Raw genomic sequence first — 57,671 nt, forward strand, 5'->3', positions numbered from 1 at the left:
TTAAGTCCAATTCATCGATAACCTTATTTACAATGCGTACTGGATGCAAGGCAGGAATGAAATCTTCCAAAGAATGAGGAATCAAACTCATTTGATTCTGATCGTAAAGTCTATAACGTGGTGCTTGTTTTGCCATATTTACTTGAATTACTTATACTAATTTAAGTATATTAGATTGAAATTCAAATAATTATAATGGTGTTTTTTACTTAAAAGTACAAAAAAGAGGCTATCTCATTTGAGACAGCCCCTTTTTTTTGTCAATACTTTTAAGCAAATAAGATCTACCAACAACCCAGCTTATATAAAAGAAGTCCCTTCAACTCCTTCTTTACTTAAATTCTTCTAAGTTCAGGTATATTCTATAATACATTTTTATACTTTACACTCTTTTTATCTCCTCCACTACCTAGTAAATAATACTTCTTAGAATATTATTTGTACATAATCTAACTTGATCTTGACAATAATAATTTTATTCGATAAAAAACCAATTATAATACACTGAATTACAACATATTACATGTTAAATTAAAAATAATGCACAATATGTTTGTTTGTTCAACAAAAGGTAGTACATTTGTACCACAATAGCGCGGGATAGAGCAGTAGGCAGCTCGTCGGGCTCATAACCCGAAGGTCACAGGTTCGAGTCCTGTTCCCGCTACAAAGTAAAACCACTTCAAATCGAAGTGGTTTTTTTATGCCTGTTTTTTTAACTCTATCTAGATTTAATGAGTAATTCTTACTTATTAAAAATCTTCCAATGATTGTTATCTTAAAAACAATTCTCTTAACTTTCAAAAGTACCTCCCTCTTGCTTTTTATTATATATTGGTGCATTATTACTTTTAATATAAAAGAAAAACAAAATATAACACACTGAATCATAGTTAAATAAGAAATATTAATAAAAATAACACAGAATATGCTTGTTTATTCAATAAAAGGCAGTACATTTGTACTACAATATCGCGGGATAGAGCAGTAGGCAGCTCGTCGGGCTCATAACCCGAAGGTCACAGGTTCGAGTCCTGTTCCCGCTACAAAGTAAACCACTTCAAAGCGAAGTGGTTTTTTTTTGCCTATAAAATAAAAGGACTATTCTAATTTTTAGAATAGTCCTTTTATTTTTAATTTGTAAAATTAGATTACATCAGTTCCTCTTGGATTTGTTCCCATTCTAACATTAGTTCATCTATCTTAGCTTTATTCTTTTCGTATTTAGTAAAGAAGGAAGTATCACTACTCATCTTTTGATAATCCTCTGCTAATAATAAATCGTCTTTAGCGACTATTTTCTCTAATTTGGCGATTTCACTTTCTATCTTACTAACTCTATTTTGTAAAGTCTTTTGCTTCTTCTGATCTTCATAACTAAGACTTTCGTTTTTGCTAGTAGATTTTACTTTATCAGCAGACTTTTTTTCTACGACTGTCTTTTTTTCGATCTCACGCATGTTCTCTACATTACGCTGCTCTAAGAAATAGTTAATATCTCCTAGATACTCCCTAATCTGTCTGTCTTTAAATTCATATACCAAATCAGTTAAGCCTTGAAGGAAATCCCTATCATGCGAAACCAATACTAAGGTACCCTTGAAATTTTCTAGAGCGCGCTTTAAAACATTCTTACTCTTAATATCTAAGTGGTTTGTAGGCTCATCCATCAATAAGACATTAATGGGTAATAAAAGCATTTTACATAGCGCTAAACGGTTTCTTTCACCTCCTGAGAGTACTTTAACCTTCTTCTCAACATCATCACCACGGAAAAGGAATGCACCTAACATATCTCTTACCTTTACTCTATTACCATCAGTAGCAGCATCCAGCATAGTATCTAAAACAGTTTTCTCTCCATCTAGATAATCCGCTTGATTTTGTGCGAAATAACCGATTTGAACATTATGCCCAATCTTAATACTCCCATCATATTCAAACTCATCAATAACAGCTTTGATTAAAGTTGACTTCCCTTGTCCATTTTGTCCAACGAATGCAATCTTACTTCCACGTTCCACTAAAAGATCGATATTCTCAAAAATTACTTTATCCCCGAATTTCTTTGTAACCCCGTCGATTTCAAGAACAACTCTACCAGGATCTAAACTCACTGGGAAAGAAATATTCATTACAGCTTTATCATCCTCATCAACCTCTATACGCTCTACCTTATCCAAACGCTTAATTAAGGACTGAGCCATGGCTGCCTTACTAGCTTTATAGCGGAACCTCTCAATTAGCTTTTCAGTCTCTTCAATCTTTTTAGCTTGATTCTTTTGAGAAGCTAATTGAATTTCTCTTTGTTCTTCACGAGCTATTAAATACTCAGAGTAAGGCTTATTAAAGTCATATATCTTCCCTAAAGAAATTTCTATCGTACGATTCGTAACTGTATCTAAAAACATTTTATCGTGAGAAATAATCACAACAGCTCCTGGATAAGTTTTCAAAAAAGACTCCAACCAAATGATACTCTCAATATCCAAGTGGTTAGTAGGCTCATCTAGAAGTAGCACATCGTTATCCTGTAGTAATAACTTTGCTAATTCTATACGCATTCTCCACCCTCCAGAAAAAGTCTCTGTAAGATTATTAAAATCTTCTCTACGGAACCCCAGACCTAGTAGGACTCTTTCTGTATTTCCAACATAATTATATCCTCCAATAATCTCAAATCGATGCGTTAAATCACTTAACTTTTCTATAAGTAAACTATAAGATTCCGACTCGTAATCCGTGCGTTCTAGTAACTCCTTATTGATTTGTTCTAATTGACTTTCAACTTTTTTAATTTCATCAAATGCTTGGTAAGCTTCATCCAAAACAGTACGCCCTGGTATAAAGTCAATATCTTGACGTAAAAAGCCAATACTTAAATCTTTTTCGAAAGCAATTCCACCTGTATCTGCTTCCATTTCTCCCGATAGAAGTTTAAGCATAGTAGACTTTCCGGCTCCATTTTTACCGACTAAACCAACTCTATCTCCAGCGCCAATTCGAAAAGTAACGCTTTCAAATAAATATTCACCCGAAAATGAAACAGAAAGATTATGTACGTTTAACATATATTATTTCTTCTTAATTTTAAATTTTTTATATCTGTGTATAGAAACCTCCTCTTCTAAAGGCTCTGCTTTCTCAATAAAGTTAAACAGCTTATTGGCTAAAAAAGGTCCAAGTAAAACCCCTCTAGTTCCTAAACCATTTAAAACAAAAATGCGGTCCGATTCTAAGCTTCTACCTAGCAAAGGACGTCTATCTTTTACAGTTGGACGAATACCCGCTTTGTGTTCTATAACTTCAAAGTCTAAAGAAACTGCCTCTTTTAATCCAGCAATTAATTCCTCTAGTCCTTCTTTTGTAGTATTATCCGTTTTATCTTGCCAATTATAAGTAGCACCTACCTTAAACAAATCATCTTTTAAAGGAATAACAAACACCCCAGCTTTAAGAATAAAATCAATCTTTAAACCGGGAATCTTTACAATTAATAATTCCCCTTTTGTGCCATCTAAAGGCAATTGATTAAAGAAAGGATTATCACTAAGGCCAAAGCCTTGGGCAAAAACAATATTTCTAGCTTGAATTTCCTTATAAGTAACTCCTTGCTTATCATAGATAAACTCTTTATAATCAAAAACTTCCTTTTTATAGACTCCTTTTTCTTGCAAATATAAGCGATAAGCCCCAATAAGCTCACTTGTCTCTAAATATCCTGTTGAACTTACCTGTCCAAATCCAAAAGGAGAACTTATACCTGGAAAATTTTCTCTAGATAAATCGCTCTGTAAATACTGCTCTAAATTTGGCTTATCACTTGCTACAAACCAATTGTTTTGTTCCTCAACATCTACTAATCTTCTATACAAAGGTAAAGGATGCCAGAATTTAATTCCTAATTTATTTTCTAAACCTGGATAGAAGTTATTTGCAATCTCTAATTGCTCGTCTACTTTCCAAACCTGAGTAAATCTCTTTAGTACAACGGGGTTATACATTCCTCCAGCAACTAGCGAGGAAGATCTACTTTGAGAATCAATCACAATAAAGGTTTTACCTTCACTTGCCAACTTTTCACAGAAGCAAATTCCTGCCAATCCACTTCCAACTACTATATAATCATACATACGTGTGCGAATAAAAAAAGCTCTTATCTAATTTGATAGATAAGAGCTCAATAAATTAGTGACTACAAAATTAGTAATTCCATAAGTCATCGTCAAGGTTTCTGATCATTTCTCTGATTCTTTCCCCTTCAAATAATTCTTGTAATGGATTAGAGGTGATGTATTCATCAATTGCTCTACCTCCATATTGGTTGTCAGCTTTATAAATTATAGAACTAAAACGTCTAGAGTTTAACAAGTGGTCAAAGTTAATTGGATTCTGAGGATTCTTTGGATTGAAAGCATAGTTTTGATACAATACCTCTCTAGCATCCGGGAAGAAGATCCAAAATAACTCTACGTAGTTCTCTATTCCACTCTCAATACTATATAAATCACTAACAACTGGAGCGATTCCAAGTAGTCTATATCTTAATTGTCCTTCATTTCGGTCAAAATACCACATTCCCATAACATGGTAAGCACTAACATCTGCAGGACGTAAAACTGTTTTTTGAATAAATTCCGCTGGAACTTCCTCTCCTGCATTATAGTATTCTATTCCTGCGTCAGTAGTATCGATTTTCATAAAAGAAGATTCAATATCACTAAGGTTTCGAATAGTTCTAAAATCCGAATCATCATATACTTCTGTAATAGCTCCTGATTGGATTCCTTCCATTATAACTTGGAATAATGGCTTTAAATCCCCCTCGCTTGTTACTTCGTTAATAGGGAAATAATATGCCTCATTTGCTTGTTCATCTAAAGAGATAGACTCCCAAACTTTAATTCCAAATAAAATATCTAATTCATTAATATTTCCATAAGGAATAGGCCCGTCAGCTTTTGTAAGTATCTCCTCTAGAGATTTTATACCAATCTCACTAGCTGACTTAGCATTTAGGATATTAGCCTGAGCAAATGCACCCACGGAAAATAAACATAATGCTGCTAATGTTGAGATTTTTTTCCAGTTCATATTTTTCAAAATTTTCTTTCTTTTAAATTACTCTCCTTATCTAATTTCATATGTAGCCGGAGCTGTACGCTTTAATTGGTAGCTACCAGCACCATCTAAACGAGTTTTGATATCTGATATAACAACTATATCTCCAACTCTAGCTCTTCTAATGGCAGCCTTAGCACGATCACTCATACGATTACCTTGAACTACAACACTTGGCTGTCCTGGTACTTGAAGAACAAATCCAGTTACACTAAGTTTAACTTCAAAATCAAAATCTTCCAATTGAGCACCAACCGTTGCAATCTCTAAGTTCGCTTTAGGACCACTATCAGCAAATACTCCTCTAATTGTTCCTCTAGGAGCAGGAATATCTTTAATACGGAAAACTTGACTATCAGTTACTACTTTTCCTCCTGGTAAAGTACCACTAACTTTAATGGTAACTTCCCTTCCAGCTTGAGGGTTTAAAAAGTACTGTCCAGCTTTACTTCCTTTAGTTAATCCAGGAGCACTAGCCACTACTTTATCTGAAGGAATACCAGCAAATGAAATAGTCATTGGGTTACTAATTCCACGGTAAACTACATTCATTTTATCAGCAGAAATCGTAGCAGAGTTCGGCGATGATACCACCACATAACCTCCATCGATATCCAATGGAATTAATTCACCGTTTTCTTTAAAAACAAACTTTCCTCTAATGTCGTGTTCCCCAACATTTCCAACAGGGAATGAGATGTTAACTTCTCCATTTTTCAAAGCAGTACTTAAATCTATTTTCTTATTATTTACAACAACTTCTGTAGGTACAGTAGAATCGTCATAACGTCCTAAAACAACTTTTCCTGTAAACATCTCACCAGCGAAATAAGTAGTCTTATCTGAAATCACCAATGGTTTGTATTTACGCATTGAAGCCGCCTCAATTAAAGTATTACCTAAAAGTAAATTATAGATATCACTTTCAATCATTCTAGCATCATTTTGCATTGCAGATAGCTTTGTCAATGAAGCGATCGCGGGAAAACCGTAGAAGTTATAGGTTAAATATTGTTCGCTATTTCCGTCTTTATTTACGATAGGAGCCAAATTGAAATTTTCATCAATTTCTTGCTTGATATTATTATAAGAAACATCGACTCCTAGAACATTGGTAATAGAATCCTTATACTTCTCTATAAGCGTTAAAAACGCTTGTCCTTGATCAGATAATTTATCTCCAATAAACCAAGCATTATCAATTACAGAACTTTGATCCATACTTTCAAAAGGAAGCGTTCCGTCCTCTGCACGATAAGTACTAGTGATTAAGTCCTTACTTTTTTCTACTTCATTCACAAAGTAATCAGTGATATCCTTCGTTTTTAAAGCAGTTTGATAAGCTTCTTTATATCTAGTTGGATCATCCTCAGCTCTTGTTTTAAGCTGGGCCAATGAAACATTCTTATTATTGCTTTCGATAGTAGCAGTTGCCTGCTCGAATTTTGTATTAACCATACCAAAAGCAGATAGTACCTCACGAGACATCTGTAAAGCCATCATGGCGATGAATACCAGATACATCAGGTTAATCATCTTTTGCCTAGGGGTAAGTTTTTGTTTTGCCATTATTCTATAATACCTTAAAAATTATAAATTAATTAGCATTTCTATTTCCCCCACCCATAGCAGATAACATTCCGCCATATACGTTGTTCAAAGATGCTAAATTAGATGTAAGAGCTTGCATTTGTACGTTTAATTTTTGGTTATTTTCAGCAACTGCTTTATTAATATCTGCATTTGCTGTAGCACTTTCCAATTGACTTGCGTACATTTTATTCAAAGACTCCAGTTGAGTTGCTGCCAAAGTCATTTCTTGAGCATATTTTTGAGTAGATGCTACTGAATCAACAGCTGACCCCATACCTTTAGAAGCTGCTTCGAAATTTCGAATACTATCTCCTAAGCTATTCATTAGAGCCCCATCAATCTTAGCATCTTTTAATAATTGATCTAATTTTTTAGACAATAATCCTTGCTCATCAGCAAGCTCAGCAACTGCTTCGCTCTTTTTACCTTTACGTTGTTCACTAGCAACACCGTCTTTTAATTCAGGATACACTTTTGCCCAATCTAAATCTTCATCTACAGGTTCAAAAGCAGATAATGCAAAAATAAATGCTTCTACTAATAAACCAACAATTAACATATTATTACCGTTGAACACACCAAATTCCATGTGTGTAATTTTAAACATCGCTCCGATAATAACAACTGAAGCTCCCATTCCGTAACAGAAGTTCATTACTTTTTTAGATAACACCATAGCTATAAAATCTCTTTTTTTTTAAAATTAACGAGCCATTCTACTAGCATTCACACGAGACATAGAACCTGATACAGATTGTACTGTTCTAAAACCAATGTAACTACGAGCTGAATCAGCATATTCTTTGTCTCGCATAGCAACTTGTAAGAAGTAGGCTGGATCTCTCCAAGACCCTCCTCTAACAACTTTTAATGGATTATCTGTAGGTCTATTACGAGGTTTTAATGTTGACATAAAATCATAAGATGATTCATCATACGCTGAACTAGTCCATTCTGCAACGTTTCCAGCCATATTGTATAAATTATATCCATTTGGAGGATAAGAACGTACATCTGCAGTATAAAGAGCACCATCTGCAGCGTAATCAAAGCGCGTTGGTTTGAAGTTTGCTAAGAAACATCCACGCTCATCTGTTGTATATGGACCTCCCCAAGGATACATAGCTCCTTCTAGACCTCCTCTAGCTGCAAATTCCCACTCGCTTTCCATTGGTAAACGGAACTCGTGTACTTCTTGCATTTGACGCGTATTTTTTAAGTTTTCATTCTTATACATTGTTCTCCAAGCAGCAAAAGCTTTAGCTTGATTCCAATTCACACCCACTACTGGATAGTCTCCAAAAGCAGCATGCCAGAAATAATCATTATGCATTGGCTCATTATAAGAATATTGGAATTCTTTAATCCAACGTGTTGTATCAGGGTAAATCAATAACGTTTCCGTTTTCAAGTGACGCTGACGTTTTCCTCTTGGATCACTTCCTTGATCTTTCATTGCTCCTTCTACATCCACATAAGTGTATCTAAATTTTAACTTTGAAGCATCAAAAGTTGTCATACCATTATAAGTTTCACTTGCAGGAATGTATAAAGAGTCCATTACTTCCACATAGTACTCATCAGGGAATCTACTGTGTTCCGTAATTAAAGGGATTCGTTTATTTAAACGTCTTCCTGCATAAATATCATCACTCATTTGTAAGCTATAGTAATTATCATACATATAGCGCTCATAAGGAGTCATTTTATCTAAATCCTCCTCGCTATCAAGAAAAGCAAAAGCTCCAATCCCTCCAGCATCTTTGCCCATACCCATATCATCAGCTGCAATAGCTAATTTAGTACGTACAATAGAGTCTTTTACCCAGTCTACGAATTTTCTATATTGATTATTACTAATTTCTGTTTCGTCCATATAAAATGACCCAATAGTAACCATTTTAATTGGAGCATCTGATGTACCTAGGATATCTTCATTAGATTGTCCCATGGTAAATGTCCCACCTGGAACTAGTGACATTCCATGTGGTTTAGAGTTACGCCAATCTTTTCCTGGATTACCACCTAGCAACTCTCCTCTATCTCCTCCAGTACCACAACTGAACATTAAAGCTACTATTGCTCCTAACGTAATTATCTTCTTCATATAATTTTAGGTTTTTTTTTTACTATAATCTAAAATGACTAATGAGTTAATTTTTTTGTAAAAATACCAAAACAAATCTAAATATTAATTTAGATTTTATTTAATATATTTCTTCTTTTTTTACCACTCATTTACAATAAACTTCTTTTTAACATTCGCCACCATCTATCAGGAATTTCCTGATTTAAGGTTTGCTGATAATCTTCATAGCTACAGGCAATAACAAATTGCATGCCCTTTTGCCTGTCATCTAGCTTTGGTGAGTGAACCCACCAACGATTAGAGAGGTCACTTTTATAAAAAATAAAATCTTCCACCCCCTCTACAGGTACAATATACTTAGTATAACTATCCCTTGGGGTGAAAGGATCCTCCTTAGTGCGATAATTAACACCTTCTATATAATACCATAGTATTTGTGCAATTAATAACGCTTCACTTTTGTTATTATTATAATTAAATACACCAAAAATTTTGACTCTGTCACTTAAACCGCTATAACGGGATAAACTACAAATCTCCCGACCATCAAATCCGTTAGGATTAAAGGGTAAAAATCTACCTGAATCACTAGATTTAATACTGGATAAATCTAAGCTTACAATATCTGCTTCTCGTAAAAATGGCTCTGATCGCGAAATATCTCCCACTAACTCTCCCAACCTAATCCCTTCGAAATAAAGACTATGCATCAAATCAATCTCCTCTTGGGTGTTATAATAAGTTTGATAGCCAAGATTGGTATAATGAAATAATCGAACAGGCTCCTCCATTATTATCTTACCCATAAAGCTATCCGCAATCAAATTTTCTTGACTCTTTAAATGCAATTTTGAATCAATACTTACTAGATTAACAAGGTTTCCTAATTTTGCAACTCCCTTATAAAGAGCATAAGTAAGGTCTTGCGACCCGCCTAAAACAATGGGTAGTATATTGTTTTTTATTAAATCCGCTGTTATTTGCTCTAACAGATAATAAGTATCCTTTAGTGTATTTCCAGGTATGATATCTCCCAAATCTACAAGACGAGTCAACCAATTTCCTGGATAAAGCTGATAAAATTCTTTGCGTATATCTGTTAAATCTACAATAGGCAACTCTTCACTAAAACCTCTATTATCCCCTACAGCAATAATTGCAACATCATAGGCGGAATAGTCCAAATATTTTTCACTTTGAAAAAAAACAGTACTTTTTCCCAACGTAAATTTGGGTAAGTCTTCTACAAAATGAAGAAAACCTTTCGATAGAGGTTTTAATAATTCGTACATATTATATTATATTATTTTTTTTTCGCAGCAGTGCTTTTCTTAGCTACCGTCTTTTTGACCGTTGCTTTTTTAGCTGGAGCTTTCTTTGCTGGAGCTTTCTTTGCTGGAGCTTTCTCTTCTATCATAGCCTTTACCTGCTCTAAAGTTAAAGCAGCAGCATCGATATCTTTACTTAATTCAATCTTTATCTTACCTTGTAAGATATTAGACCTTCCCCATCTAGCTTTTTCAACTCTAATACCTTCATCTTCCCAATTATGAATAACTTTATCGATTTCCTTTTGGATTTTATCTTGAATTAATTCATTGATATCAGCAGCAGATAAGTTATCGAAATCGTATTTTTTATTAACATTAATAAAAATATTATTCCACTTAAGATACGGTCCAAATCGACCTACTCCTTTTTGAACTGGCAGATCGTCAAAAGTAGCAATAGGAGCATCAGCGATTTCTTTCTCTTTAATTAATTCTAAAGCTCTTTCATAAGTCACATCTAATGGATCCTCCCCTTTTGATAAGGAGATAAACACTTTACCAAAACGAACATATGGTCCAAACCTTCCGTTATTCACTTCCACCTCTTCCTCTTTGTACTGTCCTAAAGACTTAGGTAAAAGAAATAGAGTTAAAGCATCCTCCAAAGTAATAGTACCAATATTTTGATCTGGCTTTAAACTAGCAAATTGCTTATTTTCATCTTCTGCATCTCCAATTTGAGCCATTGGTCCAAATTTTCCTAAGCGAACTAGAACTGGTTTTCCAGTATTGGGATCTACCCCTAAAATACGCTCTCCTGATTCGCGTTCTGCGTTTTGTTCAACATCGATTACATTTGGATGAAAATGATCATAAAACTCTTTCATCATCTTTGACCAATTTTCATTTCCTTCCGCAATGGCATCAAAATCCTCTTCTACCTTAGCAGTAAAATTGTAATCTAAAATAGTTTTAAAATTCTTAACTAAGAAATCGTTTACTATAATACCAATATCTGTTGGTACAAGCCTTCCTTTATCGGAACCAGTTTTTTCAACTAGACTTCTTTCGCCAATAGCATTATTATCTAGTACTAACATAGTGTAACTTCTTTCTTTCCCTTCACTAACTCCTTTTTCCACATAATTTCTAGCTATAATAGTAGAAATAGTTGGAGCGTAAGTAGATGGTCGTCCAATACCTAACTCCTCTAACTTTTTGACTAAAGAAGCCTCCGTATAACGCGCTCCTGGTTTAGTAAAACGTTCCGTTGCAACTAATGACTTACGCGTTAATGCATCAGCAACTTTTAAAGATGGTAAAATCCCTTCTACTTCTTCTTCTTCATCATCATGTCCTTCTAAGTAAACTTTTAAGAAACCATCAAATAGCAATACCTCTCCACTAGCTGAAAAAAGCTCTTGAAATCTATCCGAAGCAATTTTAACATTGGTACGCTCTAATTGAGCATCACTCATTTGAGAAGCTAAAGTACGCTTCCAAATTAAGTCATATAATCTTGCCTGATCGCGGTCCACAGGAGCGCTATGCATGGCCATATTTGTAGGTCGTATCGCCTCGTGAGCTTCTTGTGCTCCTTTACTCTTTGTAGTATAATTACGAGGTTTTGAGTACTGAGCACCGTAAGAATTAGTAATTTCTTGTGCAGCAGCATTCATAGCATCTTGCGATAAATTAACACTATCGGTTCTCATATAAGTAATAAGTCCGCTTTCGTATAATCTCTGAGCTAAAGTCATGGTTTGACCAACTGAGAAATATAACTTCCTAGCAGCTTCTTGTTGTAATGTAGAAGTAGTGAATGGAGCAGCTGGTGATTTCTTTGCTGGCTTAGTTTCTAAATCAGAGATATTATAATTAGCATCTATATTTAAAGCTAAGAAATCCTTAGCCTTTTGCTGACTAGGGAAATTCTTAGCTAATTTAGCTTTTACAATTTTCCCTTCTTTAGTTTTAAACTCTGCAGTAACACTATAAGAAGAATCCACTTTAAAATCGATAATTTCCTTCTCTCTTTCTACAATTAATCGAACAGCAACACTTTGTACTCGTCCAGCCGAAAGACCTCCTTTTACTTTTTTCCATAAAACAGGTGATAATTCGTAACCTACTAATCGGTCTAAAATTCTTCTTGCTTGCTGTGCACTTACTAAGTTATAATCTATTTGCCTTGGATTATTAATAGCTTTTAATATAGCAGTTTTAGTAATTTCGTGGAAAACGATTCGTTTTGTCTTTTCTTTAGTAAGGTCTAATTCTTCAGCTAAATGCCAAGCAATAGCCTCCCCTTCACGGTCCTCATCCGAAGCTAGCCAAACCATTTCAGCTTTCTTGGCTAGATCTTTTAGCTTTTTAACAACCGCTTTTTTATCTGCAGAAACCTCATACTTAGGTTTAAAATTATGTTCTACATCTACCCCTAATTCTTTAGAAGGTAAGTCCGCTATATGCCCATAACTTGATTCAACCTGATAATCTTTTCCCAAAAATTTCTCTATAGTTTTTGCCTTTGCAGGTGACTCAACAATCACTAAATTCTTTGCCATACTTCATTTAATTTGAAAGCAAAAATATAGGATTTTTTCCAATTTATGCTTACCTAATACTATTAATGCGTTTTTTAAGGTCAACCTAAGGTAAAAAATCTACTTCAACCTACTCTTTATTAACCTTTAAGCCCTATAAGGAATACTTTGCATAAATTTTCCTAAGCATGAACCATTCTCTAGAGGCAATTTACTACGCTAACCATCAGCAAATATAAACATACATTAAATTATTAACATAAAAAATACACATTAACTTAAAAATTAAATATAACGCACTTTTTAATACAAGGCGCCATTTTTATTTTTAACCTAAAAAAAAATAAGGTTAAAAAAAATATGCCATCTTGTCAGTTACTTAAAAAGAAGTATCTTTGCACTTTAAAACACAAAACTCCCTTTTAACAAAGTTATGGAAAAGGTTATTGAAGAAAACAAACAAGGAACAAGCTTACAATTAGAAAATAAGGCAGAGAACACTAAAAAACTTTTCATCGAAAGTTATGGTTGTCAAATGAACTTTTCAGACAGTGAAATTGTAGCTTCCATTTTATCCCAAGAAGGGTATAATACAACAGATAATTTAGAAGAAGCTGATTTAGTATTAGTAAATACATGTTCAATACGTGACAAAGCGGAACAAACCGTTCGTAAACGTCTAGATCAATATAACCAAATAAAGAAAAAAAACCCTTCAATGAAAGTTGGAGTATTAGGTTGTATGGCTGAACGTCTTAAAAGTAAATTTCTAGAAGAAGAAAAAATTGTTGATATGGTTGTTGGGCCAGACGCATACAAAGACCTTCCTAATCTTTTAAAAGAAATAGATGAAGGACGTGATGCTATCAACGTTATTTTATCTAAAGATGAAACATATGGAGATATTGCGCCTGTTCGCTTACAAAGCAATGGAGTAACAGCATTTGTTTCTATTACAAGAGGATGTGACAACATGTGTACTTTCTGTGTTGTTCCGTTTACAAGAGGAAGAGAAAGAAGCCGTGATCCACACAGTATTTTAGAAGAAATCAAAGATCTTAATGAAAAAGGCTTTAAAGAAATTACTTTATTAGGACAAAACGTGGATAGTTACCTATGGTACGGTGGAGGTCTTAAAAAGGATTTTGACAAAGCAAGTGAAATGCAAAAAGCTACAGCCGTTGACTTTGCACAATTACTAGAACAATGTGCAGTTAGCTATCCTAAAATGCGTTTCCGTTTTTCAACTTCAAATCCTCAAGACATGCATATGGAAGTAATCCAAGTGATTGCCAAATATGATAATGTTTGTAAGTATATCCACTTGCCTGTACAATCTGGAAGTACTAGAATCTTAAAAGAGATGAATAGACAACATACTAGAGAGGAGTACATGGAGTTGGTAGATAACATCTATAAAATGGTTCCTGAAATTTCATTATCTCAAGATATGATTACTGGTTTTCCTACTGAAACAGAAGAGGACCACCTGGAAACACTATCTTTGATGGAATACTCAAAGTATGATTTCGGTTATATGTTTGCTTATTCAGAGAGACCAGGTACTCTAGCAGCCAGAAAGCTAGAGGATGATGTTCCAGAAGAAGTTAAAAAACGAAGATTGACAGAGGTTATTGAAACGCAAAGAAGAATAGGTCTAGAAAGAATCCAACGTTTCTTAGGGCAAACTGTAGAGGTACTAATTGAAAAAGAATCTAAACGTTCAACACAAGAGTGGGCTGGAAGAAATTCACAAAATACCACTGTTGTATTCCCAAAAGAAGACTACAAAGTAGGAGATTTTGTAATGGTAGAAGTTCTAGATTGTACTTCTGCAACTCTAATTGGAAAAGCAGTAGGATATTCTGCTATGCAATAAGATAAAAATTTCTAAATTTAAGGTTTGATAAACGAAGTCTATGGAAAACGTTCAAGCAATTAAACAGCGCTTTGAAATAATCGGAAATGATCCCAAATTAAATCGTGCAATAGAAAAGGCTATACAAGTAGCTCCTACTGATATCTCCGTATTAGTTGCTGGAGAGAGTGGCGTGGGAAAGGAAAGTATCCCTAAAATCATCCACTCTTTGTCCCATAGAAAGCACGGAAAGTACATAGCAGTTAACTGTGGTGCAATTCCTGAAGGAACCATAGACAGTGAGTTATTTGGACACGAGAAGGGAGCCTTCACTGGAGCGATAAGCACCAGGGAAGGTTATTTTGAAGAAGCCAATGGGGGAACAATATTTTTAGACGAAGTTGGAGAATTACCTTTAACTACCCAAGTAAGATTACTTAGAGTCTTAGAAAATGGAGAGTTTATTAAAGTAGGTTCCTCTAAAGTACAAAAAACAGATATCCGTATTATAGCTGCTACTAATGTTAATATGCTACAAGCTATTGAAAAAGGAAAATTTAGGGAAGATCTTTACTATAGATTAAGTACAGTAGATATTACCTTACCTCCTCTTAGAGAAAGAGGAGAAGATATACATTTGTTATTTAGAAAGTTCGCATCGGATTTCTCACATAAATACAAAATGCCCCCTATTAAGTTGGAACCTGAAGCTATCTCTTACCTATTGAGATATAGGTGGGATGGAAATATACGTCAATTAAGAAACGTCGCAGAGCAGATTTCAGTTTTAGAAACAGATCGATTAATTTCTTTAAAAACCTTACAATCTTATTTACCACAATGGGAAAGACAAGTCCCTTCCGTGGTAAGTAATAAAAAGGCAGAGTCTGACTTTTCTACTGAAAGAGAAATTTTATATAAAGTTCTCTTTGATATGAAGAGTGATCTAACAGACTTGAAAAAATTGACCCTTGAATTACTTAAGCATGACAACAAACAAGTAGTAGAATCTAATCAAGTTCTAATTCAAAAAATATACGGTCAAAAGAAAACAGATACACAAGATCTTTCAACTAATTTAACTAATGTTGACCTTGTTCCTTTCGAGGAGCACAATCAGAGCTCTATTGCCTCTACCTTAGAACATGCCGTTCAAAATATAGAGCAATTAGACGAGGAAGAGGAGGACGACTACCTTTTAGCAGAAACGGTGGAAGAAGAAGACTTAAACATCGAAGAAAATGAGATAGGCTTAATAAAAAGAGCTTTAGACCTAAGTCAAGGTAAAAGAAAGTTAGCTGCAAAAGAACTTGGTATTTCTGAACGCACTTTATATCGTAAAATAAAACAGTATAATCTATAATGAAACATATAAAAAGTTTATTACTTCTACTTACAGTAGCCTTTTCGATGGTTAGTTGTAAATATTATAACTTCACTGGAACAGGTAAGATTGATGCCAATAGCTTTCAAGTTAACTACTTTCAGAATCATGCTGTTTTAGTTGAACCTGGAATTGAACGTACCTTTACTACTAGTTTACAAGATTTAATACAAAATCAAACAAGTTTAAGTTTAACCAATGAAGGGGGAGATTTAATCTATGAAGGAGAAATCGTAGAGTATAGAATAAGTCCTATAACGGCAACAGCAGATCAAAGAGCTGCACAAAACAGACTTTATATTGCCATTAATGTGAGATTTATTAATGTTAATAAACCAGAGGATGATTTTGAAAAAAGATATTCTTTTTACTACGATTATGGGGCAAATGAAATTCTTATGGGAGCTTCATTATCACAAGCTCTTGATGTTATCTATGAAAGAATAACTCAAGATATATTCAACGACTCCTTAGCAAAATGGTAATTATAACATAAAAGCTTTGAATACAGAACAACTAATATCCCTATTGCATAATCCAAAGGACATCCAAAAAGAGGATACACTTGCTTTTGAAAAGATATTGAATAAATATCCCTATTTACAAAGTGTTCGATGTTTACATCTGAAAACGTTGTATTTACAAAACAGTAAATCTTATAATGCTGCTTTAAAAAAAACAGCTTGCTATACTTTAGATAGAGATATTTTATTTGAGTATATCACATCAGAGGATTTTCAAACTTACAAAGGGGTGCTTTCACAAGAAGCAACTCAAGAAGCTTCACAGGCCTTAAAAGTAATCCAATTAAAGCCTACTAGCACTATTGATGATTTAATAGAAAGTTTTGACCGCCTTTCTAATAATCAAAAAGCTACTAAACAACTTGAAATAGAAAAAAACACTTCCTTACTTTCAAAAGAAAGGTTAAATTCTGTTGAAAAAGAAGCCAACATGCCTCTAGAAGCACAACTTTTAGAGATAAATGAAAAAATTAACAAGACAGAAAAACAAAAAAAACAAGGTTTAATTGATAAATTCATAGAAACAAATCCTAAAATTGTCCCAACTAAAAAACCATCCTTAACTAGCATAAACATTGAGGATTCACTAGTAGACAACAATAGTATAATGACAGAAACCTTGGCAAAAATTTATCTAGATCAAAAAAAATATCAAAAAGCAATCCAAGCTTATGAAATTTTAATTTTGAAATATCCAGAAAAAAGTAGTTTCTTTGCAGACCAAATAGCAGATATAAAAGTATTACAACAACATAATAATTAATAATTATGAACACAGAATTTACAATATTCCTAGTATTAATGGCAATCGTTTGCTTCTTACTTATTGTAGTTATAATGGTACAAAATCCAAAAGGTGGAGGTTTAGATTCTTCTTTTGGTGGTTCAACAGTTGTAGGAGGAGTAAAAAACACCAATGATTTCTTAGATAAAAGTACTTGGGTATTAGGAGGAATATTAATTATATTAATTTTAATGTCTAGTTTAAGTTTTAGCGGAGGCGTAGGTAGTGAGTCAAAATTACTTGACCCAAATGCTGTTGCAGAGCCAACAATGACGTTACCGGTTTCAAACACAGATCAACCTGAAGAGGCTACAAATGAAACTATTCAAGAATAAGTTCATTAGTATATTATTACATATAAAATCAAAAATGCTAGCTGTCAAGCTGGCATTTTTTTTTGCTATATATGACAAAGCTTATCTTTGGCATACTTTATGCATTTTTAATTTTAACAAAACTAAAATTCAATTTAATAACTATACAATATGGCACTAAATATTAGACCCCTAGCAGACAGAGTTCTTATTGAACCACTACCAGCAGAAACAAAAACAGCTTCAGGTATCTTTATCCCTGATACTGCAAAAGAAAAACCACAAAGAGGAACAGTGGTAGCTGTTGGAAATGGAACGAAAGACCATAAAATGAGTGTAACAGTTGGGGACGTTGTTTTATACGGAAAATACGCTGGAACAGATCTTAAATTTGAAGGTAAAGATTACCTAATCATGAGAGAAGAAGACATTCTTGCAATCGTATAATAATTGAATAACAAATAATATAAAGAAAATAAAATGGCAAAAGATATTAAATTCGACATTGAAGCCCGCGAAGGATTAAAACGTGGTGTAGATGCTTTAGCAAATGCAGTTAAAGTTACATTAGGACCAAAAGGAAGAAACGTTATCATTGGTAAATCATTTGGTGCGCCAACTGTAACTAAAGACGGAGTTTCTGTAGCTAAAGAAGTAGAATTAGAAGACACTCTAGAGAACATGGGGGCTCAAATGGTTAAAGAAGTTGCTTCTAAAACCAATGATTTAGCAGGAGACGGTACTACAACAGCTACTGTACTTGCACAAGCAATCGTTAAGGAAGGATTGAAAAACGTTGCTGCTGGAGCAAATCCAATGGATTTAAAGCGTGGAATTGACAAAGCAGTTGAAATTATTGTAGCTGAACTTGGAAAACAATCTCAAGAGGTTGGAGGTTCAATGGATAAAATCAAACAAGTTGCTTCTATCTCAGCAAATAACGATGACTTTATTGGAGAGTTAATTGCAAAAGCTTTTGAAAAAGTAGGTAAAGAAGGTGTTATCACTGTAGAAGAAGCTAAAGGTACTGAAACTTATGTGGACGTTGTAGAAGGAATGCAATTTGACAGAGGATATTTATCTCCTTACTTTGTAACAAATTCAGATAAAATGGAGGTAGACTTAGAGACTCCTTACATTTTATTATATGATAAAAAGGTTTCTTCTTTAAAAGAGTTATTACCAATTTTAGAGCCAATTGCACAAAGTGGTAAACCGCTTTTAATTATTGCTGAAGATGTAGATGGAGAAGCTTTATCTACTTTAGTAGTTAATAAATTAAGAGGAGCTTTAAAAATTGCTGCTGTTAAAGCACCAGGTTTTGGAGATAGAAGAAAAGCAATGTTAGAAGATATTGCTATCCTTACTGGTGGAGTAGTTATTTCTGAAGAGCAAGGATATACATTAGAGAATACAACTTTAGAGATGTTAGGTACTTGTAAAAGAGTAAACATTGATAAAGATAATACTACTATTGTTAGTGGCGATGGAGATGCTGAAATGATTAAAAATAGAGTTAATCAAATCAAAACTCAAATGGAAGCTACTACATCTGACTATGACAAAGAAAAACTTCAAGAACGTTTAGCTAAATTAGCTGGTGGAGTTGCAGTTTTATTTGTTGGAGCAGCTTCAGAGGTAGAGATGAAGGAGAAAAAAGATCGTGTAGATGATGCTTTACATGCAACTAGAGCGGCAGTAGAAGAAGGAATTGTAGCTGGAGGTGGAGTTGCTCTACTTAGATCAAAAGCTGCTTTATCAACTTTAACGCCTGTAAATGCAGATGAAGAAACAGGTATTGCAATTATCGCAAAAGCAATTGAAGCACCACTTAGAACTATCGTTGAAAACGCAGGTCTAGAAGGATCAGTTGTTGTAGCTAAAGTTTTAGAAGTAGAAGGAAACCAAGGTTTCAATGCTAAAACAAATCAATATGTTGATATGCTTCAGGCAGGAGTAATTGACCCTAAGAAAGTGACAAGAGTAGCTTTAGAAAATGCAGCTTCTGTTGCAGGAATGATTCTTATTACTGAATGTGCTTTAGTGGACATTAAAGAAGAAGGTCAAGGAGCTATGCCAATGGGTGGAGCTATGCCCGGGATGATGTAATATCAAAACTTATATAAATAAAAAAAAGCGGTTTATATAAACCGCTTTTTTTTATTTATAATACCTAAGAAGATAAAATTCTATTTTGAGGAAATCTCTTTTAACTCAGCTATAGTCTGGGTTGGATTCTCTGATTTAAAAACAAAGCTGCCAGCAACTAATGCATCGGCTCCAGCCTCTACAAGCTCTTTTGCATTTTTACTAGTTACTCCCCCATCTATTTCAATAAGAGCATTAGATCCTTTCTCTTGAATCATGGCTTTTAATTTACGTACTTTATCAAAAGTGTTTTCTATAAAACTTTGACCTCCAAAACCAGGATTAACACTCATAATAAGTACTAAATCTAAATCTTTAATCACTTCTTCTAACACATTAACATTAGTATGAGGATTTAGAGCTACACCAGCCTTCATTCCATGTGCCTTAATAGCCTGTATAGTTCTATGTAAATGATTACAAGCCTCGTAATGAACCGTTAGAATATCAGTCCCTAATTCTTTAAAAGTAGTAATATAACGATCTGGATCAACAATCATTAAATGCACATCAAGCGTCTTACTGGCATGTTTACCAATGGCTTCTAAAACTGGCATACCAAAAGAGATATTAGGTACAAAAACCCCATCCATAATATCGATATGAAACCAATCTGCTTGGCTATTATTAATCATCTCAACATCCCTTTGCAAATTTGCAAAATCAGCTGCTAAAACAGAAGGAGCAATTATTGTATTTTTCATAGTGTTGTTGTGTATATGTTATCCTTGCAAATTTACCATTATTATATAAGACAATAAAAGCGATTGCATAGAATTATATTATTTAAAAAATTCACTCTCAAATAGATTGCTAAAATGGAACAATACTTTATCGGTAACCTCTTTCATATCTACTTGATCTACACCAAGCTCTACGTGTAAAGAAGTAACACCTTTTTCTTTAATTCCGCATGGAATAATATTGTCAAAATACCCTAAATCTGCATTGACATTAAATGCAAATCCATGCATAATTACCCAACGTGAAGCCCTTACACCAATGGCACATATCTTACGTGCAAAGGGAGTACCGACATCTAGCCAAACACCAGTTTCTCCCTCACTTCTACTGGCATGAATTCCGTAATCCTTAAGAACAAGAATAATTGTTTCTTCTAACAACCTAAGGTACTTATGTATATCTGTGAAAAAATTTTCTAAATCTAAAATTGGGTATCCTACAAGTTGACCTGGACCGTGATAAGTGATATCCCCTCCTCTATTTATCTTATAAAAACTAGCTTCTTTTTGTATTAGTTGCTCTTGATTTAATAATAAGTTAGATAACTTACCACTCTTTCCTAGAGTATAGACATGAGGGTGCTCGACTAAAAGAAAATAATTATTAGTAATATGATTGGTATTTAAACGGCGATTCTGCACTTTAGTGTCCAAAATAGACTGAAACAACTCTTCCTGATAATCCCATGTTTGTTTATAATCTTTTAACCCTAAATCAATGAGTTGAATTTTATTATTCATAAGTATTTTCTTTCTGGTTTTAAATAGTGATAATGTAACTAATCTGAAAAGTTAGTTCCTGGTTAATTTGCTCTGTTTTGTCTTAATATCAATCTATTTAGCCTTTTACTAAAACCTAATAACGACAGACAAATTTCGACATTTTTTACTATGCGGCGATAAATTTAGTACAATAGATTTATTTTATCTCGAATTATCGGATTCTTTACTAATTTAAGTGTTTTAAAAGACTTTGAAATTGTTGCATTTTCAAAGATTAACTATATTTGCCTTATAAAATTAATAATCAATTATTATGCAACTTTCAGAACAAGAAATCATCAGAAGAGAAAAGCTGAGCAAACTACAAGAGCTTGGTGTAAATCCTTATCCTGCAAACCTATTCCCTGTTGACCAAACATCGAAGCAGATACAGAACGATTTTCAAGAAGGTAAACAGGTAATTGTAGCAGGACGTTTAATGTCCTCAAGAATTCAAGGAAAAGCATCTTTTGCAACTATACAAGACAGCCAAGGAAAGATTCAGCTATATATCAATAGAGATGAACTTTGTCCTACAGAAGATAAAACACTTTACAATGAAATCTACAAAAAACTAATAGATTTAGGAGATATCATTGGAATTGAAGGAGAACTTTTCACTACTCAAGTAGGTGAAAAAACGATTAGAGTGAAAAACCTTACTCTTTTAAGTAAGTCATTAAGACCACTACCATTACCAAAAACAGATGCTGAGGGTAAAACCTATGATGCATTTACAGATCCAGAATTACGCTATAGAATGCGTTATGTGGATTTAGTGGTAAACCCATCTATCAAAGAATCATTTATCAAAAGAACCAAGTTATTCAATGCTATGCGTTCGTTCTTTAATGATGCTGGATATATGGAAGTGGAAACACCGGTTTTACAATCTATCCCAGGTGGAGCATCAGCAAGACCATTTATTACTCATCACAATGCCTTAGATATTCCTCTTTATTTAAGAATTGCCAATGAATTATATTTAAAAAGATTAATCGTTGGTGGATTTGATGGAGTATATGAGTTTGCAAAAAACTTCCGTAACGAAGGAATGGATAGAACTCATAACCCTGAATTTACGGTTATGGAAATCTATGTAGCTTATAAAGACTACCACTGGATGATGGAGTTCACAGAAAAGCTATTAGAGCACTGTGCTATTGCTGTAAACGGTACTACAGAAGCAACCTTTGGAGAACACCAAATTAGCTTTAAAGCTCCGTTTAAACGCATTACAATGGCCGATTCTATTAAAGAATTCACAGGATTTGATATTACAGGTAAATCAGAAGAGGAATTAAGAGAAGCAGCTCTATCTATGGGTATTGCTGTAGATGAAACAATGGGTAAAGGAAAGCTAATTGATGAAATATTCGGAGAAAAGTGTGAAGGGAACTACATTCAGCCAACCTTTATTACAGACTATCCAAAAGAAATGTCTCCTCTAACAAAGATGCATAGAGATAATCCAGATTTGACGGAGCGTTTTGAGTTAATGGTTTGTGGAAAAGAAATTGCTAATGCTTACTCTGAATTAAATGACCCTATTGACCAAAGAGAAAGATTTGAAGCACAAATGGCATTAGCAGATAGAGGAGATGATGAGGCAATGTTTATTGACCAAGACTTCTTAAGAGCTTTAGAATACGGAATGCCTCCTACTTCAGGATTGGGAATTGGAATGGACCGCTTAATTATGTTCTTAACAAATAACCCTTCGATCCAAGAAGTGCTTTTCTTCCCTCAAATGAGACCAGAGAAAACTGAAGTTCAAGTAGAATTGACTCAAGAAGAAAAAGATATTCTTGCTATCTTAGAAAAGAATGAAAACAAATTAGAGTTAACTCAATTAAAAGAACAAACTGGATTAAGTGGTAAGAAATGGGATAAAGCTATGAAATCACTAGCTTCTCATAACATTACTAAAGTAATTACAGAACAAGATATTAAATATGTTGTTACACAATAAATAAAAATAAAGCCTTTTCATTTTGTAAAGGCTTTATTTATAAGCATAAAAAAACCAGTGGATCTCACTGGTTTTTTTTTATAAAATACAACTTAGTGTATTCTGTATTTTTTAGCCTAAATACGTCTTTAATATTTTACTTCTAGAAGTATGTTTTAAACGACGAATAGCTTTTTCTTTAATTTGTCTGACGCGCTCACGAGTAAGATCAAAAGTTTCTCCTATTTCTTCCAATGTCATTGGATGTTGATCTCCTAGTCCAAAATACAGTCTAACCACATCTGCTTCACGAGGAGTAAGAGTTTCTAGAGCTCTTTCTATCTCTGTACGTAATGATTCATGAATTAACTCTCTGTCTGGGTTAGGTGACTCACCGCTACGCAATACATCATAAAGGTTAGAGTCTTCCCCTTCTACTAAAGGAGCATCCATAGATAAATGACGTCCAGAGTTCTTCATACTCTCTTTTACATCATTTACTGTCATATCTAATTCGATAGCAATTTCTTCGGCAGAAGGTGGACGCTCATTAGATTGCTCTAATAAAGCATACATCTTGTTAATTTTGTTGATCGAACCAATTTTGTTTAAAGGTAAACGTACAATTCTAGATTGTTCTGCTAAAGCAGATAGAATAGACTGACGAATCCACCAAACAGCATAAGAAATGAATTTAAAACCTCTTGTCTCATCAAAACGCTGAGCAGCTTTGATCAACCCTAAATTCCCTTCATTAATTAAATCTGGAAGTGTTAACCCTTGATTTTGGTATTGTTTTGCAACAGATACTACGAAACGTAAGTTAGCCTTTGTTAACTTCTCTAGAGCTCTTTGATCACCAGCTTTAATACGCTGTGCTAACTCTACTTCTTCATCTGCGGTAATCAAATCTACTTTACCAATTTCTTGCAAGTATTTATCCAATGATGCAGTTTCACGATTGGTAACTTGCTTGGTAATTTTAAGTTGTCTCATATTATTTCTATCCTTTTATTCGTTTAACTAACCCTTTAAGATTACTCTTCTTCGGGTTACATATAGTTATACGTAGATTAAGCCCAAAAGGTTACAAGGAATTAAAAACAAAGCTCGGTATTAACAAATATTTAGCAATTAGCCTAGGTTAAGAATTAATAGTTCTTAACTTTACTCAATTCAACCTCGTCAATTTCAACTTCATCTAAATAACGCTCAATACTATCATCTAACTCTTTCATCCACGGAGTATGATGCTCTTCTGCTGTTACATTAGTCATAACAGAAGTAAATACTTTATCACGGTAATTTAAAATGTTATTCTCTTTGTCTTGCATCCAGATTTTAAACATATCTGCTACTTTATCTAAATCAAAACTTGGATAATCTGTCAAATCTATTAATTCTTTAATATAAGCAGTTTGGAAATCTACATGATCGCAACCTGTTTCGGTTTGAGCTTCACCCTCTACCCATTTTGCTATATCCTGATTTCTTACTTCTTTACTAGGCAATTTAATTCTACCTAACATATAATCTCTAGCAAACCATGCTTGAGCATCAAACATATTGAAAGTATAATATTGATCTTGCATTCCTAAGAAAATAAGCTTTTCATTTTCATTGAATACAACCCCTTTGTATAAATTATCTGGGTAAAGACAGTTTTTAGTTTTCAATCTTAAATTATCAGGCAAGAATGGAAACTTATGTTGATATCCTGTACAAAGCACAACCGCATCAAACTCTTGACTAGTTCCATCCCTAAAGAAAGCAGTACTACCTTCGAAATGAGTTACAGAAGGTCTTTCAATGATTCCCTTAGGCCACTTAGCACCAATTGGAGTAGTACGATAAGCAATTGTAACTGATTTACTACCGTGCTTGAAACATTGAACTCCAATATCTTCAGCAGAATAACTACTTCCTATTAATAAAACAGCCTTATCTACAAATTGATCTGCACCCCTAAAGTCATGTGCATGCATTACTGCATTTGGGAAATTGTCAATTCCTTTAAAATAAGGCATATTTGGAGTAGAGAAATGTCCTGTTCCAACAACTAAATAGTCAAAAATTTCTTCAAATGTTTCGTTCTTTACTAAGTCGTCAAAAATAACTCTAAACTGTGTGGTTTCTTCATTATAATCCACCCATCTAGCTACAGTATTAAACTTAATAAAATCTCGAGCATTACTTTGCTTAATTCTACCTTGTATATAATCAAATAGAACCTCACGTGGAGGATAAGAAGAAATTGGTGTTTTGAAGTGGTCCATAAAAGTGTAATCAGCGAATTCTAAACACTCTTTAGGACCGTTCGACCATAGGTACTTATACATACTTCCATGAATAGGCTCTCCATATTTTCCTACACCAGTACGCCAAGTATAATTCCACATTCCTCCCCAGTTATCTTGTTTTTCATAACATTTGATCTCTGGAATGGGATTACCCTTCTTTTGTTCCGATTCGAAAGCTCTTAACATAGCTAATCCGCTGGGACCAGCACCAATAATTCCAACTTTGAAATTTGACATAACTAAATAAAATATTTTTGTCCTTATAAGCTAACTTATAAGAAATTAATAAAAAAGATCGTTACTGAACACTCAGCCGAGATAGAACCATATAACTTGAGTTCTAAAAAGGACACTCTATCAAATAAAGAGTGTAAAATGAAAGAAATACTATGTGATTTCTTGAATAGATGTAGTAAAAAAACTACAATATGAGATTGGATGATTAAACTCTAACAATAGAGGGCATTTACTCTTAAGAAATGCATATCATCTTTTCGTAACTAGGCTAAGATACTAAAAATTATACTGTTAGACAAAAAAAACAGATTAAAACCATTATTTTACAATTGGAATGTCCCAATTAGACAAAGCTAATAAGAGGTATATACTCAAAATTAAATAATCAAGAATAACAAAAAACCAATAAATAAAAGCTAATAATGCTTTTATCATAAAAAGGAAATAAATCAAATTTTAACAAAAAAAGCACCCTGAATTAGGGTGCTTTCTCTATAATAATAAGTATAAAAATACTATTTTTCTTTATTTGTTTCTTCCTTATTAGGGGTAGCTTCAGCCTTTTTCTCTGGACGAGCAGGGCGTGGCATTAGAGCCTTTTTAGAAACTTTTGCTTTTCTAGTCTTTGGATCGATCCCTAAGTACTTCACTTCGATTTCATCCCCTAATGCTAAAACATCAGAAACATTCTCAATACGTTTCCAATCTAACTCAGATACGTGTAATAAAGTTTCTTTACCAGGAACAAACTCTACTACTGCTCCAAAATCCAACATTTTTACAACTTTAACTTTGTAAACTTCTCCTTCTACAGGGGCAAATGTAGTATTTTGAATTGCTGCAATAGCTTTATCCATTCCTTCTTGATCTGTTCCTAAAATTTCAATGATACCTAAATCACCTTCTTCGTTAATAACGATAGTAGTTTGAGTATCCGCTTGTAAAGCTTGAATATTCTTTCCTCCAGGTCCAATAACAGCACCGATGAAATCTTTTGGAATTTCAACAGTAATAATTTTTGGAGCTTTAGGCTTAACTTGTACATTTGGTTGAGCAATTGTATCGGTTAATTTTTCTAAAATATGAAGACGACCTACATGAGCTTGGTTTAATGCTTGCTCTAAGATATCGTATGCTAAACCTTCAATTTTAATATCCATTTGACAAGCAGTGATACCATCTTTTGTACCAGTTACTTTGAAGTCCATATCTCCTAAATGATCTTCATCACCTAATATATCCGATAAAACAGCCCAACGATTAGTTTTAGCATCACTGATTAGCCCCATTGCAATACCTGAAACTGGCTTGTCTACCTGAATACCAGCATCCATTAATGCTAATGTACCAGCACAAACTGTTGCCATAGATGAAGAACCATTTGATTCTAATACATCAGATACTAAGCGGATTGTATAAGGACAATCAGCAGGAATCATATTTTTTAATGCTCTTTGAGCTAAGTTACCATGTCCAATCTCACGACGAGATACACCTCTTAGAGGTTTAGCTTCACCTGTTGAAAATGGAGGGAAGTTATAATGTAAGTAGAATCTTTCCTCTCCTTGATCACTTGGTAAATCAATAATATTAGCTTCTCTAGAAGTACCTAAAGTTACTGTTGCTAAAGCTTGGGTTTCTCCTCTTGTAAAAATAGCAGAACCATGCGCTGAAGGTAAGTAATCTACCTCAGACCAAATTGGTCTAATTTGAGTTGTTTTTCTTCCATCAAGACGAATACCTTGATCTAAAATAAGATTTCTAACTGCCTCCTTTTGAACTTTGTTGAAATACTTACTAATTAGCTCTGATTTCTCTTCGATTTCTTCTTCTGAAAATAACGCTAATACTTCTTCTTTAACTTCAGCAAATTTCTCTCCACGCTCGCTTTTTGCACTCGCATGCGAAGCGATATCGTAAAGCTTTTCATAAGCTGCTGTATGAACAGCAGATTCGATATTTGCATCTTCTTCTTCACCTTCATAAGTACGGTACTCTAAATCTAAAGCCGCGCGCATTTTTTCTTGAGCTTCCACTTGCAATTTAATTGCCTCGTGAGCAAATTTAATTGCTTCAATCATTTCAGCTTCAGAAATTTCTTTCATTTCTCCTTCTACCATTGCAACAGAATCTTTAGATGCACCGATCATCATATCGATATCAGACACTTCTAACTGTGCTTTAGTAGGGTTAATAATGAATTTACCGTCTACTCGTCCAACTCTTACTTCTGAAATATAGTTATAGAATGGAATATCTGACACTGCTAATGCAGCTGAAGCAGCTAAACCAGCTAATGAATCAGGCATCACATTTTCATCATATGACATCAATTGAATCATAACTTGTGTTTCAGCATGGTAATCGTCAGGGAACAAAGGTCTTAAAACACGGTCTACAAGACGCATTGTTAAAATCTCTTGATCACTTGGGCGAGCTTCACGCTTAAAAAAACCTCCTGGAAAACGACCAGCAGCAGAAAACTTCTCTCTGTAATCTACAGTTAAAGGTAGGAAATCAATACCAGGGTTTGCAGTACGTGCAGAAACAGCTGTAGCTAAAAGCATACAGTCACCCATTCTTACTACTACGGACCCATCTGCCTGTTTGGCTAATTTTCCTGTTTCGATTGAGATAGTTCTCCCATCTCCTAAATCGATAATTTCTTTTGTTACCTTAGGAATCATAATTACTTAATACTTTAGGGTTTCGCCTCTTTTTTAAAAAAGAGACTTTAATAATTCTGTGTTGTGTGTGTGTGTGTGTTGTTGTGTAGTAGAATGAAACCCAATGAAAAACCAGCGTTATCTGCTAAAAAGGTTAAAAAGAAAAAGAGGCGCACAAGGGCACCTCTTCTCTATTGATTATTTTCTAATATTCAATACCTTAATAATCTCACGATATCTGTTAATTTCAGTTTTCTTTAAGTAATCAAGAAGTCTTCTTCTTTTACCTACTAAAAGTACTAATGAACGCTCTGTATTATAATCTTTACGATTTCTTTTTAAGTGCTCTGTTAAGTGAGAAATTCTGAAAGTAAACAATGCGATTTGTCCCTCAGCAGAACCCGTGTTAGCTACAGCTCCACCATGTTGAGCGAAGATTTCAGCCTTTTTTTCTTTAGTTAAATACATGCCAATATTGATTTAATAATTATTATGCGCGAACTGCAGTGTTTCTACAATTCGTTGCAAAGGTAATTTTTATTTTCAAAATACAACACACATTAAGCTTTTTTTTTATCTTCAAAGAACATTAAAACGCAGCATAAGCTACCACACTTTAAAAAAGTCTTGCAATATAAGTGTTTAGTGTTTCTAAAAACACAGTATCTTCTTGTGTAAAGGCATTTAAAGTGTTTGAATCTATATCTATTTGCCCAATATTAACACCGTCAACAAATAAAGGTACAACAATTTCAGATTTTACGGTAATACTACAAGCAATATAATTATCTTGAGCTTTAACATCTTCCACCAAAAAAGTCTCATTGCTTAGAGCTACTTGTCCACAAATTCCCTTTCCAAAGTCAATAACAGTATGATCTGTTGGTTCCCCCACATAAGGTCCTAAGTGTAATGTACGAGTAGAATGATCAGCCATATAAAAACCAACCCAATTATAATACTCTAATTCTGTATTTAAAATAGTACAAATATCCAATAAGCGCTGTTCTACAGTTTTATAATCCTGTTCTAAAATTGCTACACATTGCTGTAATAGCACATGGTATTCTTGATTCATAATTCTTTATATAATTTAGCTAATAATAATCTAAGGTAAAGAATAACCTACAAACAGACACAAAAAAAAGCACTAATGCCTTAACACTAGTGCTTTTTTAACAACAATATGAATAATTGTAGTCAAACTCACAAACTACAAAAATTCTCCACAGGACATAATGAAAATATTAATCTTATTATTATTGTTCTTTAGCGATCTCCACCTCTAAAACTCAATTGAAGACTAACTTTATGAAAAGGGATAAAAAAATTCTATCAAATGGGTCAACAATACTTATACTTAAAAAAGTCTTAGTACCTTATTGCATCCTATCTTTCAATAATTCAAAAACAAATATAGGTAAGTAGAAAAGTAAAAAACATGATAAATATCAGTTTTCTAAAAAAATCCTTTTTTTTTATCCCCTCTCCTACTAAAAAAGTCGACTATAGTACCTTAGTCCTATGATCAATTCAGACAATACCAAAGATTAATACCAATTTTCACAGCTATTATTCCCTAGCTCACTATACATTTAGAAAAAAATAAACAAAAAAAATAAACAAAAAAAATAAACAAAAAAAATAAACAAAAAAAGTCAGTAAAAGAAGAATGATTCAAGCCAAAGAAATATTTTGCTTTAAAAAAAGGAACTATAAAAGTTCAGTACTCTACTTGGCTTTCAAAAGAATTCATTAAAAATTCTGGCAAGTACTAGAATATTCTTTTGAAAATTTGAGACATGATTTTTTTTTAAAAGGGAACTCACCAAACCCCACTGAAATAGTAGGTTACAAGCAATTTTAGTTAGTGTAAACTCAAATCGCTTGTACTAATATAAACCTACGTTTGCGTCCGCGGAGGGGCTCGAACCCCCAGCCCTCAGAGCCGAAATCTGATATTCTATCCAGTTGAACTACACGGACAGTCCATTTTTTTATTTTGTCAACAACTCTTTAACGATAGTTGAAATAGTCTTTCCATCTGCTTTACCAGCTAATTCTTTAGAAGCTAATCCCATTACCTGTCCCATAGAAGCCATAGAAGAAAAATCACCTTCTAAGATAATGGTCTTTATAATTTGTTCAACTTCTTGAGGTGTTAATTGCTTAGGTAAAAACCCTTCAATAATTACAGCTTGCGCAATTTCCGGCTCGGCTAAATCTGCTCTACCTTGTGCTGTAAAAATAGCAGCACTGTCCCTTCTTTGCTTCACTAATCTTTGAAGTATTCTAATTTCTTGCTCATCATCTAATTCTTGTTGAGCCCCAGCCTGAGTTTGAGCTAATAATAACTCAGATTTAATCGCTCGTAGTGACTCTAATGCTAAAGTATCTTTTGCTTTCATTGCACTTTTTATCGCATCGGTAATATTAGATTGTAAACTCATAACATCCATTTTTAGATTTGCAAATATATAAAAAAGCCTGAAAAAGAAAGTTTTTTTTCAGGCTTATCTCTAATATTTAAGATTTCTTTAATCTACATTATCATGTAAAAAAGAATTATTACTCCTTAATTTAGTATCATTATTACTGTCTACACTAACGCTTAGACGAGATTTGTCACTGCTATCTGTAGGTGTAGATTCTAAACTAATCCCAGTTCGTTTGTATGCTGGTTCAGCATCCATTTTGTCTACTAAACTATTGCTAGCATCAGTATTGAATTTATAATTAAAGTCTTTCATTTTCTTTCTACGCTCTGCAGTGCGAGAACGAAGACTATACTCTTCTAAACTCATTTCTAATGGATTAACCTCATCATTTTCAAACTCATCAAAATTGGCGGCTAATTCCTCTAACTCCTTAGCTTGTTCAATCTCATTTTTAGTAGAAATACCTAATTCAAATCCTTGAGCAATATCTTCAACATGAGGTGATGTAGGCTTAGCTGAAGCTACATCTTGCTCTTTCTCTAAATTATCCTCTAGAGTAAAATAAACAACATCCTCCGTTTTTCTTTGTTCCGAAGCATCCTCTGTTAAATTCACTTTAGCTCCATGAGACTGTACTTGATGATCCTCTTTGTGCTCAGCATCTAAAACACTTGTTGTTTTGTTTTGTTGAATAGAAGCTTTATTTACATCAAGCTTATTAATAGTTGCCTCTGCTGCTGCTGAATTAGCAAGTACAATTTCTGGCTCGACTACTTTTATATCTCTTATATCGCTAGTTTCATTACTCTTTAGGTTAGGAGTATTTACAACTTGCTCTATCGTTTGTTCTTTACTTTGATATTCTACTTCACTAGAAGGTGAAACAATCTTGAAAAAAGAATCTAATCCATTAGAATTATCTACAACATTATTTAAAGATTCGCTAGGTAAAGATTCACTCATAGGTTGTCCTTCAATATTATCTACCTCTTTTACCTCAACACTAGCCTCTGAACTTGTTTGTGTTAATGTTTCTTTCTCTTTTGAAGTATCTTCTGCAAAAGGATAATAAATTTTTACTTGCTCTTGCTCCTCTACTTGTACTTCACTAGATTGCTCTGCTCTATGTAAAGGTTGATCAGGAGAAGAAGCCCCTAATATTGCAGCTTGCCCCCCGATGTTTAATTCTCTTTGAACTTTTGTTTCATCTCCACCTAAAACGTGAATAATGGTATCTGGTTTACCCGGAGTTGCAATAGTTGTCTGTTGCTCTATATTAAAACCAGTAGCGATAATAGTTACTGCAACAGCCTCACCCAAACTCTCATCTTCACCAACTCCCATAATGATATTGGCATTATGTCCAGCTTCTGTTTGAATATGGTCATTGATTTCACCTATTTCATCTAAAGTAATTTCACTTGTACCTGAAACGATTAAAAGTAAAACGTTTTTAGCTCCAGTAATTTTATTATCATTTAACAATGGAGAATGAAGAGCTGCTACAATTGCTTCTTTTGCACGGTTTTCACCTGAAGCAGTTGCTGATCCCATAATCGCAGTACCACTATCAGAAAGAACTGTCTTAGCATCCTTTAAATCGATATTTTGCGTATAGTGATGAGTAATTACCTCCGCTATTCCTCTAGCGGCTGTTGATAATACTTCATCGGCTTTGGAGAAACCAGCTTTGAAACCTAAGTTACCATAGACTTCTCTTAGCTTATTATTATTAATTACTACTAAAGAATCCACTTGCTTACGCAATCTATCTACTCCTTTGAAAGCCTGTTCAATACGAACTTTTCCTTCAAATTGAAAAGGAATAGTAACAATACCTACAGTCAAGATGTCGCGTTCTTTAGAAAGTTGAGCAATTACAGGAGCAGCACCAGTACCAGTACCACCACCCATACCGGCAGTAATGAATACCATTTTAGTATTCCCATCTAGCATTTTCTCAATATCTTCAATACTTTCTAAAGCGGATTGCTGTCCTACTTCTGGATTAGATCCAGCACCAAGTCCTTCCGTTAAGTTTACCCCTAACTGGATTTTATTAGGTACAGTACTATTATCTAAAGCTTGTGAATCTGTATTACAAACTATAAAATCAACCCCTTTAATACCCTGTTTAAACATGTGGTTGATAGCATTGCTACCTCCCCCACCTACACCAATTACCTTAATCACATTTGATTGATTTTTTGGTAAATCGAATTGTATTCCTCCGAAATCTGTATTCTCCATATACGTATCGTTTTTATTCTTGCTTTTCAATAAATTCTCTAATCTTTCTTACGAAGTTTCCTAAAAACTTTCGTTCAAAACGTTCTACCGTAGTAGTAACCTCAGGTTCTTCCACTTCTTCTTTGGAATCCTCTGAAGTAGTGTTTTGCACCTCTTCTTCCTCTTTGGCAGCTTGTTGATCTTTTTCCAAAGATTCCTGCTGTCTCAAACTAGCTTCATGTTGCATTTTAAGTTCCAATTCTGCTTGAGCTTGTAACTTTTCATGTTCTTGTTTTTCGGCTAGTTCTTGTTCCATCATCAATTTCAATTCATCTAATGAAATTGCCCCCATAACTGCATTACGATCACTTTCCATCACTAATCCTACTGCCGTAGCATAAAGAGGACTAGAAATCTCAGGATTGGAATCCCCAGCTAGGTGTTCATTTGGATACCCAATACGAGTATCAATTCCTGTAATATATTCTACTAATTGCTTTATATGCTTTAATTCAGAACCTCCACCAGTTAAAACAATACCAGCTATTAATTTTTTTTGTGGATTTTCATAACCATAACTCTTAATTTCTGAGAATACTAATTGTATAATCTCATCTACTCTAGCATGAATAATCTTAGAAAGATTTTTCAAAGATATCTCTTTTGGCTCCTTACCTCTTAGCCCAGGAATCATAACGATTTCGTTATCCTTATTTTCTCCTGGCCAAGCAGATCCAAATTTCACTTTTAAAATCTCTGCTTGTCTTTCGATTATAGAGCAGCCTTCCTTAATATCCTCTGTAATAACATTCCCACCAAAAGGAACTACAGCAGTATGACGGATGATACCATCTTTAAAGATAGCTAAATCTGTTGTACCACCACCAATATCAATTAAAGCTACCCCTGCCTCTTTCTCTTCATGACTTAAAACAGCTTCGGCCGAAGCTAAAGGTTCCAAGGTAATTCCAGATAGCTCAAGCCCTGCATCTTTAATACAACGTCCAGCGTTTTTTATCAAAGCTGCTTGACCTACAACTACGTGAAAAGTCGCCTCTAAACGACTACCATACATCCCAATAGGTTCCTTTATACCTGGCTCCCCATCAATCTTAAATTCTTGAGGTAAAACATGGATAATCTCTTCTCCGGGTAACATATTTAGTTTCTGTACCTGGTGGATTAACTGTTCAATGTCTTTATCACCTATAACCTCATCTGGGTTAGGTCTACTTATATAATCACTATGTTGAATACTTCGTATATGTTGTCCTGCTATTCCAACAACAACTTTCTTAATTTTACACTCTGCTTCTGACTCAGCTACTGCAACAGCATTTTGAATAGATTGAATAGTTTGTGTAATATTATTTACTACTCCACGCTTAACTCCTAAACTCTTGGCCTTGCCAAGCCCAAGAATTTCAAGTTTACCATACTCATTCTTCTTTCCAACCATTGCAACAATCTTTGTTGTTCCAATATCTAAACCAACAGCTATATTTTCTTTTTCCATATTATTATTTTATTTGGCACATACCACTTGCTGGGTAAACTTTAGGTTTATTTTCTTATATTTTTCCAAGGAAACTCCATCTTGTAAGCTATATTGAACAAAAGCTTTGTAATTATCTAGTTTCCTTTGCATTTCTTCAAAATCTCCAAAGTGAATCTCAAAAGAATTCGATCTACTCATTAATTGAATAGAATCATCTGGCAATAATAAAATACCTGTGATATCATTATTCAAAAATTCGTCATTGGCTATTATATCTAACATATCTTTTAGCTTAGGCCTTATATCCTCAGTAATTTCGCCTGAGACCATAGGCACACGCTTTGAGAAATTTGAACTAAGTGGCATTTGATTACCTGCTTGATCTAAATAATAGCTATTACCTTGCTCAACTAGACGAGCTATCGCATCTTTCTGCCATACATCAACTTGTAATTTTCCATCTAAAGTTAAATATACATCCGCATCTTTTATCAGAAGGTTTTCCAATACTGACTCTTCTAAAAGCTTAAGTTGTACTTGTTCTTTATTTACTCCTGCCTGCAAAGCTAATTGTTCCTCAATGCCTTTCTTAACTTGTTGGGAAGTAACAAAGTGACTTTGATTCCCTTTAAAATTAATTTCAATACCTTGAATATTCCTATTTCTATTCTTATGATTCGCAAAAGAATATAAAACAAAAGCGAGTACTACTATTAAAAATAGACGTACATCCAACCATTTTATAAACTTAAGGCTCTTTCTCACTTTATTCTTTTTATTTTAATGCTTCTTTTATATCAATTACCATCTCTCCAATATCTCCTGCTCCAATGGTTAATACCACCTCAGCTTTTGAATTCTTGATAAACGGAATCAAATTCTCTTTACTAACCAATGCTTTGTTCTTAGCTGTTACTTTCTCCAAAAGTACTTCGGAGGTAACCCCCGTAATTGGGAATTCACGAGCAGGATAAATATCCATTAAAGCAACAGACTCAAAACTCGACAATGCCTTTGCAAAATCTTCCATAAAATCTTTAGTTCTAGAGAATAGATGCGGTTGAAAAATCGCTAAAATCTCCTTATCTGGATACATTTCATGTACCGCTTGACTAACTGCTAAGATTTCTGTTGGATGATGTGCGTAATCATCAATATAAACAAAGTTCTCCTGCCTTAACACATAAGAAAATCTCCTCCTAACCCCTCTAAAGCTCTCCAAAGATTTAACTAATGAATCTGGAGAAACACCATAATTATAAGCCATTGCAAAAGCAACTAATGCATTAGAAAGATTATGTCTTCCAGGTAAAGCAAAACGGACTTCTTTTATGATCTGCTTTGGTGTAATAATATCAAAAATATACCATCCATTTTGAATAACAATATTTTCAATCCTATAAACACAATTTTCTCCAAAGCCAACCTTAATCCCAGAAATGCCTACTTGCTCCACTACGAATAACTTTGATTTATCTTCGACTAGGTCACTAAAATCCTCAAAGGCCTTTAGCATAGATTGCGTATCTCCAAAAATATCCAAGTGATCCGCTTCCGTACTTGTTATACAAGCTGTATCTGGAAACAATCTTAAAAAGGAACGATCAAACTCATCCGCTTCAACTACAGTAATCGTTTTTCCTGTCCCTATTAAATTACTTTGGTAATTTTCAACTATACCCCCAACAAAACTGGTAACATCAAGTCCTGCTTCAAATAATAAATGTCCTAGGATACTAGTTGTAGTTGTTTTCCCATGGGTTCCTGCAACTGCAAAACAGTACGTATCCTTTGTAATAATCCCCAGAACTTCTGAACGCTTCTTAATGATAAACCCTTTTTCCTCAAAATATATCCATTGCGGATGATCTTGCTTTTTAATAGCAGGTGTTACAACAACTAAAGTTTCTTCTGGATTAGTAAAGTTTTGTTCAATACATTTAACTTCACTATCAAAAACTACATGAATACCTGCTTGATTAAGTTCTTGAGTTAATTGCGTAGGTGTTCTATCATACCCCATTACATCCTTACCCAAAAATTTAAAATATCGAGCCAAGGCACTCATTCCAATACCTCCAATTCCTATAAAGTAAACGCTCTTTATTTTATCCACTAACATACTTTTATCTTATTAACTCTTGAATTTTATCTACAATTTCTTTTGTGGCTAATGGCTTAGCTAAAGCCTTAATATTTTCTGCTAAAAGTGCCATCTTCTGTGGATCTTGACTTAGAGAACTAAAGACCTCTTGAAACTGATCCAAATCTTTCTCTTTTAACAATATTCCAGCCTGCCTATCTACAACACTCATCGCATTTTTGGTTTGATGATCTTCTGCTACATTAGGGCTAGGAATAAATATCACTGGTTTTCCAACTAACATTAATTCCGAGACCGAAGAAGCTCCTGCTCTAGAGACAATAATATCGGCACAACTATAGGCTAAATCCATTTTATCAATAAACTCTAAAACACGGATGCCATGTCTTTCTTTATCCTTAAATTGCACATAGTACAATTTACCACATTGCCACAATATTTGCCAATTTTCTTGCGTAAAAAAATCAATATTTTCGTCAATTAAATCATTAATTTTCTTCGCACCAAGACTTCCACCTAAAACAAGTAAAGTTTTTTTAGTTTTATCTAACTTAAAATACTCACTTGCTTGTATTTTCTTGTCACCAATAGCTACAATATCTTGTCTTACTGGATTACCAGAGAGCACTATTTTCTCTTCAGAAAAGTATTGCTCCAAACCAGGATATGCAACAAATACCAACTTAGCTTTCTTACCTAAAAGGCGATTAGTAATCCCTGGAAAGGAGTTTTGTTCTTGAACTACTGTAGGGATACTTAACCAATTGGCAACCTTTACTACTGCTCCACTTGCATAACCACCTGTACCTATAACAATATCGGGATTAAACTCTTTAAGTATCTTCCACGATTTAATCAAACTTCCAATAACTTTAAATGGAAAACTTAAATTCTTCCATGTCAATTTTCGCTGTAAACCAGAAATATGCAAGCCTTCTATGGGATATCCCTCTTGAGGTACTTTTGTCATCTCCATACGTCCTTTGGCCCCTACAAACAAAATTTGAGCTAAAGGACATCGTGATTTGATCTCATTAGCAATAGCTAAAGCAGGATAAATATGTCCTCCTGTTCCTCCACCACTAATAATAACACGCATTGCTTTTTTCATTTTCTCTTTTATTACAATTCAATACTTTTCTTTGCTTGTTGCTCTATTTTCGATAGCTCTTGTAAACGAACAGCCTCCATTCTCGCCAATTCCTCTTGCTCCTTCTCTTTAAGCAAGGCCTGTGCCAAATTATGAGCTTGTATTTCCTTTTCCTTCTTAGTTACGCTAAGAATTACTCCTAGACTAAAACAAGTCATCCAAATGGCTGTTCCTCCACTACTAATTAGTGGCAAGGTTTGCCCAGTTGTTGGTAATAAAGAAACTGCTACTCCCATATTGATTAATGCTTGAAAAGTAAATAAAAAACCAAGACCAATAACCAGTAGCTTTCCAAATAAAGTAGGCGCTTTATGAGCTGCTATTAAGAACCGTATAAACAGTAGTAAATACACTCCTAAAACTGCTAAGCCAACCACAAGCCCAAATTCCTCTACAATGATGGCATAAATAAAATCCGAAGAAGACTGAGGAAGAAAGTTCTTTTGCACACTCTTACCCGGACCAACTCCAAAGATCCCCCCAAGAGCTACTGCCATTTTTGCGTTCTCTACCTGATATAGATCTTGTGAACCATCATTCTTTGTATACCGTTCTATACGGCTTGCCCAAGTATGAACCCTATTATTGAAAGAACCTGGAAACAGCAACGCTAAGCTAACAAATAGGCTTACGCATATTGCTCCAATCCCCAATACTTTGAAAAGGTACTTTAGAGGGTATTTAGCCACAAAAACAAGTAGACATACCATAAAGAAAATCAGTGCTGCAGTGGAGAAGTTCGCAGGAAAAATTAAGCCAACAACAAGAAATACTGGAGCCCATAATTCCATAAATGAAGCTTTGAAGCTACCTATATGATCTTTTACTTTTACCAAATATTGAGCGACATACATTAAAAGGATAACCGCTGCTAGAGAGGAAGGCTGAAATTGAACTCCCATTAAACTAACCCACCTACTTGCATTTGCTCCCCCAATGGTAGTCCCTCTTGTTAGAGCATAAATCAACAATGCAACTACAATAGGTAAGCCAAAGACGCCAATACTTCGAAAATATTTATAATCTAATCGATGTACAGCCCATAGAAAAAAAACAAAACCTACCATTACATGCAAAAAATGCTTAAATAAATAGTAACTAGTATTATGCCCCGTTCCAACAGTATACACTAAGTTAGTACTAGCACTATATACAGGCATAAAGGAAAATAAAGCCAATAGTCCTACTAAGGCCCAAATGGTAAAATCCCCTTGCAAGTATTTCTTACTTGTACTAAAAATCTGCATCATCTTTTATCCTATTTACAAATTGTTTACCAATACTTTAAACTGATTACCTCTATCCTCATAGTTTTTGAATAAATCAAAACTTGCACAAGCAGGTGACAATAATACAGTATCACCTTGCTCTGCTAATTCTTGAGCGAAAACAATGGCTTCTTGCATACTATTGGCTTCTACCATTTCATCAACTACATTTATAAAAGTTTGCTTTAATTTTTCATTATCTAATCCTAAACAAATAATACTTTTTACTTTTTCTCTTACTAAAGGCATTAGTTCTAAGTAATCGTTTCCTTTATCTACACCTCCAACAATCCAAACCGTTGGATTCTTCATACTTTCCAGGGCAAAGAAAGTAGCATTTACATTAGTAGCTTTAGAATCATTTATATATTGTACTTGATCTACCTTAGCAACTTTTTCTAACCTATGCTCTACTCCTTGGAATTCAGAAAGACTTTCTCTAATTCTTTCTTTTCTAATACGCTTTAATTGAGCAATGGTAGTAGCTGCCATTGCATTCTTCACATTATGCGGCCCTTCAACTCCTAATTCTTTGATTGGCATTACAAATGTTTCTGTTTCCATAGCTACCACTATATTATCGTGATCCACATAAGCTCCCTCTGACAATTTCTGGGTCAAAGAAAATGGAATCGTCTTTGCCTTAATTTGATTGTTACTTAGCCATTTTTGGATTTCTTTATCATCGTAATCATAGATAAAATAGTCACTCTCTGTTTGATTCATAGTGATCCTAAACTTTGAATCAATATAGTTTTCATACTTATAATCATAACGATCCAAATGATCTGGACTAAGATTAGTTAAAACTGCAATATTAGGCCTATAATCAACTATACCATCCAATTGAAAACTACTCAGTTCTAATACATAGCATTTATCAGGATCCACTGCCACTTGTTGCGCATAACTAAAACCTATATTCCCAGCTAACCCAACATTTAAGCCACCATCTTTTAGCAGTTTATAGGTCAATAAACTAGTTGTTGTTTTACCATTACTTCCCGTAATTGCAATAGATAATTCTTTATTAAAGGAACTAGCAAATTCAATTTCTGAAATAATGGCTATACCTTTTGCTTTAATCTGAACTACAATAGGTGTTTTATCAGAGATCCCTGGGCTCTTTATCACTAAGTCGCTCGCTAATATCTTATCTAAACTATGGCCGTTTTCTTCCCATGAAATACCCTCTTTATCTAATACTTCTTTGTAACGTGAAGCTACAGCTCCAAAGTCACTTACAAAAACATCATAGCCCTTTGTTTTGGCTAAAATAGCTGAACCAACACCAGATTCTCCAGCTCCTAAAATGGCTAATTTCATAACTATCTAAGTTTTAAAGAAACTAAACAAAACACCCCTAATAGGATTGCAATAATCCAAAAACGGGTAACTATTTTACTCTCATGATATCCTTTCTTCTGAAAGTGGTGATGTAAAGGTGACATTAAAAATATACGCCTACCTTCTCCATATTTTTTCTTTGTATACTTAAAGTAAGAAACCTGTAATACTACAGAAAGGTTCTCTACTAAGAACACTCCACATAATACTGGTATCAATAATTCTTTTCTTACAGCAAATGCCATTACAGCAATAATTCCCCCAATAGTTAAACTTCCTGTATCGCCCATAAAAACTTGAGCAGGATAAGTATTATACCATAAAAACCCGATCAATGCCCCCATAAAGGCGGAAATAAATACAGTCATTTCACCCGAATTAGGTATATACATAATATCTAAATAAGTAGAAAAAATAACGTTACCTGATACAAAAGCAAAAATACCTAAGACAAAGGTGGATATGGCGGAAGTTCCTGCTGCTAACCCATCTATTCCATCGGTTAAATTCGCTCCATTAGAAACTGCCGTAATAATAAAAATAACGATTGGAATAAAAACAAGCCAAGTATACTTACTCGCTTCAGGCCCCATCCAACTAATTAACATACTGTAATCAAACTCATTATCTTTAAAAAAAGGTATAGTAGTAGCTGTCGATTTCACATCGTATTTACTAACAACAGTTTCAACTAATGCATCTTTACTAGGTGCCTCTCTTACGGTTACCTCAGGGCTAAAATACAGTACGCAGCCTACAATTAATCCCAAACCTACTTGACCCACTACTTTAAAACGACCTTTTAAACCCTCTTTATCTTTCTTAAATACTTTTATATAATCATCTAAAAATCCTATTGCACCCATCCATAAGGTGGTAAGTATTAAAAGCAAAACATAGATATTATCTAGTTTAGCTAATAATAGCACAGGAATTAACGTGGCTAAAATAATAATGACTCCTCCCATAGTTGGAGTTCCAGATTTTTCCTTTTGTCCTTCTAAACCTAATTCTCTTACTGTTTCTCCTACTTGCATACGATGTAAGAAATTAATTATTCTCTTTCCATATATAATAGAGAATAACAAAGACATAATAACGGCTAAGCCAGAACGAAATGTAATATACTGAAACACACCTGTTCCAGGGATATTAACAAATTGGTCTAAATACTGAAATAAATAATACAACATAATCTTTCTCTGCTATTTCTAATTTTCTAAAAATTCCGTTACTATCTCAAGATCATTAAAATCGGTTCTAACCCCCTTAACTTCTTGATACGTCTCATGCCCTTTACCTGCAATTAATATGATATCACCATCTTGAGCTTGTTGACAAGCTAATTTGATTGCTTGCTTTCTATCCTCCAAAGAAATTACTCTCATTGAATATTGCATAGGAACGCCACTCTCCATGTCCTTCAATATTTTACTAGACTCCTCAAATCTTGGATTATCTGAGGTTAAAATAACCCTATCACTTAATTCAGTTGCAATCTGGGCCATTATAGGACGCTTTGTAGCATCTCTATTACCACCACAACCTACTACAGTAATTAATTTATTATTTCCAGAACGAATAGAATTAATTGTCTCTAATACATTTTTCAATGCATCCGGAGTATGAGCATAATCTACTATAGCAGTAATGTTATTCTTAGAAATAAAATATTGAAATCTACCACTAACACTCTTTAGTTTGCTCAATTCAACAAGAACCTCTTCTTTTTGTTGTCTAAGATTGATAGCACAACCATAAACAGCCAATAGGTTAGAAGCGTTGAATTCTCCTATTAGTTGTACCCAAACCTCCTGTTGATTAACTTTCATCAACATTCCTGTGAACTGACTCTCTAGAACAACTCCCTTAAAATCAGCTATATTTTTTAAAGCAAAAGTGTATTTTTTTGCTTTGGTATTTTGCACCATAATGCTAGCATTCTTGTCATCACTATTAGTCAAGGCAAAAGCATTGGCATCTAAATGATCAAAAAAACTTTTTTTCGCATCTCTATAGTTAGCAAAAGTGCTGTGGTAATCTAAATGATCGTGACTTAGATTTGTAAAAACACCACCTTGAAATTTTAAATCCCATACTCTTTTTTGCACAATACCATGAGAGCTAACCTCCATAAAACAATATTCACATCCTTGCTCAACCATTTTATTTAAAAAATAATTAATAGTAAGACTATCTGGTGTGGTGTGACTAGCAGAATAAATCTCTTGTCCTATGACTATTTTTACAGTAGATAACAAACCAACCTTATAACCAAGGTTAGTAAATAATTGATATAACAAACTAGCAACAGTAGTTTTTCCGTTAGTACCTGTTATTCCTACTAATTTTAGTTTAGAAGAAGGATTATCGTAAAAATTGGCTGAAATTAATGCCAGAGTTTCGTTGGTATCTTCTACGCAAACATAAGTAACCCCAGGATGTAGCTGTGTAGGCAAATCTTCACAGATCACAGCCGTTGCGCCTTTTGCTATAGATTGCTCTATAAACTCATGTCCATCTATTTGAGTACCTTTTACTGCAACAAACAAAGTGTTTGCTTGTACCTGTCTAGAGTCCATAACAATAGACTCTATTGGTAGAGAAGTGGTACCTACTATAGATTTTATAGTAACTTTATATAATATGTCCTTTAATAACTTCACGATAATTCTAATATGACTTTCTTATTCTTTTCTATTTTATTTCCTTTTGGAATAGATTGCTTTTTAACCTTACCAATTCCTTTAACTTCCACCTCTAATCCCATATTCTCAAGTAGTGGTAAAGCATCCATAACATACATACCTCTAACATCAGGCATTATATCTTGATTGTCTTGCTCAACTAAAGTATCGTAATGCATATAATCATCCGCAATTAGACTTGGAATATCTCCAAAATCATCTACTTGTGTACTAACAGGAACATCCGTATAAATCTTTTGGGCAATTTTTTTAAATACTGGTCCAGAAACATCCGCCCCATAATAGCTTTTAGTACGATCTGGGCGATGAATAACTACAATACAAGAGTACTTAGGATCTTCCGCAGGAAAAAACCCTGCAAAGGAAGAAGAATAATACATATCTTTTCCTTTTCCTCCACCATAGTTAACCTGAGCTGTACCGGTCTTACCCGCCATGGTGAAGTTCTTAGAACTTACCTTTCTACCAGTTCCGCGAATAACGGCATTAACTAAAATATCTTGTACTTGCTTAATTACATCTAAAGAAGCAATCTGTGGATTTAAAACAACTGGCTCAAACTCTAAAACGGTCTGATCAAATTCTTTTACCTCAGATACAAATTGAGGCTTAACCATAACCCCATCATTTGCAATAGCATTATATAAAGTAAGTGTATGCATTGGCGTAACAGATAAACCGTAACCAAATGCCATCCAAGGCAGGGCTAATCCACTCCAACCCTTTTGACCAGGTTGCGGGATATAAGGTATCCCCTCTCCTTTTAATGGCAGTTTTAAAGGTTTATCCATCCAAAGACTTCCTAAGTAATTGGTAAACTCGGAAGGATTATCCTTGAATGCTTCATTAACAGCTTGAGTAATTACGGTATTGGAAGATACTTCTATCCCTCTTGCTAAGGAGATTTTTCCATATCCTCCCCATTTAGAGTCACGAACTCTAGCATTATAAAACTTAACTACCCCTCCATTTGTATCATAGATTCGGGCAGTATCACTTTTCTGCTTCTCCAATAAAGCCAATAAGGCTGCCACTTTAAAAGTGGAGCCTGGCTCGTGTTTCTCGGAAATGGCATAATTAATTGATTCAAAATAATTTCCTGAAGGAGTGCTTTTTCCTAAATTAGAAATAGCTCGGATAGCTCCCGTTTTAACCTCCATAACAATAACACAACCGTGATCTGCATTGAAATCCTCTAAGGCCTTAAGTAAAGCATGATGGGCAATATCCTGTATAAAAACATCAATAGTAGAAACAATATCTTTACCATCAATAGGTTCAACCTCGTTTTCATCATTTATCGGCTTCCATTGATCCTTACCTAGACTTTGCATTTTTCTTTTACCGTCCACCCCATTAAGATATTCAGAAAACGCCCCTTCAATACCAACCCTTCCAAAAGTATTATCCTCGTACTTTCTTTCGTAACCTATGGTACGTTGGGCAATTTTTCCAATTGGGTGTTGTCTTACTGTTTTTTGCAATGCAATAAAACCTCCTTTATAAGGACCTCGTTTAAGCATAGGAAAACTCTTCACTCTTACATATTGAGTGTAACTTAAATCTCTAGCAAGTAAAACGTAACGGCTATTATTAGCTCTACTCGTTCGCATAAGAGAATTATAATAACTCGCAGGTTTATTAAACATCTTGGACAAAGAATCTGCTAATGGCTTAACATTGCTTTCAAACTCCTCAATACTAGGAGCTACAGCATCAAATCGAATTTCAAAGACAGGAACAGAAGTGGCCAAAAGACTCCCGTCTGCAGAATAAATATTACCTTTATTTGCAGGGACTACATCCTCTTTAACCCTTTTTTCATTCCTAGCCTTTGCACGTAGTTCAACGCCTTCTACACTTTGAATATGTATCAAACGATAAACTATCCCTATAGCAAGTGCTACAACTAATAAGGATACTATATAAGGGTTTCTATAAATACTTTTATTACCTATGGCCATAATTTATTCCAAAAACCTGTTTCTTTCTCCTTTATATTAACATGAATCTTCACTGGTGGAACTTCCGAAGGCATAATACCCTGCTCCTCTAGAGTCTTTGTAATAGTCGACTCCATTTTAAGTTCCATCAATTCAGATCTAGTATCTACAAACTCTGCCCTAAGCATCTTCACATCGTGACTTAATTTAGCCACTTCAAAAACCTTAGATTCATAAGCTTGAGTATTCCATATAACTATCAAGCCCAATAAAATGATATATAAAATCATTGCCCAAACTTTAGCTGAATCCTCATTCACCAAAATTTTAGCTCTTATAATATCTGCTGGACTTAATATTGACTTTTTCATAATTTCTCAGCAATTCTCAATTTTGCAGATCTTGCTCTATTATTAACTTCAATTTCTTCATCTGTTGGGATAATTAATTTCCCTAATTGCTTCATCGGCACAGTAAATCTTCCAAAGAAATCTCTTTCTGGCTCTCCTTCGAAAAGACCATTTTTCATAAAGCGTTTTACTAGCCTATCTTCTAAAGAGTGGTAAGAGATAATACTCAATCTACCACCTGGTCGCAACACCTCTAAACTTTGCTCTAGCATTTCCCTTAAAACATCCATCTCTTGATTTACCTCTATTCGAATAGCTTGGTAAACTTGAGCTAAAATTTTCGCACTCTTATGAGCAGGCAAAAATCTGCTTAAAACGAATTTTAAATCATCTGTGTTTTGTATTGGCTTTTCAGCTCTAGTCTCGACAATTGTTGTAGCCATAGCATGAGCATTTTTTAATTCTCCATATAAGCTAAAAACACTTCTCAAGTCGGCTAACTCATATTCATTAACTACATTGTAGGCAGAAACTTCTCCCTTCTTGTTCATTCGCATATCCAGTTCTCCATCAAATCTGGTAGAGAAACCACGCTCAGCAACATCGAACTGATGAGAAGAAACTCCTAAATCTCCTAAAATTCCGTCTACTTCTTTGACACCATAAAAACGTAAATAACGCTTTAAATGACGAAAATTTTGATTGATTAAAGTAAACCTAGGATCATCAATTGTATTATCTAGAGCATCCTGATCTTGATCAAAAGCAAACAGCTTACCATTTTCATTCAAACGACTCAAAATTTCACGCGAATGCCCGCCACCACCAAAGGTAACATCTACATATATTCCATCGGGTTTAATATCTAAACCATCTACACTTTCTGTTAATAGTACAGGTCTGTGATATCCGTATTGCTCTTTATCCATCAAAACTTATATTACTCATTACTTCTTGGGCCAATTCTTGAAAATCTAAATCTTCATCCATAATATTTCTCTCGTAGCTTTGCTTATCCCAGATTTCTAAAATATCTACTTTAGAAGAAAAAACCACCTCCTTGGATAAACCCGCAAACTCAATCAAATCTTTACTAATCAAGAATCTTCCAGCCTCATCAAACTCTATATATTTCACACCAGCCATGAATCTTCTCAAAAACTGATCGTTCTTCTTATCAAAAGGATTAAGTTTATTTAACTTCTCCATCATCGCATTCCATTTAGCCATAGGCCAAAATTCCAAACAAGATTCAAAGACAGAACGTTTTAATACAAAACCATCTTGTATATCAGAAAGCTGCTTCTTCAAAGAAGAAGGCAATAAAATCCTGCCTTTGGCATCGATTTTACACTCATATGTCCCAATTAGAACCTTCACTTATCTGTTATACTTTAATGTTTTAGCAAATGTATCAATTTTTTTACCACTTTTACCCACTTTCTACCACTTTGTTAATAAGTTTTCGTGAACTTCCCATTTATAAAGGAATCCCATACTAATTATTTGATATCTAGCCTTTAATTAAAGTAACACTCATCCTTTTAAAGTGGATTTACAACCTATAAAACAACATTAAAACACTAATAAAAAGCTCTTTTCACAAGCAGATAAAGTACTCCCAAAAAACATAATTATTATTTTTATGGTTTTATTACAAACATTGTCCTGAAGAAAACCTTATATTTGTAGGAATTTAAAAATCGCATTTAAAAACTACATGGAGCGAACTTTAAAAGTAGATGGAAAATTCCGTTTTATAGAAATTGGACAAGGTACTCCAATCATAATTTTACACGGGTTAATGGGAGGGCTAAGCAATTTCGATGGTGTTGCCAACTACTTCCCAAAACATGGTTATAAAGTAGTTCTACCAGAACTGCCTTTATATACCAATAGTATATTGCAAACAAATGTGAAAGCATTTGCTAAATTCGTAAAGGACTTTATTGAACAACAAGACTACCAAGAAGTTATCCTTTTAGGAAACTCTCTGGGTGGACATATTGCATTATATTTTGCAAAAGTATATCCTTCTTTATTAAAAGCAATGATATTAACTGGGAGTTCAGGTTTATACGAAAGTGCAATGGGAGATAGTTACCCTAAACGTGGAGACTATGCCTATATTCAGAAAAAAGCGGAAGATGTTTTTTACGATCCAAAAATTGCTACTAAAGAATTAGTAGACGAAGTTTTTCAAACTGTAAACGATCGAATTAAATTAATCAAAACATTAACTATTGCTAAAAGTGCTATTAGACATAATATGTCTAAAGATTTGCCAAACATTAATGTGCCTACTTGTTTGATTTGGGGGAAAAACGACAAAGTAACTCCTCCTGAAGTAGCTGTTGAGTTTGATGAGCTTTTACCAGATTCGGATTTATTTTGGATTGATAAATGTGGACATGCCGCTATGATGGAACGTCCTGATGAGTTTAATGAAATTTTAAGCCATTGGTTAAAAGAAAGAAATATATAACGTCATGAAAATAAATACAGCTGAATTTGTAATTAGTAATTCCGAAGTAAGTAAATGCCCTAATGAGCCTTTACCAGAATACGCATTTATTGGAAGATCTAATGTAGGAAAGTCTTCGTTGATCAATATGCTAACTAATCAAAAGTATTTAGCTAAAACATCTTCAAGACCAGGAAAAACACAATTAATAAATCACTTTAAAATCAATTCAAATTGGTTTTTAGTAGATTTACCAGGATATGGATACGCTAAAGTTAGTAAAAAAACTAAAGCAACCTTTCAACAATTTATTACCGATTATTTCGAATTAAGGCCTCAACTTGTTTGCGCCTTTGTTTTAATAGACATTCGTCATGAAGCTCAAAAAGTAGATTTAGAGTTTATGCAATACTTAGGAGAGAATGAAATTCCTTTTTGTATTATATTCACAAAAGCAGATAAAGTTGGGAAACAAAAAGTACATTCTTTAGTTGCTGATTATAGAAAGAAAATGCTTGCTGATAATTGGGAAGAAATGCCAAAGCACTTTGTTACCTCATCCACTGACAAAATAGGTCGTGACGAAGTATTAGAATATATCGATGAAATCAATAAAGAAATTTTTAAAAATCAAGGCTAGTCCTTTTTTTAAAAAAAAAGTATATAAAATAAAAAGAGTTTTGAACAAGTTCAAAACTCTTTTTATTTTATATAGATAAGCAACATTAGATATAGTAATCATTCACTGTGAATATTCCTGCACGAATCGCATACCTACTGGCATCGTAGACATTATTTACTTCTAATTTCTTAAAAATATTTTTACGATGGGTTACTACAGTATGTATACTAATACTTCTGTCTTGAGCAATTTCTTTATTAGTTTTACCTGCTGCTATTTCACGTAAAACTTCTCTCTCTACTTGAGTGAGTACCTCTTCGACTTTAAAAAAGGCATTCTCTTGCTCTTTTAAAATGTCACACACTTGATCAGATAAATAAGTTCTACCATGTAGGAATTCACCAAGGCCTTTACAGAGTACTTCTAAAGAATCATCTTTTAAAAGAATAGACAAATCTGGCCAATTCACCTGCATCAATCTTTTTAACCAACCTCCTGATATGTTATCAAAAATAAACAACCAATTACAATGTACATACTCTTGTTTTAAAAACAATAAATGTTCCTTTTGCGACTCCATTTGATAACTCTGTCCATCTATTATAATGCTACTGTTTTTATATTTATTTAAAAACAACTTTAATTCCTGCATACTGGTTACATCATGGCATTTAATGGGCTTTCTACAACACTCTTCCAATAGTTTTATAATTGCATACTTACTAAAGTCTTGGTGCTCAACTATTGCTATATGATGCATAATTTCAATTTTAATAACAAAGATATAATTATTTATTTTTTAAAATATCTTAACCTATATAAAATAAAATAGCCAGAGATCAATTTCTCTGGCTATTTTTACTTCTTTATTTTTTTGCTTGAGGGAATAAATTTTTATTCTCTAATTCTTCAATCTCTGGAATGCGGTACAAATAATAGTCGCTATTAGGTGTAAAGCTAGATTTATCAGGGAAATTTAAAATTCTATGCCCCTGAGGTAAAAGACCTACAGTTACCTCAGTTATTTGGCCATCACTATTCATTACTTTATAAGTATAAGGAATAAGGTCTGTTTGAGGGAAATCTTTTCTAACTACACTTTGTTGATTTCTAATAATATCAACTAAAGCAAATCCTTCTCCAAATAATTCTTTTCTTCTCTCAATCCATATTTGCTCTAGTAAATCTTTACCAGATAACTGGGAGATTTCCTTAGCTCCTCTTGCACGCTTTAAAGCATTTAAAGATTCAAGTGCTTGAGCATTATTTTGCAAATGAGCGTTCGCTTCTGCATTGATTAAATAAATCTCAGAATTACGCATTAGAACAATATCCGCTACTTGAGCACCTTTAAATTTAAATTTGGCATATCTAAAGTAAGCTGTGGTACCATTTTCTGGCTTAAGTATACTTGGATCAGGAGCCCAATACATCATTGACTTACGATAATCGTCTTGATCAAACAAATCAGCGAAATAAGGATCAGCATTAAAGCTAAAGTAATAACTCTGCTGACTTGTTACATCTAAGTAATTAAACTGATAAGAAGCCCCATTTTGTTCAGCTGTCTGTGGATGACCCCAAATCCATTCTGGATTACTTACATCACTAAATCCACTTTTATACTGGGCTTCGTTCATTAAAATACTAGTAGCTTGCTCGTTTAATAACTCCTGAGAGTACTCCACTGCTTTATCCCAATTTTGGGCATATAAATTAGCACGAGATAAAAGTCCTAATACAACAGAACGATCGAATTTATATTTTGAATCACGTACATAATCACTTGGTATAAGTTCTAAAGCTTGCTCTAAATCACTTAAAGCTTGATTATAAACTTGTATAACCGAAGAAGCAGGCTGACCTTCTGTATCTGGCCCAGTTGGCTCTGTATAGATCGGAGCAATTAATTTGTGCGGATCGAAATCTACTGCAAAACCATAACTAGAGGCTAAATGCAAATACAAAAATCCTCTAAAGGCATATGCCTGTCCTATAATACGTTGTTTATAATTTACATCTCCCTCACTTTGTGGAACATTAGCGATAACTTCATTGACACTATTAATAGTACGATAGGTTAAATTCCAACTAAAAGTATTAGTTCCGCCTTTTGAGTATAAAGTATTAAAGGCATATTGTCCTGTAAAACCATATTTTAGATTAACAACTACATCACTACCCATTGCATCACTAGTTCTTAAAAAAGCACCATAACCAGGATTAGCATATGTACTAAAGGATTCCATTAAATTTCCCCATGTACCGACTAGAACTTTTTCTCCACCACTTGCTGTTTTATAAACGTCTTTACTTGAAACTGCATTGGTAGGTGAAGTCTCTAAATCACATCCGGTTAATGTAGTAGATACAACAATAACTGCTGCTATATATTTTAATAATTTATTTTTCATCTTTTTTGACTCTTAAAATTTCACGTTAACACCTACAGAGATTGTTCTCATTGCAGGATATCTATAATAAGTCACACCATCAAAAGTTTGCTCAGGATCCAATCCTTGCTCCTTTGTCAAAGTGAATAGGTTCTCTGCTTGCATAAAAACAGATGCCGAATTAATCTTAGCTTTACTTAGCAAACTCTTTGGTAAGTCATAAGAGAAAGTAAGATTCTTTAACTTTAAGAAAGTTCTATCCACTAAGAATCGGTCAGATTCCTGCGTCCAATTACTCTTAGGATTACTTGTTAACCTAGCAACATCTGCATCAGGATTTTCAGGTGTCCAACGATCCATCATGTCAATACTCCAAGTATTTCCAGCAGCACTTTGTCTGTATAAAGAAAGTTTATCTCTATTGTATATTTTACCTCCAATCACGTAAACAAAGTTGGCAGATAATTGAAAAGATTTATAATGCAAATTAGTAAAGAATCCACCAGAAACATCTGGTAAAGCACTTCCTTTATATACTCTATCTTTTACTTTTAACTGGCTATAATCCTCTGTAATTGTTTTACTACCATCGCTATTTTGTATATACCATTGTGCATTTCCGTTTAAAGGATTAACACCAGCCCATTCCATTAAGTAAAAGTCATAAATAGACCCACCTTTTGTCCAAAGCTTATTCCCCTTCCACATCTCATCACTTGGTAAAGAAGTAATTTTGTTTTTATATGCAGTTAAATTTAAACCTACGTGAAGTTTCCAGTCCTCAGTACGGATTGGGTAACCATCTAAAGAAAATTCCCAACCATAGTTTTTAATTCCTCCAATATTTACATCTGTAGAAGTGTATCCCATAGAAGGAGCTAAATTTCTAGCAAATAATAAATCTTTACTTTGTCTTTCAAAATACTCCACAGAACCATTTAAACGATAGTCAAACATGGCAAAATCAATCCCAATGTTTAAGTTTAAGTTAGTTTCCCAAGATAAATTAGGTGTTGGTAGCCTTGAAGGAATTAAACCAGACTCTCCTAAGTTATTTTGAATAGCATAAAGTCCTTGATAAGCATATAAACCAATATTATCATTTCCTTGCCCTCCATAACTTGCTTTAAAAAGTAAGTTATTTAAGAATGTATCCTTAGCAGCGCTTAGGAATTGTTCTTCATCTAATCTCCAAGAAGCTCCTACAGACCAGAAAGATCCCCAACGGTTACCTTTTTCAAAACGAGATGAACCATCAGCACGATAAGAAGCAGATAAGAAATACTTCCCATCATAAGAGTATTGTGCATTTCCAAAGAAACTCAACATTCTATAAGCATCTGCCTTACCATAAAAGCTAACTAAACGAGAAGCAGCATCTGGTTCTTCAAATCCCATAGCGATAATTTGTTCACGAACCCCTCCGAAGAAATTCGAATCGCGATGAAAATATTCCTGACCAGCCATTAAAGCTAAAGTAGAGTTGTCATTTAAATCTAGGTTATAATTTAAAACATTATTATATGTTAAGCTCACAGTACGATTATTCTCTCTTAATACACTTCCTCCATATTCTTGTGAAGGCCCTAAATCAGGGTTAACTACATTATGAGTATTTGTACTATTGTAATCCACATTCAAAGATGTTCTAAACTTTAAGTTGTCTCTTAAAAGAATTTGAGCATAGGTACGAAATGTTGCTACATCACGCATATATTGATTCTTGTCATGTGGTAAAGAAGCTACTAAATTGTACTTCGCATAAGAACTAGTACGGTAAGCTCCAAAATCAAACATACGTTGACCTGTAGAAGGGTCAATTAGGTATTCTCCCGTAGTTAAGTTACGTTGGTAAATAGGATAAAAACCTGGTAAACTTCTAGCAGTTAGAATAACGTTACTTAAAGTACTATCATCTTGTTTTGGGTAATCTTGAATAGAGTGAGATGCAGAAACGTTCACCCCTACTTCTAACCAATCTTTAGCATCTATAACAATATTAGATCTCAAATTAAATCTTTTAAAGCCAGACTCTAAAACATATCCTTGATCATTTAAAAAACCACCAGACACATAATATCTCGAATTCTTTCCACCACCACTAATACGTAGATTAAGGTCAGTATAAGAAGCATTCTGTGTTAAAGCGTCTTCCCAGTTTGCATTCCAAAGTGGATTCAATCCTGATTTTAATTTACCATCTAGACCAACTGGACTAGGGTTGTCTAACCCATAAGGATTTATTCCTATTGCACCAATTAAGTTTCGAGTAGCATATTCATTTGCTTCAAGCATAGAGCCTGAATTACTATCTAATCTTCCATTACGTAGAGCCTCCCATTGAAGTTCCATATATTGATTTGTACTCACTTGGGTATAATCTTTACGTGCACGATCTGAAAAACCTTGTTTAAAAGTAACATCTATCACAGCATCCGTATTCCTTAACCCCTGCTTGGTAGTAATCATAATTACCCCGTTTGCAGCACGAGAACCGTATAAAGTTGCAGCAGTAGCGTCTTTTAAAACAGAGATAGATTCAATATCTGATGCAGATATAGCAGATAAACCACCTTCATAAGGCACACCATCCACTACAAATAAAGGATCACTAGCTGCATTAATTGAACCAATTCCGCGAATACGAATAGTTGCCTCAGAGCCTGGTTGTCCACTAGAGGAGAAACTTTGAAGACCTGCAACACTTCCCTCTAAAGCCTTAGAAACATTACTTACTTGGGCTTTTTCAATATTTGCTCCAGATACAACTCCAACCGATCCTGTATAGGTTTTACGATTAGCCGTCCCATAAGGCACTTGAATTACAACTTCTTCTAAAGTTTGTAAATCCTCTTTTAGATGAACTTCTAAAACTTGTTTTGTCCCTACAGTAATTCTCTGATCTAGATAACCTATGTAAGAGAATAATAAAACGCTACTATCCTCTACTGATATAGAGAATTTACCGTCAAAATCAGTCATGGCCCCGTGATCGGTACCTACCAATAAAACACTTACCCCTGGTAGTGCTCCAGTGTCATCATAGACAACACCTGTTATGGTTCTGCTTTGTGCCAAAACAGTCGTGGCACTAAAGACTGTTAATAAAAAAAGTAGAAATTTTTGCATAAATACAATTGCGCACCAAAACACTTAGGTGCTTGATAAAGATTAATAATTAGGTTAATAAATTGGGTTAGAAATTTCTAATAAAACAATCCTTGAGAGACAAGGATTAAAAGGGTAGGCTAAATCATTACATACAACAGCACATACAGCCACAAGAAAGAGTCATGTTTGCTGTAAAACCATAGAAAAACACTAATGCTGTTGATTTAAACATAATAATAAATTTTATCGAGTATAATATAATGATACTAGTAATGTAGAAATAGGATAGCCTAAACAATAACAATAATTCAAAATAAAAAACGGCTATCCATTCCTACATATAAAGCAAATATACAATCATATATCATAATATGATATACCGCATACATGGTATATTTCTATAAAATAAAAAAAGCTACTAATCCATGGATTAGTAGCTTTTTTATACTTTATAACTAGAAAAAAGAGATTATATAAACTATTTCACCTGTAAAATAAAATAATTTTTCTTTCCTTTTTGTAATAAAACAAATTCATTGTTAATTAAATCAGTGGTATTTATTACATATTCCTCTGTAACTTTCTGTCTATTAACTGAAATAGAATTTGCAACTAGAGAACGTCTAGCTTCACCATTAGATGGTAAAAAAGAACTTTTTTCCACTAAAGCTTCAACAATACCAAGACCATTTTCAATATCTTCTCTTTGAACTATAGCTTGAGGAACACCTTCAAAAATTTCTAAGAAAGTTTTTCCATCTAATTGCTGTAAGTCTTCTTTTGAAGAGTTACCAAATAAGATACCTGATGCCTTCACAGCATTATCAAGTTGTTCTTGACCATGAACCATGATAGTGATTTCATTAGCTAAACGCTTCTGTAAAACACGTAAATGAGGTGCTTGTTCATGTTCTTTAATTAAAGCTTCGATTTCTTCCTTAGAGATGAAAGTAAATATTTTGATAAATCTTTCTGCATCTTGATCCGAAACGTTTACCCAATATTGGTAAAATTTATAAGGTGAAGTATATTCTGCAGAAAGCCAAATATTCCCTCCCTCTGTTTTTCCAAATTTAGTACCATCCGCTTTAGTAATCAAAGGACAAGTTAAAGCATAAGCTTTCCCTGAAGCAATTCTACGAACTAATTCTGTACCTGTAGTAATATTACCCCACTGATCAGATCCTCCCATTTGAAGAGTTAATCCTTCTTTTTCATAAAGATGTAAAAAGTCATATCCTTGAAGTAATTGATAACAAAATTCAGTAAAAGACATACCATCTTGGAATTCTCCATTTAAGCGTTTTTTCACAGAATCTTTTGCCATCATGTAGTTCACTGTAATATGCTTACCTACTGTACGGATAAACTCCAAAAAAGAAAAGTCTTTCATCCAATCATAGTTATTCACTAAAACCGCAGCATTTTCTTCCCCTGAATTAAAATCTAAAAAACGGCTTAATTGATTTTTGATTGCTTGTTGATTATGAGCAAGAGTCTTTTCATCTAATAAGTTTCTCTCGTTTGACTTTCCTGAAGGATCTCCAACCATACCAGTAGCACCTCCAATTAAAGCATAAGGTTTATGTCCTGCTAATTGAAAGTGTTTTAAAAGCATTACGCTTACTAAATGTCCAATATGCAATGAATCCGCTGTTGGGTCAATACCCACATACGCCATACGCATCTGCTCCAACAAATGTTCTTCAGTGCCTGGCATAACATCGTGGAGCATTCCTCTCCAAGTCACTTCTTCAATAAAATTTTTCATTTAAATAAATTTTAGCAAATATAGTGCAAAAGGTAAGCTTTTGAAATAAATTTACCTTTGGTTTACCAAAAACCATCCAAAAAAGTATTTGAAAAAAGATTAAGTGAAAAATAAATGGAAATTCCCTGTATTTTGTATGACTTTGTCTTACTTTGTACTAAGTAACTTTTTTATACCACACTTATGATCCTACTAACTGGTGCTACTGGTTTACTTGGAGCACATTTAGCCCTACAATTATTAGAACAAGGCAACGAAATTCGTGCTATTTATCGTAGTCCCAAAAGTCTAGAGAAAGCAAAATCCCTTTTTCACTACAAAAACAAATTGGACTTATGGGATAAGATTCACTGGGTTGAAGCAGATTTAACAGATATCATTGCTTTGGAGCATGCCTTTGAAGGCGTAAAACAAGTTTTTCACTGTGCGGCTTTAGTGTCTTTTGACCCTAAAGATCAAGAAAAGATGAGACAGATTAATATTCAAGGAACAGCTAATCTAATCAATTTAGCTATTGACTTTAAAATAGATAAGTTCTGTCATGTAAGCTCTATTGCAGCCCTTGGACAACCTATTGAATCCTGTATAGCTATCGATGAAAAGACACCTTGGAATCCAGAAACTAATAAAAGCTATTACTCTATTTCCAAATATGGTGCAGAAATGGAAGTTTGGAGAGGATCACAAGAGAATTTAAAAGTTATTATTGTTAATCCAGGGATTATTTTTGCGGATGGCTTCCAATGGGGTCCATGTGCAGATATGATTCAGAAAATAAAAAAGGGAGTACCTTTTTACACAAAAGGAAGTACTGGAATTGTTTATGTACAAGACGTGGTAGATAGCATGATTCAACTAATGCAAAGCCCTATTTACAACCAACGTTATACTTTAGTTTCTAATACTATTTCTTATAAAGACCTACTGAACTACATCAGTATGCAGCTCGGTAATAAAAAAATAGCAAAAATCAAGGCAGGTAAGTTTCTTAGTACTATAGCCTATAGCTTAGATGCTGCATTTTGCGCTGTGACTAAATCAAAAAGATCTTTCACTAGAGATATGGCAAGGTCAGCAAATTCAATTAGTATTTACAATACTGACAAGATAGAAAAGTTCCTACATAGAAAATTAACGGATTACACCCAATATTTACCCTTAGTAGTAGATTACTTCAAAAACAAATAGTTAGTTTACCATTCACATGCTACAGAAATAACATATAAAATTAAAGGCTCCGTTTTAAAACGGGGCCTTTAATTTTATATAATAGAGATACTGTCTATTGCTTAGTTATTATTTACGAGGTTTCTCAATTGAATCAAGTACAGGTGCAGTATCCAATTGGGTTTGCTGATTTAAACTTAGATTATATAGAGAATCAACAATTGCCTTTTGTTTTTCAATACGCTTTAAAACATTACTTTGCATTTGCTTATAAGTTCCATCATGTAGTCCAATATAGTAACGATTACTTTGGGTAAAAGTAAGACTATCTAGTCCATGCCTTTTCAAAACAGATTGTAAATCCAAACGATCATTTGAATCTTTACTATAACTATTGAGCCCCTTTACGGAGTAAAACAAAGAAATATCATATAATATTTCTTCGAACTTATTTTTTTCAATAAGATTCTCTGGTTTTTTAGCTGCTTGCTTACAGCCCACAAAAACCATTACCAATAAAAATAAAACAACTCTCTTCATTCTTATGCATTTTTAGCGCTTAAACAATAATCTTTGTCCCTTCACATGGTTTAAAACTTTGCCTTTGTCATATACTAAATTTCCATTTACAAAAGTTTTACTAACTGCACTAGTAAACTCTTGTCCTTCAAAAGGAGACCATCCACATTTAGATAATACATTGGATCTATTCACTGTCCAGTTATTCTCTGGATCAATAATCACAATATCCGCATGATAGCCCTTTTTAATAAATCCTCTATTTTCAATTTGAAAAATAATTGCTGGATTATGAGCT

Annotated in this window: 46 protein-coding genes and 3 tRNA genes (1 of these 49 running past the window's edge); 13 read left to right on the forward strand and 36 right to left on the reverse strand. The window is 33.9% G+C overall.

The window, feature by feature from the left end:
- The first annotated feature begins 594 nt into the window (after positions 1-594).
- Both ACYSNX_RS04325 and ACYSNX_RS04330 read left to right on the forward strand, forming a co-directional pair.
- A tRNA-Met gene (locus ACYSNX_RS04325) sits at positions 595-667 on the forward strand.
- A gap of 306 nt (positions 668-973) precedes the next feature.
- Positions 974-1,046: transfer RNA gene (locus ACYSNX_RS04330), tRNA-Met, on the forward strand.
- 105 nt (positions 1,047-1,151) lie between these two features.
- On the opposite strand, the gene ACYSNX_RS04335 is transcribed toward ACYSNX_RS04330, so the two are convergent.
- The 8 genes from ACYSNX_RS04335 to topA form a co-directional block, all read right to left on the reverse strand.
- Positions 1,152-3,071 (reverse strand): ABC-F family ATP-binding cassette domain-containing protein, encoded by a 1,920-nt coding sequence (locus tag ACYSNX_RS04335; RefSeq protein WP_461753463.1) that lies wholly within the window; start codon positions 3,069-3,071, stop codon positions 1,152-1,154.
- A 3-nt stretch (positions 3,072-3,074) separates the two neighbouring features.
- On the reverse strand, positions 3,075-4,133 hold the full coding sequence (locus ACYSNX_RS04340; protein WP_461753464.1) for an NAD(P)/FAD-dependent oxidoreductase: 1,059 nt from the start codon (positions 4,131-4,133) through the stop codon (positions 3,075-3,077).
- Positions 4,134-4,203: 70 nt separating this feature from the next.
- The gene (gene porN, locus ACYSNX_RS04345; protein WP_461753465.1) at positions 4,204-5,094 is read right to left on the reverse strand and encodes a type IX secretion system ring subunit PorN/GldN; all 891 of its coding nucleotides are present in this window, start codon (positions 5,092-5,094) and stop codon (positions 4,204-4,206) included.
- A gap of 36 nt (positions 5,095-5,130) precedes the next feature.
- Complete coding sequence (porM, locus tag ACYSNX_RS04350) at positions 5,131-6,690, reverse strand: type IX secretion system motor protein PorM/GldM (protein WP_461753466.1); 1,560 nt, start codon at positions 6,688-6,690, stop codon at positions 5,131-5,133.
- A 28-nt stretch (positions 6,691-6,718) separates the two neighbouring features.
- On the reverse strand, positions 6,719-7,390 hold the full coding sequence (gene porL / locus ACYSNX_RS04355; RefSeq protein ID WP_461753467.1) for a type IX secretion system motor protein PorL/GldL: 672 nt from the start codon (positions 7,388-7,390) through the stop codon (positions 6,719-6,721).
- A 27-nt stretch (positions 7,391-7,417) separates the two neighbouring features.
- Complete coding sequence (gene porK / locus ACYSNX_RS04360; RefSeq protein WP_461753468.1) at positions 7,418-8,821, reverse strand: T9SS ring complex lipoprotein PorK/GldK; 1,404 nt, start codon at positions 8,819-8,821, stop codon at positions 7,418-7,420.
- Positions 8,822-8,952: 131 nt separating this feature from the next.
- A complete protein-coding gene (locus ACYSNX_RS04365) occupies positions 8,953-10,095 on the reverse strand; it encodes a formimidoylglutamase (protein WP_461753469.1) in 1,143 nt (380 codons plus the stop codon).
- Between the two features lie 11 nt (positions 10,096-10,106).
- Positions 10,107-12,641, reverse strand: coding sequence for a type I DNA topoisomerase (topA, locus tag ACYSNX_RS04370; protein ID WP_461753470.1), 2,535 nt, complete (start codon positions 12,639-12,641; stop codon positions 10,107-10,109).
- A gap of 412 nt (positions 12,642-13,053) precedes the next feature.
- On the opposite strand from topA, the gene miaB reads away from it, so the two are divergent.
- The 7 genes from miaB (at position 13,054) to groL (ending at position 19,593) form a co-directional block, all read left to right on the forward strand.
- Positions 13,054-14,499, forward strand: a complete 1,446-nt coding sequence (gene miaB, locus ACYSNX_RS04375; RefSeq protein ID WP_461753471.1) for a tRNA (N6-isopentenyl adenosine(37)-C2)-methylthiotransferase MiaB — start codon at positions 13,054-13,056, stop codon at positions 14,497-14,499.
- 40 nt (positions 14,500-14,539) lie between these two features.
- A complete protein-coding gene (locus tag ACYSNX_RS04380; RefSeq protein WP_461753472.1) occupies positions 14,540-15,841 on the forward strand; it encodes a sigma-54 interaction domain-containing protein in 1,302 nt (433 codons plus the stop codon).
- The gene (gene lptE / locus ACYSNX_RS04385) at positions 15,841-16,347 is read left to right on the forward strand and encodes an LPS assembly lipoprotein LptE (RefSeq protein ID WP_461753473.1); all 507 of its coding nucleotides are present in this window, start codon (positions 15,841-15,843) and stop codon (positions 16,345-16,347) included. The genes ACYSNX_RS04380 and lptE overlap by 1 nt, the downstream gene beginning before the upstream one ends.
- A gap of 148 nt (positions 16,348-16,495) precedes the next feature.
- On the forward strand, positions 16,496-17,149 hold the full coding sequence (locus tag ACYSNX_RS04390; RefSeq protein WP_461753474.1) for a tetratricopeptide repeat protein: 654 nt from the start codon (positions 16,496-16,498) through the stop codon (positions 17,147-17,149).
- Positions 17,150-17,154: 5 nt separating this feature from the next.
- A complete protein-coding gene (secG, locus tag ACYSNX_RS04395; RefSeq protein ID WP_461753475.1) occupies positions 17,155-17,505 on the forward strand; it encodes a preprotein translocase subunit SecG in 351 nt (116 codons plus the stop codon).
- Between the two features lie 150 nt (positions 17,506-17,655).
- The gene (locus tag ACYSNX_RS04400) at positions 17,656-17,931 is read left to right on the forward strand and encodes a co-chaperone GroES (protein ID WP_461753476.1); all 276 of its coding nucleotides are present in this window, start codon (positions 17,656-17,658) and stop codon (positions 17,929-17,931) included.
- 33 nt (positions 17,932-17,964) lie between these two features.
- Positions 17,965-19,593, forward strand: coding sequence for a chaperonin GroEL (groL, locus tag ACYSNX_RS04405; RefSeq protein WP_461753477.1), 1,629 nt, complete (start codon positions 17,965-17,967; stop codon positions 19,591-19,593).
- Between the two features lie 80 nt (positions 19,594-19,673).
- On the opposite strand, the gene rpe is transcribed toward groL, so the two are convergent.
- Both rpe and lipB read right to left on the reverse strand, forming a co-directional pair.
- On the reverse strand, positions 19,674-20,336 hold the full coding sequence (gene rpe, locus ACYSNX_RS04410) for a ribulose-phosphate 3-epimerase (RefSeq protein ID WP_461753478.1): 663 nt from the start codon (positions 20,334-20,336) through the stop codon (positions 19,674-19,676).
- Positions 20,337-20,414: 78 nt separating this feature from the next.
- On the reverse strand, positions 20,415-21,116 hold the full coding sequence (gene lipB, locus ACYSNX_RS04415; protein WP_461753479.1) for a lipoyl(octanoyl) transferase LipB: 702 nt from the start codon (positions 21,114-21,116) through the stop codon (positions 20,415-20,417).
- A 295-nt stretch (positions 21,117-21,411) separates the two neighbouring features.
- On the opposite strand from lipB, the gene lysS reads away from it, so the two are divergent.
- A complete protein-coding gene (gene lysS, locus ACYSNX_RS04420) occupies positions 21,412-23,109 on the forward strand; it encodes a lysine--tRNA ligase (protein ID WP_461753480.1) in 1,698 nt (565 codons plus the stop codon).
- 111 nt (positions 23,110-23,220) lie between these two features.
- On the opposite strand, the gene ACYSNX_RS04425 is transcribed toward lysS, so the two are convergent.
- From ACYSNX_RS04425 to mraZ, 20 genes are all read right to left on the reverse strand, one after another.
- Entirely contained in the window at positions 23,221-24,084 is an 864-nt protein-coding gene (locus ACYSNX_RS04425; RefSeq protein WP_155092115.1) for a sigma-70 family RNA polymerase sigma factor, read from the reverse strand.
- 155 nt (positions 24,085-24,239) lie between these two features.
- Positions 24,240-25,625: a trimethylamine monooxygenase gene (locus tag ACYSNX_RS04430; RefSeq protein WP_461753481.1), complete on the reverse strand. Its 1,386-nt coding sequence runs from the start codon at positions 25,623-25,625 to the stop codon at positions 24,240-24,242.
- A gap of 515 nt (positions 25,626-26,140) precedes the next feature.
- The gene (locus tag ACYSNX_RS04435) at positions 26,141-28,312 is read right to left on the reverse strand and encodes a polyribonucleotide nucleotidyltransferase (protein ID WP_461753482.1); all 2,172 of its coding nucleotides are present in this window, start codon (positions 28,310-28,312) and stop codon (positions 26,141-26,143) included.
- Positions 28,313-28,489: 177 nt separating this feature from the next.
- Entirely contained in the window at positions 28,490-28,759 is a 270-nt protein-coding gene (rpsO, locus tag ACYSNX_RS04440) for a 30S ribosomal protein S15 (RefSeq protein ID WP_461753483.1), read from the reverse strand.
- Between the two features lie 148 nt (positions 28,760-28,907).
- The gene (locus ACYSNX_RS04445; RefSeq protein ID WP_461753484.1) at positions 28,908-29,369 is read right to left on the reverse strand and encodes a GAF domain-containing protein; all 462 of its coding nucleotides are present in this window, start codon (positions 29,367-29,369) and stop codon (positions 28,908-28,910) included.
- Positions 29,370-30,203: 834 nt separating this feature from the next.
- Positions 30,204-30,277 (reverse strand) — tRNA-Arg (locus ACYSNX_RS04450).
- A gap of 11 nt (positions 30,278-30,288) precedes the next feature.
- A complete protein-coding gene (locus ACYSNX_RS04455; RefSeq protein ID WP_461753485.1) occupies positions 30,289-30,741 on the reverse strand; it encodes a GatB/YqeY domain-containing protein in 453 nt (150 codons plus the stop codon).
- 87 nt (positions 30,742-30,828) lie between these two features.
- A complete protein-coding gene (gene ftsZ / locus ACYSNX_RS04460; RefSeq protein WP_461753486.1) occupies positions 30,829-32,979 on the reverse strand; it encodes a cell division protein FtsZ in 2,151 nt (716 codons plus the stop codon).
- A 13-nt stretch (positions 32,980-32,992) separates the two neighbouring features.
- Positions 32,993-34,474: a cell division protein FtsA gene (ftsA, locus tag ACYSNX_RS04465; RefSeq protein ID WP_461753487.1), complete on the reverse strand. Its 1,482-nt coding sequence runs from the start codon at positions 34,472-34,474 to the stop codon at positions 32,993-32,995.
- Positions 34,475-34,483: 9 nt separating this feature from the next.
- On the reverse strand, positions 34,484-35,221 hold the full coding sequence (locus tag ACYSNX_RS04470; protein WP_461753488.1) for a cell division protein FtsQ/DivIB: 738 nt from the start codon (positions 35,219-35,221) through the stop codon (positions 34,484-34,486).
- 10 nt (positions 35,222-35,231) lie between these two features.
- Positions 35,232-36,578, reverse strand: a complete 1,347-nt coding sequence (gene murC, locus ACYSNX_RS04475; protein ID WP_461753489.1) for a UDP-N-acetylmuramate--L-alanine ligase — start codon at positions 36,576-36,578, stop codon at positions 35,232-35,234.
- A gap of 4 nt (positions 36,579-36,582) precedes the next feature.
- On the reverse strand, positions 36,583-37,671 hold the full coding sequence (gene murG, locus ACYSNX_RS04480) for an undecaprenyldiphospho-muramoylpentapeptide beta-N-acetylglucosaminyltransferase (protein WP_461753490.1): 1,089 nt from the start codon (positions 37,669-37,671) through the stop codon (positions 36,583-36,585).
- An 11-nt stretch (positions 37,672-37,682) separates the two neighbouring features.
- A complete protein-coding gene (locus ACYSNX_RS04485) occupies positions 37,683-38,960 on the reverse strand; it encodes an FtsW/RodA/SpoVE family cell cycle protein (protein ID WP_461753491.1) in 1,278 nt (425 codons plus the stop codon).
- Between the two features lie 12 nt (positions 38,961-38,972).
- Positions 38,973-40,304, reverse strand: a complete 1,332-nt coding sequence (gene murD / locus ACYSNX_RS04490; RefSeq protein WP_461753492.1) for a UDP-N-acetylmuramoyl-L-alanine--D-glutamate ligase — start codon at positions 40,302-40,304, stop codon at positions 38,973-38,975.
- Between the two features lie 2 nt (positions 40,305-40,306).
- On the reverse strand, positions 40,307-41,518 hold the full coding sequence (mraY, locus tag ACYSNX_RS04495) for a phospho-N-acetylmuramoyl-pentapeptide-transferase (protein ID WP_461753493.1): 1,212 nt from the start codon (positions 41,516-41,518) through the stop codon (positions 40,307-40,309).
- A gap of 18 nt (positions 41,519-41,536) precedes the next feature.
- Positions 41,537-42,991 (reverse strand): UDP-N-acetylmuramoyl-L-alanyl-D-glutamate--2,6-diaminopimelate ligase, encoded by a 1,455-nt coding sequence (locus ACYSNX_RS04500; protein WP_461753494.1) that lies wholly within the window; start codon positions 42,989-42,991, stop codon positions 41,537-41,539.
- Positions 42,988-44,997 (reverse strand): penicillin-binding protein, encoded by a 2,010-nt coding sequence (locus tag ACYSNX_RS04505; protein ID WP_461753495.1) that lies wholly within the window; start codon positions 44,995-44,997, stop codon positions 42,988-42,990. The genes ACYSNX_RS04500 and ACYSNX_RS04505 overlap by 4 nt, the downstream gene beginning before the upstream one ends.
- Complete coding sequence (locus ACYSNX_RS04510; RefSeq protein ID WP_461753496.1) at positions 44,988-45,347, reverse strand: FtsL-like putative cell division protein; 360 nt, start codon at positions 45,345-45,347, stop codon at positions 44,988-44,990. The genes ACYSNX_RS04505 and ACYSNX_RS04510 overlap by 10 nt, the downstream gene beginning before the upstream one ends.
- A complete protein-coding gene (gene rsmH, locus ACYSNX_RS04515) occupies positions 45,344-46,255 on the reverse strand; it encodes a 16S rRNA (cytosine(1402)-N(4))-methyltransferase RsmH (RefSeq protein ID WP_461753497.1) in 912 nt (303 codons plus the stop codon). The genes ACYSNX_RS04510 and rsmH overlap by 4 nt, the downstream gene beginning before the upstream one ends.
- Positions 46,248-46,706, reverse strand: coding sequence for a division/cell wall cluster transcriptional repressor MraZ (gene mraZ / locus ACYSNX_RS04520; RefSeq protein ID WP_461753498.1), 459 nt, complete (start codon positions 46,704-46,706; stop codon positions 46,248-46,250). The genes rsmH and mraZ overlap by 8 nt, the downstream gene beginning before the upstream one ends.
- A 340-nt stretch (positions 46,707-47,046) precedes the next feature.
- Between mraZ and ACYSNX_RS04525 the strand changes: the two genes are divergently transcribed.
- The gene (locus tag ACYSNX_RS04525; protein WP_461753499.1) at positions 47,047-47,811 is read left to right on the forward strand and encodes an alpha/beta fold hydrolase; all 765 of its coding nucleotides are present in this window, start codon (positions 47,047-47,049) and stop codon (positions 47,809-47,811) included.
- A 4-nt stretch (positions 47,812-47,815) separates the two neighbouring features.
- Positions 47,816-48,430 (forward strand): ribosome biogenesis GTP-binding protein YihA/YsxC, encoded by a 615-nt coding sequence (gene yihA, locus ACYSNX_RS04530; protein WP_461753500.1) that lies wholly within the window; start codon positions 47,816-47,818, stop codon positions 48,428-48,430.
- Positions 48,431-48,515: 85 nt separating this feature from the next.
- Here the strand turns inward: yihA and ACYSNX_RS04535 are convergent, their stop codons facing one another.
- From ACYSNX_RS04535 to tyrS, 4 genes are all read right to left on the reverse strand, one after another.
- Positions 48,516-49,172, reverse strand: coding sequence for a response regulator transcription factor (locus ACYSNX_RS04535; RefSeq protein ID WP_461753501.1), 657 nt, complete (start codon positions 49,170-49,172; stop codon positions 48,516-48,518).
- Between the two features lie 106 nt (positions 49,173-49,278).
- The gene (locus ACYSNX_RS04540) at positions 49,279-50,826 is read right to left on the reverse strand and encodes a RagB/SusD family nutrient uptake outer membrane protein (RefSeq protein ID WP_461753502.1); all 1,548 of its coding nucleotides are present in this window, start codon (positions 50,824-50,826) and stop codon (positions 49,279-49,281) included.
- A 12-nt stretch (positions 50,827-50,838) separates the two neighbouring features.
- Positions 50,839-53,934: a SusC/RagA family TonB-linked outer membrane protein gene (locus tag ACYSNX_RS04545; protein ID WP_461753503.1), complete on the reverse strand. Its 3,096-nt coding sequence runs from the start codon at positions 53,932-53,934 to the stop codon at positions 50,839-50,841.
- A 460-nt stretch (positions 53,935-54,394) separates the two neighbouring features.
- On the reverse strand, positions 54,395-55,687 hold the full coding sequence (tyrS, locus tag ACYSNX_RS04550; RefSeq protein WP_461753504.1) for a tyrosine--tRNA ligase: 1,293 nt from the start codon (positions 55,685-55,687) through the stop codon (positions 54,395-54,397).
- Between the two features lie 183 nt (positions 55,688-55,870).
- Between tyrS and ACYSNX_RS04555 the strand changes: the two genes are divergently transcribed.
- Positions 55,871-56,875, forward strand: a complete 1,005-nt coding sequence (locus ACYSNX_RS04555) for an NAD-dependent epimerase/dehydratase family protein (RefSeq protein ID WP_461753505.1) — start codon at positions 55,871-55,873, stop codon at positions 56,873-56,875.
- Positions 56,876-56,983: 108 nt separating this feature from the next.
- Here the strand turns inward: ACYSNX_RS04555 and ACYSNX_RS04560 are convergent, their stop codons facing one another.
- Together ACYSNX_RS04560 and ACYSNX_RS04565 are read right to left on the reverse strand one after the other, a co-directional pair.
- Complete coding sequence (locus tag ACYSNX_RS04560) at positions 56,984-57,394, reverse strand: DUF4296 domain-containing protein (protein ID WP_461753506.1); 411 nt, start codon at positions 57,392-57,394, stop codon at positions 56,984-56,986.
- Between the two features lie 12 nt (positions 57,395-57,406).
- Positions 57,407-57,671, reverse strand: the end of a protein-coding gene (locus tag ACYSNX_RS04565) for a dihydroorotase (protein ID WP_461753507.1). The gene runs 1,073 nt beyond the window's last position; the window shows 265 of its 1,338 coding nt (coding positions 1,074-1,338); the start codon falls outside the window, past its right edge — the gene reads right to left on this strand; the stop codon is at positions 57,407-57,409.

The organism is Myroides sp. LJL115 (assembly GCF_054871665.1).

Bases quoted from the DNA above. Each gene is read 5' to 3' on its own strand.
- ACYSNX_RS04335 (WP_461753463.1), bottom strand. From the start codon at position 3,071: ATGTTAAACGTACATAATCTTTCTGTTTCATTTTCGGGTGAATATTTA.
- ACYSNX_RS04340 (WP_461753464.1), bottom strand. From the start codon at position 4,133: ATGTATGATTATATAGTAGTTGGAAGTGGATTGGCAGGAATTTGCTTC.
- porN (WP_461753465.1), bottom strand. From the start codon at position 5,094: ATGAACTGGAAAAAAATCTCAACATTAGCAGCATTATGTTTATTTTCC.
- porM (WP_461753466.1), bottom strand. From the start codon at position 6,690: ATGGCAAAACAAAAACTTACCCCTAGGCAAAAGATGATTAACCTGATG.
- porL (WP_461753467.1), bottom strand. From the start codon at position 7,390: ATGGTGTTATCTAAAAAAGTAATGAACTTCTGTTACGGAATGGGAGCT.
- porK (WP_461753468.1), bottom strand. From the start codon at position 8,821: ATGAAGAAGATAATTACGTTAGGAGCAATAGTAGCTTTAATGTTCAGT.
- ACYSNX_RS04365 (WP_461753469.1), bottom strand. From the start codon at position 10,095: ATGTACGAATTATTAAAACCTCTATCGAAAGGTTTTCTTCATTTTGTA.
- topA (WP_461753470.1), bottom strand. From the start codon at position 12,641: ATGGCAAAGAATTTAGTGATTGTTGAGTCACCTGCAAAGGCAAAAACT.
- miaB (WP_461753471.1), top strand. From the start codon at position 13,054: ATGGAAAAGGTTATTGAAGAAAACAAACAAGGAACAAGCTTACAATTA.
- ACYSNX_RS04380 (WP_461753472.1), top strand. From the start codon at position 14,540: ATGGAAAACGTTCAAGCAATTAAACAGCGCTTTGAAATAATCGGAAAT.
- lptE (WP_461753473.1), top strand. From the start codon at position 15,841: ATGAAACATATAAAAAGTTTATTACTTCTACTTACAGTAGCCTTTTCG.
- secG (WP_461753475.1), top strand. From the start codon at position 17,155: ATGAACACAGAATTTACAATATTCCTAGTATTAATGGCAATCGTTTGC.
- ACYSNX_RS04400 (WP_461753476.1), top strand. From the start codon at position 17,656: ATGGCACTAAATATTAGACCCCTAGCAGACAGAGTTCTTATTGAACCA.
- groL (WP_461753477.1), top strand. From the start codon at position 17,965: ATGGCAAAAGATATTAAATTCGACATTGAAGCCCGCGAAGGATTAAAA.
- rpe (WP_461753478.1), bottom strand. From the start codon at position 20,336: ATGAAAAATACAATAATTGCTCCTTCTGTTTTAGCAGCTGATTTTGCA.
- lipB (WP_461753479.1), bottom strand. From the start codon at position 21,116: ATGAATAATAAAATTCAACTCATTGATTTAGGGTTAAAAGATTATAAA.
- lysS (WP_461753480.1), top strand. From the start codon at position 21,412: ATGCAACTTTCAGAACAAGAAATCATCAGAAGAGAAAAGCTGAGCAAA.
- ACYSNX_RS04425 (WP_155092115.1), bottom strand. From the start codon at position 24,084: ATGAGACAACTTAAAATTACCAAGCAAGTTACCAATCGTGAAACTGCA.
- ACYSNX_RS04430 (WP_461753481.1), bottom strand. From the start codon at position 25,625: ATGTCAAATTTCAAAGTTGGAATTATTGGTGCTGGTCCCAGCGGATTA.
- ACYSNX_RS04435 (WP_461753482.1), bottom strand. From the start codon at position 28,312: ATGATTCCTAAGGTAACAAAAGAAATTATCGATTTAGGAGATGGGAGA.
- rpsO (WP_461753483.1), bottom strand. From the start codon at position 28,759: ATGTATTTAACTAAAGAAAAAAAGGCTGAAATCTTCGCTCAACATGGT.
- ACYSNX_RS04445 (WP_461753484.1), bottom strand. From the start codon at position 29,369: ATGAATCAAGAATACCATGTGCTATTACAGCAATGTGTAGCAATTTTA.
- ACYSNX_RS04455 (WP_461753485.1), bottom strand. From the start codon at position 30,741: ATGAGTTTACAATCTAATATTACCGATGCGATAAAAAGTGCAATGAAA.
- ftsZ (WP_461753486.1), bottom strand. From the start codon at position 32,979: ATGGAGAATACAGATTTCGGAGGAATACAATTCGATTTACCAAAAAAT.
- ftsA (WP_461753487.1), bottom strand. From the start codon at position 34,474: ATGGAAAAAGAAAATATAGCTGTTGGTTTAGATATTGGAACAACAAAG.
- murC (WP_461753489.1), bottom strand. From the start codon at position 36,578: ATGTTAGTGGATAAAATAAAGAGCGTTTACTTTATAGGAATTGGAGGT.
- murG (WP_461753490.1), bottom strand. From the start codon at position 37,671: ATGAAAAAAGCAATGCGTGTTATTATTAGTGGTGGAGGAACAGGAGGA.
- ACYSNX_RS04485 (WP_461753491.1), bottom strand. From the start codon at position 38,960: ATGATGCAGATTTTTAGTACAAGTAAGAAATACTTGCAAGGGGATTTT.
- murD (WP_461753492.1), bottom strand. From the start codon at position 40,304: ATGAAATTAGCCATTTTAGGAGCTGGAGAATCTGGTGTTGGTTCAGCT.
- mraY (WP_461753493.1), bottom strand. From the start codon at position 41,518: ATGTTGTATTATTTATTTCAGTATTTAGACCAATTTGTTAATATCCCT.
- ACYSNX_RS04505 (WP_461753495.1), bottom strand. From the start codon at position 44,997: ATGGCCATAGGTAATAAAAGTATTTATAGAAACCCTTATATAGTATCC.
- ACYSNX_RS04510 (WP_461753496.1), bottom strand. From the start codon at position 45,347: ATGAAAAAGTCAATATTAAGTCCAGCAGATATTATAAGAGCTAAAATT.
- rsmH (WP_461753497.1), bottom strand. From the start codon at position 46,255: ATGGATAAAGAGCAATACGGATATCACAGACCTGTACTATTAACAGAA.
- ACYSNX_RS04525 (WP_461753499.1), top strand. From the start codon at position 47,047: ATGGAGCGAACTTTAAAAGTAGATGGAAAATTCCGTTTTATAGAAATT.
- yihA (WP_461753500.1), top strand. From the start codon at position 47,816: ATGAAAATAAATACAGCTGAATTTGTAATTAGTAATTCCGAAGTAAGT.
- ACYSNX_RS04535 (WP_461753501.1), bottom strand. From the start codon at position 49,172: ATGCATCATATAGCAATAGTTGAGCACCAAGACTTTAGTAAGTATGCA.
- ACYSNX_RS04540 (WP_461753502.1), bottom strand. From the start codon at position 50,826: ATGAAAAATAAATTATTAAAATATATAGCAGCAGTTATTGTTGTATCT.
- ACYSNX_RS04545 (WP_461753503.1), bottom strand. From the start codon at position 53,934: ATGCAAAAATTTCTACTTTTTTTATTAACAGTCTTTAGTGCCACGACT.
- tyrS (WP_461753504.1), bottom strand. From the start codon at position 55,687: ATGAAAAATTTTATTGAAGAAGTGACTTGGAGAGGAATGCTCCACGAT.
- ACYSNX_RS04555 (WP_461753505.1), top strand. From the start codon at position 55,871: ATGATCCTACTAACTGGTGCTACTGGTTTACTTGGAGCACATTTAGCC.
- ACYSNX_RS04560 (WP_461753506.1), bottom strand. From the start codon at position 57,394: ATGAAGAGAGTTGTTTTATTTTTATTGGTAATGGTTTTTGTGGGCTGT.